The 55,067-nt window shown below is 65.3% G+C and carries 55 protein-coding genes and 1 pseudogene (2 of these 56 running past the window's edge); 27 read left to right on the plus strand and 29 right to left on the minus strand.

What is annotated here, in order from left to right; all coding sequences use genetic code 11:
* The 3 genes from NMB41_RS12410 to nadC form a co-directional block, all read left to right on the plus strand.
* A protein-coding gene (locus NMB41_RS12410) for an ABC-F family ATPase (protein WP_494382745.1) crosses the window boundary here: on the plus strand, nucleotides 1-510 show its end. The gene continues 1,092 nt to the left of window position 1, outside the view; 510 of the gene's 1,602 nt are visible here — the last part of the coding sequence; its start codon lies beyond the left edge, outside the window; its stop codon occupies nucleotides 508-510.
* Nucleotides 511-631: 121 nt separating this feature from the next.
* Nucleotides 632-1,765 carry a quinolinate synthase NadA gene (nadA, locus tag NMB41_RS12415; protein WP_494382746.1) on the plus strand — a complete coding sequence of 378 codons (1,134 nt, stop codon included), beginning with the start codon at nucleotides 632-634 and terminating at the stop codon, nucleotides 1,763-1,765.
* The gene (gene nadC / locus NMB41_RS12420; RefSeq protein ID WP_494382747.1) at nucleotides 1,762-2,628 is read left to right on the plus strand and encodes a carboxylating nicotinate-nucleotide diphosphorylase; all 867 of its coding nucleotides are present in this window, start codon (nucleotides 1,762-1,764) and stop codon (nucleotides 2,626-2,628) included. Before nadA ends, nadC begins: the two co-directional genes overlap by 4 nt.
* Nucleotides 2,629-2,686: 58 nt before the next feature.
* Here nadC and NMB41_RS12425 read toward each other — a convergent pair whose 3' ends face one another.
* Together NMB41_RS12425 and NMB41_RS12430 are read right to left on the minus strand one after the other, a co-directional pair.
* A complete protein-coding gene (locus NMB41_RS12425) occupies nucleotides 2,687-3,736 on the minus strand; it encodes an alpha/beta fold hydrolase (RefSeq protein WP_494382748.1) in 1,050 nt (349 codons plus the stop codon).
* Nucleotides 3,733-4,629, minus strand: coding sequence for an NAD-dependent protein deacetylase (locus NMB41_RS12430; protein ID WP_494382749.1), 897 nt, complete (start codon nucleotides 4,627-4,629; stop codon nucleotides 3,733-3,735). The genes NMB41_RS12425 and NMB41_RS12430 overlap by 4 nt, the downstream gene beginning before the upstream one ends.
* 149 nt (nucleotides 4,630-4,778) lie before the next feature.
* On the opposite strand from NMB41_RS12430, the gene NMB41_RS12435 reads away from it, so the two are divergent.
* Entirely contained in the window at nucleotides 4,779-5,303 is a 525-nt protein-coding gene (locus NMB41_RS12435) for a YybH family protein (RefSeq protein ID WP_494382750.1), read from the plus strand.
* A gap of 11 nt (nucleotides 5,304-5,314) precedes the next feature.
* On the opposite strand, the gene NMB41_RS12440 is transcribed toward NMB41_RS12435, so the two are convergent.
* The 4 genes from NMB41_RS12440 to NMB41_RS12455 all read right to left on the minus strand — a co-directional run bounded on the left by NMB41_RS12440 (nucleotide 5,315) and on the right by NMB41_RS12455 (nucleotide 9,622).
* Nucleotides 5,315-6,211 carry a DMT family transporter gene (locus NMB41_RS12440; protein WP_494382751.1) on the minus strand — a complete coding sequence of 299 codons (897 nt, stop codon included), beginning with the start codon at nucleotides 6,209-6,211 and terminating at the stop codon, nucleotides 5,315-5,317.
* A gap of 55 nt (nucleotides 6,212-6,266) precedes the next feature.
* Nucleotides 6,267-7,907, minus strand: a complete 1,641-nt coding sequence (gene nadB, locus NMB41_RS12445) for an L-aspartate oxidase (protein ID WP_494382752.1) — start codon at nucleotides 7,905-7,907, stop codon at nucleotides 6,267-6,269.
* 81 nt (nucleotides 7,908-7,988) lie between these two features.
* Nucleotides 7,989-8,780, minus strand: coding sequence for an alpha/beta hydrolase family protein (locus tag NMB41_RS12450; protein WP_494382753.1), 792 nt, complete (start codon nucleotides 8,778-8,780; stop codon nucleotides 7,989-7,991).
* Nucleotides 8,777-9,622, minus strand: a complete 846-nt coding sequence (locus NMB41_RS12455; RefSeq protein ID WP_494382754.1) for a hydrolase 2, exosortase A system-associated — start codon at nucleotides 9,620-9,622, stop codon at nucleotides 8,777-8,779. The genes NMB41_RS12450 and NMB41_RS12455 overlap by 4 nt, the downstream gene beginning before the upstream one ends.
* 228 nt (nucleotides 9,623-9,850) lie before the next feature.
* Between NMB41_RS12455 and NMB41_RS12460 the strand changes: the two genes are divergently transcribed.
* Together NMB41_RS12460 and NMB41_RS12465 are read left to right on the plus strand one after the other, a co-directional pair.
* Nucleotides 9,851-11,482, plus strand: coding sequence for an AMP-binding protein (locus NMB41_RS12460; protein WP_494382755.1), 1,632 nt, complete (start codon nucleotides 9,851-9,853; stop codon nucleotides 11,480-11,482).
* Nucleotides 11,479-13,293 carry an asparagine synthase-related protein gene (locus NMB41_RS12465; protein WP_494382756.1) on the plus strand — a complete coding sequence of 605 codons (1,815 nt, stop codon included), beginning with the start codon at nucleotides 11,479-11,481 and terminating at the stop codon, nucleotides 13,291-13,293. The genes NMB41_RS12460 and NMB41_RS12465 overlap by 4 nt, the downstream gene beginning before the upstream one ends.
* Nucleotides 13,294-13,327: 34 nt before the next feature.
* Here NMB41_RS12465 and NMB41_RS12470 read toward each other — a convergent pair whose 3' ends face one another.
* Nucleotides 13,328-14,500 carry a glycosyltransferase gene (locus NMB41_RS12470; protein WP_494382757.1) on the minus strand — a complete coding sequence of 391 codons (1,173 nt, stop codon included), beginning with the start codon at nucleotides 14,498-14,500 and terminating at the stop codon, nucleotides 13,328-13,330.
* A gap of 327 nt (nucleotides 14,501-14,827) precedes the next feature.
* Between NMB41_RS12470 and NMB41_RS12475 the strand changes: the two genes are divergently transcribed.
* From NMB41_RS12475 to NMB41_RS12485, 3 genes are all read left to right on the plus strand, one after another.
* Nucleotides 14,828-15,580 (plus strand): N-acyl amino acid synthase FeeM domain-containing protein, encoded by a 753-nt coding sequence (locus NMB41_RS12475; protein ID WP_494382758.1) that lies wholly within the window; start codon nucleotides 14,828-14,830, stop codon nucleotides 15,578-15,580.
* Complete coding sequence (locus tag NMB41_RS12480; protein ID WP_494382759.1) at nucleotides 15,577-17,235, plus strand: FAD-binding oxidoreductase; 1,659 nt, start codon at nucleotides 15,577-15,579, stop codon at nucleotides 17,233-17,235. The genes NMB41_RS12475 and NMB41_RS12480 overlap by 4 nt, the downstream gene beginning before the upstream one ends.
* Before the next feature lie 78 nt (nucleotides 17,236-17,313).
* Nucleotides 17,314-17,823 carry a pyridoxamine 5'-phosphate oxidase family protein gene (locus NMB41_RS12485; protein WP_494382760.1) on the plus strand — a complete coding sequence of 170 codons (510 nt, stop codon included), beginning with the start codon at nucleotides 17,314-17,316 and terminating at the stop codon, nucleotides 17,821-17,823.
* A 65-nt stretch (nucleotides 17,824-17,888) separates the two neighbouring features.
* Here the strand turns inward: NMB41_RS12485 and NMB41_RS12490 are convergent, their stop codons facing one another.
* Nucleotides 17,889-18,260, minus strand: coding sequence for a hypothetical protein (locus tag NMB41_RS12490; RefSeq protein WP_494382761.1), 372 nt, complete (start codon nucleotides 18,258-18,260; stop codon nucleotides 17,889-17,891).
* A gap of 252 nt (nucleotides 18,261-18,512) precedes the next feature.
* On the opposite strand from NMB41_RS12490, the gene NMB41_RS12495 reads away from it, so the two are divergent.
* From NMB41_RS12495 to NMB41_RS12510, 4 genes are all read left to right on the plus strand, one after another.
* The gene (locus tag NMB41_RS12495) at nucleotides 18,513-21,008 is read left to right on the plus strand and encodes an alpha/beta hydrolase fold domain-containing protein (RefSeq protein ID WP_494382762.1); all 2,496 of its coding nucleotides are present in this window, start codon (nucleotides 18,513-18,515) and stop codon (nucleotides 21,006-21,008) included.
* A 15-nt stretch (nucleotides 21,009-21,023) separates the two neighbouring features.
* Nucleotides 21,024-21,407: a DUF2784 domain-containing protein gene (locus tag NMB41_RS12500; protein ID WP_494382763.1), complete on the plus strand. Its 384-nt coding sequence runs from the start codon at nucleotides 21,024-21,026 to the stop codon at nucleotides 21,405-21,407.
* Between the two features lie 420 nt (nucleotides 21,408-21,827).
* On the plus strand, nucleotides 21,828-23,225 hold the full coding sequence (gene bcaP, locus NMB41_RS12505; RefSeq protein WP_494382764.1) for a branched-chain amino acid transporter BcaP: 1,398 nt from the start codon (nucleotides 21,828-21,830) through the stop codon (nucleotides 23,223-23,225).
* A 113-nt stretch (nucleotides 23,226-23,338) separates the two neighbouring features.
* Nucleotides 23,339-24,676 carry an IS4 family transposase gene (locus NMB41_RS12510; RefSeq protein WP_494379701.1) on the plus strand — a complete coding sequence of 446 codons (1,338 nt, stop codon included), beginning with the start codon at nucleotides 23,339-23,341 and terminating at the stop codon, nucleotides 24,674-24,676.
* Between the two features lie 43 nt (nucleotides 24,677-24,719).
* Here NMB41_RS12510 and NMB41_RS12515 read toward each other — a convergent pair whose 3' ends face one another.
* A complete protein-coding gene (locus NMB41_RS12515; RefSeq protein ID WP_494382765.1) occupies nucleotides 24,720-25,322 on the minus strand; it encodes an isochorismatase family protein in 603 nt (200 codons plus the stop codon).
* Between the two features lie 111 nt (nucleotides 25,323-25,433).
* Between NMB41_RS12515 and NMB41_RS12520 the strand changes: the two genes are divergently transcribed.
* The 3 genes from NMB41_RS12520 (at nucleotide 25,434) to NMB41_RS12530 (ending at nucleotide 28,957) form a co-directional block, all read left to right on the plus strand.
* Nucleotides 25,434-26,594 carry a tyrosine-type recombinase/integrase gene (locus NMB41_RS12520; RefSeq protein ID WP_494382766.1) on the plus strand — a complete coding sequence of 387 codons (1,161 nt, stop codon included), beginning with the start codon at nucleotides 25,434-25,436 and terminating at the stop codon, nucleotides 26,592-26,594.
* A 670-nt stretch (nucleotides 26,595-27,264) separates the two neighbouring features.
* Nucleotides 27,265-28,416: a hypothetical protein gene (locus NMB41_RS12525; protein ID WP_494382767.1), complete on the plus strand. Its 1,152-nt coding sequence runs from the start codon at nucleotides 27,265-27,267 to the stop codon at nucleotides 28,414-28,416.
* Nucleotides 28,417-28,561: 145 nt separating this feature from the next.
* Nucleotides 28,562-28,957 carry a hypothetical protein gene (locus tag NMB41_RS12530; protein WP_494382768.1) on the plus strand — a complete coding sequence of 132 codons (396 nt, stop codon included), beginning with the start codon at nucleotides 28,562-28,564 and terminating at the stop codon, nucleotides 28,955-28,957.
* 867 nt (nucleotides 28,958-29,824) lie between these two features.
* On the opposite strand, the pseudogene lpxD reads toward NMB41_RS12530, so the two are convergent.
* Nucleotides 29,825-30,873 (minus strand): annotated as a pseudogene (lpxD, locus tag NMB41_RS12535) (UDP-3-O-(3-hydroxymyristoyl)glucosamine N-acyltransferase).
* 204 nt (nucleotides 30,874-31,077) lie between these two features.
* Here lpxD and NMB41_RS12540 point away from each other — a divergent pair.
* From NMB41_RS12540 to NMB41_RS12555, 4 genes are all read left to right on the plus strand, one after another.
* Nucleotides 31,078-31,911, plus strand: coding sequence for an aldo/keto reductase (locus tag NMB41_RS12540; protein WP_494382769.1), 834 nt, complete (start codon nucleotides 31,078-31,080; stop codon nucleotides 31,909-31,911).
* A 150-nt stretch (nucleotides 31,912-32,061) separates the two neighbouring features.
* Entirely contained in the window at nucleotides 32,062-32,253 is a 192-nt protein-coding gene (locus tag NMB41_RS12545) for a hypothetical protein (protein WP_494382770.1), read from the plus strand.
* A gap of 221 nt (nucleotides 32,254-32,474) precedes the next feature.
* Entirely contained in the window at nucleotides 32,475-33,464 is a 990-nt protein-coding gene (locus NMB41_RS12550; protein ID WP_494382771.1) for a tyrosine-type recombinase/integrase, read from the plus strand.
* 115 nt (nucleotides 33,465-33,579) lie between these two features.
* A complete protein-coding gene (locus NMB41_RS12555) occupies nucleotides 33,580-34,017 on the plus strand; it encodes a universal stress protein (protein ID WP_494382772.1) in 438 nt (145 codons plus the stop codon).
* A gap of 11 nt (nucleotides 34,018-34,028) precedes the next feature.
* Here the strand turns inward: NMB41_RS12555 and lpxO are convergent, their stop codons facing one another.
* The 11 genes from lpxO to mltG form a co-directional block, all read right to left on the minus strand.
* On the minus strand, nucleotides 34,029-34,928 hold the full coding sequence (gene lpxO / locus NMB41_RS12560) for a lipid A hydroxylase LpxO (RefSeq protein WP_494382773.1): 900 nt from the start codon (nucleotides 34,926-34,928) through the stop codon (nucleotides 34,029-34,031).
* A 180-nt stretch (nucleotides 34,929-35,108) separates the two neighbouring features.
* A complete protein-coding gene (locus NMB41_RS12565) occupies nucleotides 35,109-35,333 on the minus strand; it encodes a DUF6139 family protein (RefSeq protein WP_494382774.1) in 225 nt (74 codons plus the stop codon).
* A 123-nt stretch (nucleotides 35,334-35,456) separates the two neighbouring features.
* Entirely contained in the window at nucleotides 35,457-35,657 is a 201-nt protein-coding gene (locus NMB41_RS12570; RefSeq protein ID WP_494382775.1) for a hypothetical protein, read from the minus strand.
* Between the two features lie 142 nt (nucleotides 35,658-35,799).
* Entirely contained in the window at nucleotides 35,800-36,738 is a 939-nt protein-coding gene (locus tag NMB41_RS12575) for a class I SAM-dependent methyltransferase (RefSeq protein ID WP_494382776.1), read from the minus strand.
* 190 nt (nucleotides 36,739-36,928) lie between these two features.
* Nucleotides 36,929-37,603, minus strand: a complete 675-nt coding sequence (locus NMB41_RS12580) for an ankyrin repeat domain-containing protein (protein WP_494382777.1) — start codon at nucleotides 37,601-37,603, stop codon at nucleotides 36,929-36,931.
* A gap of 1 nt (nucleotide 37,604) precedes the next feature.
* On the minus strand, nucleotides 37,605-38,387 hold the full coding sequence (locus NMB41_RS12585; RefSeq protein ID WP_494382778.1) for a TatD family hydrolase: 783 nt from the start codon (nucleotides 38,385-38,387) through the stop codon (nucleotides 37,605-37,607).
* Nucleotides 38,388-38,438: 51 nt separating this feature from the next.
* Nucleotides 38,439-38,960, minus strand: coding sequence for a GNAT family N-acetyltransferase (locus NMB41_RS12590; protein WP_494382779.1), 522 nt, complete (start codon nucleotides 38,958-38,960; stop codon nucleotides 38,439-38,441).
* 15 nt (nucleotides 38,961-38,975) lie between these two features.
* Nucleotides 38,976-39,353: a PilZ domain-containing protein gene (locus tag NMB41_RS12595; protein ID WP_494382780.1), complete on the minus strand. Its 378-nt coding sequence runs from the start codon at nucleotides 39,351-39,353 to the stop codon at nucleotides 38,976-38,978.
* A gap of 14 nt (nucleotides 39,354-39,367) precedes the next feature.
* On the minus strand, nucleotides 39,368-40,396 hold the full coding sequence (locus NMB41_RS12600; RefSeq protein WP_494382836.1) for a DNA polymerase III subunit delta': 1,029 nt from the start codon (nucleotides 40,394-40,396) through the stop codon (nucleotides 39,368-39,370).
* Nucleotides 40,396-41,010: a dTMP kinase gene (gene tmk, locus NMB41_RS12605; protein ID WP_494382781.1), complete on the minus strand. Its 615-nt coding sequence runs from the start codon at nucleotides 41,008-41,010 to the stop codon at nucleotides 40,396-40,398. The genes NMB41_RS12600 and tmk overlap by 1 nt, the downstream gene beginning before the upstream one ends.
* Entirely contained in the window at nucleotides 41,007-42,008 is a 1,002-nt protein-coding gene (gene mltG / locus NMB41_RS12610) for an endolytic transglycosylase MltG (RefSeq protein ID WP_494382782.1), read from the minus strand. Before mltG ends, tmk begins: the two co-directional genes overlap by 4 nt.
* A gap of 148 nt (nucleotides 42,009-42,156) precedes the next feature.
* Here mltG and ygfZ point away from each other — a divergent pair, with 148 nt between their 5' ends.
* The 3 genes from ygfZ to NMB41_RS12625 are packed head-to-tail and all read left to right on the plus strand — an operon-like array spanning nucleotide 42,157 to nucleotide 44,238.
* Nucleotides 42,157-43,218 carry a CAF17-like 4Fe-4S cluster assembly/insertion protein YgfZ gene (gene ygfZ / locus NMB41_RS12615; protein ID WP_494382783.1) on the plus strand — a complete coding sequence of 354 codons (1,062 nt, stop codon included), beginning with the start codon at nucleotides 42,157-42,159 and terminating at the stop codon, nucleotides 43,216-43,218.
* A 1-nt stretch (nucleotide 43,219) separates the two neighbouring features.
* The gene (locus NMB41_RS12620) at nucleotides 43,220-43,504 is read left to right on the plus strand and encodes a DUF4936 family protein (protein ID WP_494382784.1); all 285 of its coding nucleotides are present in this window, start codon (nucleotides 43,220-43,222) and stop codon (nucleotides 43,502-43,504) included.
* Complete coding sequence (locus NMB41_RS12625; protein ID WP_494382785.1) at nucleotides 43,495-44,238, plus strand: NRDE family protein; 744 nt, start codon at nucleotides 43,495-43,497, stop codon at nucleotides 44,236-44,238. The genes NMB41_RS12620 and NMB41_RS12625 overlap by 10 nt, the downstream gene beginning before the upstream one ends.
* A 75-nt stretch (nucleotides 44,239-44,313) precedes the next feature.
* On the opposite strand, the gene NMB41_RS12630 is transcribed toward NMB41_RS12625, so the two are convergent.
* Nucleotides 44,314-45,636, minus strand: coding sequence for an IS4 family transposase (locus tag NMB41_RS12630; RefSeq protein WP_494382837.1), 1,323 nt, complete (start codon nucleotides 45,634-45,636; stop codon nucleotides 44,314-44,316).
* Nucleotides 45,637-46,024: 388 nt separating this feature from the next.
* Between NMB41_RS12630 and NMB41_RS12635 the strand changes: the two genes are divergently transcribed.
* A complete protein-coding gene (locus tag NMB41_RS12635) occupies nucleotides 46,025-46,168 on the plus strand; it encodes a hypothetical protein (protein WP_494382786.1) in 144 nt (47 codons plus the stop codon).
* Nucleotides 46,169-46,226: 58 nt separating this feature from the next.
* Here the strand turns inward: NMB41_RS12635 and NMB41_RS12640 are convergent, their stop codons facing one another.
* Genes NMB41_RS12640 through NMB41_RS12655 form a run of 4 tightly spaced genes read right to left on the minus strand, consistent with a single transcriptional unit; the run spans nucleotide 46,227 to nucleotide 49,477 of the window.
* Nucleotides 46,227-47,123 carry an SDR family oxidoreductase gene (locus NMB41_RS12640; RefSeq protein ID WP_494382787.1) on the minus strand — a complete coding sequence of 299 codons (897 nt, stop codon included), beginning with the start codon at nucleotides 47,121-47,123 and terminating at the stop codon, nucleotides 46,227-46,229.
* Nucleotides 47,124-47,133: 10 nt separating this feature from the next.
* A complete protein-coding gene (locus NMB41_RS12645; protein WP_494382788.1) occupies nucleotides 47,134-47,916 on the minus strand; it encodes an SDR family oxidoreductase in 783 nt (260 codons plus the stop codon).
* 36 nt (nucleotides 47,917-47,952) lie between these two features.
* Entirely contained in the window at nucleotides 47,953-48,255 is a 303-nt protein-coding gene (locus NMB41_RS12650; RefSeq protein WP_494382789.1) for a Dabb family protein, read from the minus strand.
* A 43-nt stretch (nucleotides 48,256-48,298) separates the two neighbouring features.
* Complete coding sequence (locus NMB41_RS12655; RefSeq protein WP_494382790.1) at nucleotides 48,299-49,477, minus strand: acetyl-CoA C-acyltransferase; 1,179 nt, start codon at nucleotides 49,475-49,477, stop codon at nucleotides 48,299-48,301.
* Nucleotides 49,478-49,796: 319 nt separating this feature from the next.
* Between NMB41_RS12655 and NMB41_RS12660 the strand changes: the two genes are divergently transcribed.
* Nucleotides 49,797-51,497 (plus strand): MFS transporter, encoded by a 1,701-nt coding sequence (locus NMB41_RS12660; protein ID WP_494382791.1) that lies wholly within the window; start codon nucleotides 49,797-49,799, stop codon nucleotides 51,495-51,497.
* A gap of 66 nt (nucleotides 51,498-51,563) precedes the next feature.
* Here the strand turns inward: NMB41_RS12660 and NMB41_RS12665 are convergent, their stop codons facing one another.
* From NMB41_RS12665 to NMB41_RS12675, 3 genes are all read right to left on the minus strand, one after another.
* On the minus strand, nucleotides 51,564-52,190 hold the full coding sequence (locus NMB41_RS12665; RefSeq protein WP_494382792.1) for a helix-turn-helix transcriptional regulator: 627 nt from the start codon (nucleotides 52,188-52,190) through the stop codon (nucleotides 51,564-51,566).
* Nucleotides 52,187-53,422, minus strand: a complete 1,236-nt coding sequence (locus NMB41_RS12670) for an MFS transporter (protein WP_494382793.1) — start codon at nucleotides 53,420-53,422, stop codon at nucleotides 52,187-52,189. The genes NMB41_RS12665 and NMB41_RS12670 overlap by 4 nt, the downstream gene beginning before the upstream one ends.
* Before the next feature lie 79 nt (nucleotides 53,423-53,501).
* Nucleotides 53,502-53,954, minus strand: coding sequence for a GNAT family N-acetyltransferase (locus tag NMB41_RS12675; RefSeq protein ID WP_494378175.1), 453 nt, complete (start codon nucleotides 53,952-53,954; stop codon nucleotides 53,502-53,504).
* Nucleotides 53,955-54,243: 289 nt separating this feature from the next.
* Between NMB41_RS12675 and pqqA the strand changes: the two genes are divergently transcribed.
* Nucleotides 54,244-54,333, plus strand: a complete 90-nt coding sequence (pqqA, locus tag NMB41_RS12680) for a pyrroloquinoline quinone precursor peptide PqqA (protein WP_494378176.1) — start codon at nucleotides 54,244-54,246, stop codon at nucleotides 54,331-54,333.
* A gap of 73 nt (nucleotides 54,334-54,406) precedes the next feature.
* On the plus strand, nucleotides 54,407-55,067 hold the 5' portion of the coding sequence (pqqB, locus tag NMB41_RS12685; RefSeq protein WP_494378177.1) for a pyrroloquinoline quinone biosynthesis protein PqqB. The gene runs 278 nt beyond the window's last position; 661 of the gene's 939 nt are visible here — the first part of the coding sequence; its start codon is at nucleotides 54,407-54,409; its stop codon lies beyond the right edge, outside the window.

Consider the following 55,067-nt stretch of genomic DNA (forward strand, 5'->3'; position numbering starts at 1 on the left):
GGCGGCGCCGACATCACCGGCCTGTCAGCCGACCACGGCCGCACCAAATGGGCGGAAAACGCGAGTGTCGGCTACATGCCGCAGGATCCGACCGAGGAATTCCCGAAAGACGACGTCCTGACCGACTGGATGGGGCGCTGGACGAAAGAGGGCGACGACGACCTGGCCGTGCGCTCGATCCTGGGCCGCCTGCTGTTCTCCGGCGACGAAGTCAAGAAGTCGGTGAAGGTGCTGTCCGGCGGCGAAAAGGGCCGCATGATGTACGGCAAGCTGATGCTGGGCCGTCACAACGTGATGCTGCTCGACGAACCGACCAACCACATGGACATGGAATCGATCGAGTCGCTGAATATCGCCCTGGATAAATACGAAGGCACCCTGATCTTCGTCTCGCACGACCGCGAATTCGTCTCCTCGCTGGCCACGCGCGTGCTCGAAGTGAAGGAAAACGAAGTGGTCGACTTCCGCGGCACGTATGAAGAGTACCTGACCAGCCAGGGCATCGACTAAGCTGTTGCTGCACCGCGCGGGTTGGGAACACCGATTCTTGACCCGTAGGGTGGGCGGCTTTGCCGCCCACGCGTTCAACCAGCGGTAGTTCAGCTGAAACTCAATGTGAGACCAACATCGCATGAACATCCTGCCCATCCAGACCTACGACTACGACCACCCGCAAGGCGGCAACGCCTGCACCGCGCAAGCCTGGGCCCGCGCACCCGCCGTCCCGACGGCCGACGAAAAGGCCGAGCTGAAGGACCGCATCCGGCGCCTGCTGAAGGAAAAAGAAGCGGTACTGGTCGCCCACTACTACGTCGACCCCGACCTGCAGGACCTGGCCGAGGAAACCGGCGGCTGCGTCTCGGACTCGCTCGAAATGGCGCGCTTCGGCCGCGACCATCCGGCCAAGACCCTGGTGGTGGCCGGCGTGCGCTTCATGGGCGAAACGGCGAAAATCCTCAGCCCCGAAAAAACCATCCTGATGCCGGATCTGGAGGCGACCTGCTCGCTGGATCTCGGCTGCCCGGCCGACGAATTCGCGGCCTTCTGCGACCAGCACCCTGACCGCACGGTCGTTGTCTACGCCAACACCAGCGCCGCCGTCAAAGCGCGTGCCGACTGGATGGTGACGTCCTCGATTGGCCTGGACATCGTCAAGCACCTGCACGACGAGGGCAAGAAAATCCTGTGGGCGCCGGATCGCCATCTCGGTTCGTACATCCAGAAGCAGACCGGCGCCGACATGCTGCTGTGGCAGGGTTCCTGCATCGTGCACGACGAGTTCAAGGGCATCGAGCTCGATTTGCTCAAGGCCGAGTATCCGGACGCGAAAGTGCTGGTCCACCCGGAGTCGCCCGCCAATGTCGTGGCCCAGGCCGACGTGGTCGGCTCGACCACCCAGCTGATCAACGCCGCCGTCACGCTGCCGGCGACGCACTTCATCGTCGCCACCGACAACGGCATCCTGCACAAGATGCGCGCCGCCGCGCCGGGCAAGCATTTCATCGAAGCGCCGACCGCCGGCAACAGCGCTACTTGCAAAAGCTGCGCGCATTGCCCCTGGATGGCGATGAACGGCCTGAAGAACCTGGCCGAGGTGCTGGAATCGGGCGCGAACGAAGTCTTCGTCGACCCCGCCATCGGGGTGCAGGCCGTGCGTGCCATCGACCGCATGCTCGACTTCGCCGCTGCCAAGAAAGCCAAGGCGCTGCCGACCGGCGCGCTGGAGCAGAACACCCAACTGTTTTCGAATGTGGGACCCGCATGAGCACCTTACGTAATCCCCACGCCGCATTCGACGACAAGCTGCAAGCTGCGTTCGAACAAAATATCCTGGCCGCGCTGCTGGAAGACATCGGCGGCGGCGACCTGACCGGCAAGCTGGTCCCCGACGAAGCGCGCGCGAAGGCACGTGTGATTGTGCGCGAAGCGGCGGTGCTGTGCGGCGCACCCTGGTTCGTGGGCGTGATGCTGGCCGTCGACCAGGACATCGAGATCGACTGGAAGTACGCCGAGGGCGATCTGATGGCGAAAGACAGCGTGGTCTGCACCATCGAAGGTTCGCCCCGTTCGCTGCTGACCGCCGAACGCGCGGCGCTGAACTTCCTGCAGCTGCTCTCCGGCGTGGCCAGCGCCACCCGCAGCTATGTCGACGTGATCGCCGGCACCAAGGCCGCCATCCTCGACACCCGCAAGACGCTGCCCGGCCTGCGCCTGGCGCAGAAATATGCGGTGCGTGTCGGCGGCGGCAAGAACCAGCGCATGGCTTTATATGACGGCATCCTGATCAAGGAAAACCACATTGCCGCGGCTGGCGGCGTGACGCGGGCGCTGAACAATGCCACGGCGCTGAACGCCGGCGTGACGGTGCAGATCGAAGTCGAGACCATCGCCCAGCTCGAAGAAGCGCTGGCCGCGGGCGTCAAGTCGGTCCTGCTGGATAACTTCGACCTCGAGATGATGCGCGCAGCGGTCAAGGTGAATGCCGGGCGCGCGCTGCTGGAAGCCTCGGGCGGCATCAACATGGAAACGGTGCGTGCGATCGCCGAAACCGGCGTCGACCGGATCTCGATCGGCAGCCTGACCAAGGACGTCAAGGCGACGGATTATTCACTGCGTATCGTCGGCTGAGACGGTTTGACCGTGCGAATGAAAATGGGCGGAGCATTCCGCCCATTTTTTTCGTCCCTTATACGCCGCTCTCGCTGGCGCGCGCCAGGGCTTCGGCCTGCGGGCTGCGCATGCCGATCGGCTCGCCCACCTGGGCCGCAATCGCATCGACGGCGCTCACCACCTGCTCAGGGTGCGCGTAATGCACCATATGCCCCACGCCCGGCTGCAGATGCAGCTCGCTCGAATGCCCCGCGGCCTGCAAATCGTCGTGCAGGCGCTCGGAATTGGCCGCCGGCTTGACGATCTTGTCCTGGGTACCCGTGATGATCTGCACCGGCACTGCTAACTGATCCAGGCGTTTCGACAGCGACATCGCCGCCGGCACCATCAGCGCGGCCTCGGCCCCGGCCGCACGCAAGGGGCCAGGGCGCAGCACCATCCAGGGCGACAATTGCCGGAAGCGCTCGGCCACCTTCATGGGCGAAAAAACGCGCTTGGTCAGAAGCGGCCACAGCATGCGCGAAATGAGCGGCGACACCGTGTAGCGCATGAGGTCGCCGATGATGGGAATGGCGGGCTGGGCAACGACCGGCACGTCCAGGCGCAGGCTAGGGTAGTAGTAACCCGAGAGCAGCACCAGGCCGCGCACGAAATCGGGTACCTGCAGTCCCATGGCCAGCGCGACCATCGTTCCCCAGGAGTGACCCAGCACGATCGCCGAATCGACGTCGATCTCCTGCAGCGCATGGTGCAGCAGGCGCGCCTGGGCGTCCGGCGTCCAGACCGTCGTGCGCGGCCGCTCGCTGTAGCCGTAGCCGGGGCGGTCGAAGGCGATCACGCGGTAGCGCTCGCTCAATTTGTCCATCAGCCCGCTGTACTCGAAGTCGTTGGCGAGCACGCCGTTCCCGTGCAGCAGCACGAGCACCGGCCCGCTGCCGCGCTCCAGGTAATGCAGGCGCACGCCCTCGACCTCGACGAACTTGCCGCGCGGCGGATTGTCGCGTTCGGCCTGGGCCGTCTTGCTGCGCACCACCAGGTAAGACGCAGCCAGGGCCAGGGCGCCGAGCGCGACGCCGGTTCGCAGGCGGCTCCTGTCACGGATCGTGCTATCGAATGATGTCCTCAAAATACTCCCCTTTCGTCAATGAATCCTGTGGTGTCCGGCGCGGGATCGGCTTGCAGCAAGCTTGTCACTTGCGGGAGCAGCCGTTCGGCCGATTGTTCGATCTTCAGCGACAGCATGTGGTCGGCACGGGTAATGCCCAGGTTCAGGGCGGCGATCGGTTTTCCGGACGCCTGCGCCAGGCGGCAAAAGCGAAAGCCCGAGTACACCATCAGCGAGGAGCCGACCACGAGCAGGGCGTCGGCCGCTTCCATCTGCGCCAGGGCCGCGGCGGTGCGCGCGGCCGGGACGTTGTCGCCGAAGAAAACGACATCCGGCATGAGGACGCCGCCGCACTGCGCGCAGACAGGTAGCACAAAGTCGTCGAGGAATTCCGGTTCGACCTGGGCGTCGCCATCCGGCAGCGGCTTCGCCTCGGCCTGCGCCACCTGGGGATTGAGCGCGGCCAGTTGCGTCTGCACCAGCGCGCGCGGCACGCGGGTGCCGCAGGCCAGGCAGTGCACCGAATGTATATTGCCGTGCAACTCGAGCACGGCCCGGCTGCCGGCCTGCGCATGCAGGCCGTCGACGTTCTGGGTGAGGATCGATTGAATGCGGCCGGCCGCCTCGAGGGCTGCGAGGGCGGCATGACCGGCGTTCGGCCGCGCCTGGGCCAGCACCGGCCAGCCGATCATGCTCCTGGCCCAATAGCGCCGCTGCACCGCGGCGAGCCGGCGAAATTCCGGTCCCTGGATCGGCACCCGGCCGCGCCGCACGCCCTCACGGTCGCGGTAGTCGGGAATGCCGGACGCGGTCGACAGGCCGGCGCCGGTCAGCACCAGTGTCTTCGGATGGCGCGCGAGGAAGTCCGCCAGCTCGGCAGCCCTGTGGTCGTGGTCGTCATATCCCTCAGCCATCGTGAAGCGTCCTCCCGTTCTGATGGGATCGTAGCACCCTTGCGGCTTCAGCCGACACACGATTCCGGGTGTTCATCACACGGCTGTTGCCGGGCCGCCTGGCCGAGGATAAGTTTGCGATTCCAACAACATCGAAAGAGACTGACGATATGCGATTCTTGATGCTTGCGGCCGCCAGCGCGCTGGTAATTGCCTCCACGCCCGCCTTTGCGGCCGACACTCCCGCCTACATCGGGCGCTACACGACGACAGCCGAGGACCAGCGCGAGATCCGGCAGGTCGTGGCCGACTTCCAGACGGCGCTCAAGACCCGCGACATGCGCCTGCTGCATTCGCTGATGCTCAACGCGGATATCGATTGGGTGTCGCCGCCACCGCCGGAGGCGATCAAGAAGATCCGCGACACCCTGGACCCGACTGCCGACGGCCTGAGCGCCGGCGGCTTTCGCGGTTTCGCGCGCTTTATTCGCGAGAGCAAGGTGCCGGTCGAGGAGCGTTTCTACAACCTCAAGATCACCCAGGACGGGCATGTGGCGATTGTCATGTTCGATTACGAGTTCGTGGAAGACGGCAAGGTCTGGAACTACGGCATCGAGACCTGGCAGATGCTTAAAAATGTCGACGGCAAGTGGAAGATCGGCAGCGTCTGGTGGACGACCAACCTGATGAAGTGACTGCCTTGACGTCAGCGTGCGGAGACCGCGATGCCGCCGACGATCAGCGCAAAGGCCAGCGCGTGGTACAGGTGCGGCGCCTCGCCCAGGAAGGCCGATGAAAGCAGCGCCGTAAACAGTGGCGTCAGGTTGATGAAGAAGGAACCGAGCGTCGGGCCGGCCTGCTGCAGGCCGGCGCCCCAGCAGCGCATGGCGATGATGGCCGGCCCGATCGCCACATACAGCAGCGCGGCCGCCAGCGGCCAGCTCCAGGCGATGTCGACGCCCACGAACGTCCACTCCGCGCCCGACAGCGCCGCCGACCACAACACGCCATAGCCGACTTGCGCCAGCAGGAAGGCGGCCCAGTCGGCGCGCAGGGCAGGAAGGTCGCGCTGCTGCATCAGCATCCAGCTGTAGAAAGACCAGGCGATGGTGGCCAGGATCATGTAGAGGTCGCCCGGCACCAGGCGCAGCGCGGCCAGCTGGTGGACGTCGCCGCGGCACAAGACCACCAGTACTCCTAGAATGGACAGCAGCGCACCCGCGATCTGGCGCCGCTTGACCGGCGCCTGATAAAACAGCTTCCCGACCAGCAGCATCCAGACCGGCATGCCGGAGGCGACCAGGGTCACGTTGATCGGCGTCGAGCTTTGCAGGGCCAGGTATTGCAGCGAATTGTATAAACCGATGCCGAGCAGCCCGAGTAAGCTGAGCCGCCGCCAGTTCGACAGCACGCCGCTCCCTGGCTTGAACACGGCGCGCCCGAGCGGCAGCAGCACCAGCAGCGCGATCGTCCAGCGCAGCAAATTCAGCGTCATCGGCGGCACGGCATCGCGCACCATGCGTCCGACGATGGCGTTGCCGGCCCAGAGCAGGGGCGGGACCGTCAACAGCATGGCGGTCGGAAGGGTGAGTGTGCGTTTCATCGGCAGATAAAAACGCCCCCCGGAGACCGGCGGGCCGGGTGCTGCGGGAGTAGGGTCAGCGCCGGTCCGGCGTCAGCACGCTCGGCAAGGCCTTGGGCAAGGTGTCCGGATAGTCGCGCGAATAATGCAGGCCACGGCTTTCGCGGCGCGACAGCGCGCTGTTGACGATCAGCGAGGCCACGTCGACCAGGTTGCGCAACTCGAGCAGGTCGTGCGTGATGCGGAAGTTGCGGTAGTACTCGTCGATCTCTTCCTTGAGCAGGGCAATGCGGTGCTGGGCCCGTTCGAGGCGCTTGGTGGTGCGCACGATGCCGACGTAATTCCACATGAAGCGGCGCAGCTCGTCCCAGTTGTGGGCGATCACGACTTCCTCGTCCGCGTTCGTGACCCGGCTTTCGTCCCAGGGCGGCAGCGGCGGGTTTTCCATGCGCGGAGCGGCCGCGATCTGGTTGGCGCAGGCGCGTCCGACGACGACGCATTCGAGCAGCGAATTGCTGGCCAGGCGATTGGCGCCGTGCAGGCCGGTGCAGGCCGTTTCGCCGACCGCGTACAGGCCCGGGATGTCGGTGCGTCCCGCCAGGTCGGTGACGACGCCGCCGCAGGTGAAGTGCACGGCCGGCACGACGGGAATCGGTTCCTTGGTGATGTCGATGCCCAGTTCGAGGCAACGCGCGTAGATGGTCGGGAAGTGCTCTTTCAGGAACTCGGGCGTCTGGTGGCTGATGTCGAGGTTGACGTAGTCCAGGCCGCGCTTCTTCATCTCGAAGTCGATCGCCCGTGCGACCACATCGCGCGGGGCGAGTTCGCCGCGTTCGTCGTGGGCCGGCATGAAGCGCGTGCCGGCGGCGGCGCCCGCTTCCGGCGGCAGTTTCAAGAGGCCGCCTTCGCCGCGGATCGCTTCCGTGATCAGGAAGGATTTGGCGTAGGGGTGGTACAAACACGTCGGATGGAACTGGATGAATTCCATGTTCGAGACGCGGCAGCCGGCGCGCCAGGCCATCGCGATGCCGTCGCCGGTGGCCGTGTCGGGATTGGTCGTGTACAGATAGACCTTGCCGGCGCCGCCGGTGGCCAGCACCGTGTGCTCGGCCTCGAAAGTAAGCACCTTGCCGCTCTTTTCGTCCTGCACGTAGACGCCGTGGCAGCGCGGCTGGCCGACCAGGTGCGGCGTGCCGCTGTGGACGCCGCCTTGTCCAACCCTTCCGGTGAGCTTGTCGGAGGTGATGACGTCGATTGCGCAGTGCTGCTCGAACAGGGTGATGTTCGGATGCGCACGCACTTTCTGCTCGAGCGTGACCTGCACCGCGTGGCCGGTGGCGTCGGCCGCGTGGATGATGCGGCGTTGGCTGTGCCCGCCCTCGCGCGTCAGGTGAAAGCCCAGTTCGGCCGTCGCGTCGCGCGTGAAGGGCACGCCCTGTTCGATCAGCCATTCGATGGCTTCGCGGCCGTGCTCGACGATGCTGCGGGTCGCGGCTTCGTCGCACAGGCCGGCGCCGGCGACGAGGGTGTCGGCGATGTGCTGGTCGTGGCTGTCGCCGGAATCGAGCACGGCGGCGATGCCGCCCTGGGCCCAGTTGCTGGCGCCGTCGAGCAGCGCGCGTTTCGAGATGATGGCAACCTTGCGCGTTTGCGCGAGGTGCAAGGCCACCGACAAGCCGGCCAGCCCGCTGCCGACGATTGCGACGTCAAATTTCATGGCACGTATTCTATTTTTAGAGAGCCATGACTATAGACGATTTGCGCGGGCTGCGTTCTCCCCGGGCCAATGCCCCGGCAGCTACCAGGAGCCGAGCCAGCTTGCGCAGGCAAAGGCGACGGCGTCGCGCCAGATGCTGCGCCTTGCTTCGCAGCCGGCATGGGCGATCTCGACGCGCCGGCTGCGCGGATACTGGCCTTCGAGCGCGCGGGTCGCGTCCTGGCCATTACCTTGCTCTCCGCCGCAGACCAGCAGCACGCGTCCGCCGAAGCCGGCCAGGGCCTGGGCCAATGCCGGCGCCACGCCCTGGCCGGGCGGCTCGCGCCCGATGACCCGGCTGGCGGCGCGGCGAAACGCGGCGGCGCGCCGGAACAGGCGGTCGGCGGCCGAGCGCGGGCCGTAGCGCAAGCCCGGCGTGGCGTCCTGCCCGGCGCCGTCCGGGCTGTTGGCCGCGGCCAGGCTCTGCGGCAGGAGCGGGTCGAGCAGGGCCAGGCCCGTGACCCGCGCGTCCTGCGCCGCATACAGCGCCGCGCAGCCGGCCGCGTCGCCCGAGGCGAGGATGACAGATTCTTTCATTTCGGGCACATGAATGAAAAATTCTTTCATCGCCGCGCCGACGTCATCGAGCCCCTGCAAGCGCGCCTGGCCCTCGCTGTCGCCGGCGCCGAGCCGGTCGAAGCGCATCACGGCCACGCCGCGCGCGGCCAGCAGGCGCGAGAGCAGGGTGAACTGGCGGTGGCTGCCGGCGCGGTACTGGCTGCTGTCGGCCAGGATCAGCATGCCGCGTGCGAGCGGCCGCTCGGGCACGTCGACAATCCCGATCAGGGCTTCGCCCCTGGCGTGGAAGCGCAATGCGCGTTGCTCGAGCTTCATGCCGGGTCTCCCGAAAACAGGCTGCAGGTAGCCTCGCGCAGGGCCGGCAAATCGAGTTCGCCCGCGCCGCTCCAGAGGGGCGAACCGTCGAGCGCATGAAAGTGCAGGGTGGCGCCGGCGGCGGCAGCCCAGCGTTCACCCAGGCGCGCCGCGCTGGCGGCCGTCTTCGAGGGCGCCGGGCCCGCATGCGCGAACCAGTGCACGGCGCAGGGCGGCGGGACCACGTGGGCCGCGTCGCAGGCGTCGATCGCCTTGACCAGCGGAACCGCCACTTCGAAGCCGGCCACCTCGATCGCGCCATGCACGGCCAGCTGGGCGCGCAGCGCGGCGGTGCTGCGCGGCGCGCCGGGCGCCGGGTCCTGCAACTGCTCGGACAGGCGCAGGAACTGGTTGATACAGGCGCGCCCGCTCAGGAAAGGCTGCCACAGCAGCACGCGCCGTGCGTGCAGGCGCGCCGCCGCGTCCAGCGCCAGCAGGCCGCCCAGGCGCAGTCCCCACAGGGTCAGCGGTCCGCTGTCGCGGTCGGCCAGCCAGGCGGCGGCCAGCGCCAGGTCTTCGTGCCAGATTTGCCAGCGACCGGCACTGAATTCGCCGCAGCTGTCGCCACAACCAAACAGATCGATCTGCAGCACCGCGTAGCCGAGCGCGGCAAAGGCGCGCGATTGCAGCGCCGCCATGCGCCGGGTACGGTTGAGCTCACCGGCAAACGGATGAACATAGAGGATGGCCCCGCGCGGCGCCACCTGGGGATTGGGCGCGTGGTAAAGACTGAACCGGGTGCCGGGCTCGGCATCGAAGAAAAACGGCTCCACGCGCGGCGTGGTCAAGAGTGGAGCATTCATGGCCGGTCGTCTCCTGCTCATCAATGGGCCTGGCGCGCTGACAGGGCGTGTCGAAGCCGGTTTGTCGATGTAACGATCATGTATTTAAGTCAATTAGACACGCGTGGCGCCGGATCACCTTGCGCCGAGACAGCTGAGACTAAGCAATATCTATTGATCAGGGTCAATAACCTGTTTGCAGTTTTTCTCAATCATGGATTTTTACGTTCAGCAAGATTGGAGATCAACATGGCCCAGCTGGCACATGAACTGGTGGATGCCGCGGCGCTGTGGGCGCCCAGCGCCACGGCCCTGCGCCACGGCGCCGAGCGCATCAGCTACGCCGGGCTGGCCGGCGCCATCTCCGCCTTCGCCGGCGCGCTCGGGGTGCTGGGGCTCGGCAGCGGCGAACGCGTCGCGGTGCGCCTGCCAGGGGCGACGCCGGCCGTGGTCGCCTTCCTGGGCGCCTCCGGAGCCGGCTGCGCTTTCGTGCCGCTCGACCCGCAGCAGGACCAGGACACATGCGTGGCCCGCCTGCGCGACAGCGGCGCGCGCGTGCTCGTCACCGACGCGGCGGGGCTGGCGCTGCTTGCCGACGGTCTGGCCAATTGCCCGGCGCTGCGCGCCATCGTCGTGCATGGCGGCTGCGCGCCGCGGGCGGCATCGATTCCCGTGCTCGCCTGGGATGGCTTCCTGGCGTCCTCTTCCTCCTCAAGCGTGGGGGCAGGCGTGCACGGCGCGCTCGGCGCACTGATATACAGAGCGCTGCCCGGCGGCGAGAAAGGCGAGCGCGCGCTGGCACTCTCGCAGCGCAACCTGGTGGCGGGCGCCGCCTCGACCGCCCGCTGCCTCGGCATCCGACCGGGCGACCGGGTACTGGCGGCGCTGCCGTTTCACAGCGACTACGGCGTGAATATCTTGCTGGCGGCCCTGTCCGTGGGCGCCACGGTCGTGCTCGACGACGCTGGCATCGGCCCTGAAGGCTTGCCCGACCCGGCGCCGCTGGCGCGCCTGCTCGAACGCGGCGAGATCACCGCGCTGGCGGCGCTCCCGGCCACCTGGAACGCCCTTGCTGCACACGAGCTCGGCCGAGCCGCCGATTGCCTGCGCTACGCCGCCTGTGCCGGCGGCGGGGTCCAGCCCGAGGCTCTGGCAAGGCTGCGCGCCAGCTTGCCGCGCACGCGCATCCACCTGCTCTACGACATCGGCGAGGCCTGCCGCTCGACCAGCCTGATGCCGGCCCAGCTCGACGAGCGGCCCGGCTCGATCGGACGCGCCACCCCCTATTCGGACTGGCTGGTGTTGCGCGCCGACGGCCGCGAGTGCGCGCCGGGCGAGACCGGGGAACTGGTACGCCGCGGCGCCCTCGTGGCGCCCGGCTACTGGAACGATGCGCGCGCCAGCAGCGAACACTTCCGTTTCCTGCCGCCCAGCGCCGGCCTGGCCCAGCGCGACAGCAGCTACTGGCCGGGCGTGAGCGCGCGCAAGGACCTCGACGGCTACCTGTACCTGAACGAAGGGCGCAACGACACCATCACCACCGGCGGCTACCGCGTCAGCGGGCGCGAAGTCGAAAAGATCGTCGTCGGCACGGGCCTCGTGGCCGAGGCGGCGGCGGTCGGGGTTGCCCACCCGGTGCTGGGGCAGGTGATCGCCGTGCTGGCGACGGCCCGGCCCGGCGCCCGGCTCGATTCCTCGATCCTGTTCGGCGCCTGCCGCGCCCGCCTGCCGCAGCACATGCTGCCGGCCATGGTCGACGTGCGGCGCGCGCCGCTGCCGCGTGCGCGCGACGGCCAGATCGACCGCGCCCTGCTGGCCGGCGAACTGGCGCCGCTGTTTGCCGATGTTTCTCCGATCATGGTTCCGGTCGTCGCGCCATGAGCGGCTTGTGCGGATGGTTCTCGCGCGAACCGGCGGCCATGGCGCTGGCCGACATGGCCGCGCCCTTCGCCGGCGCCTGGTCGCTGCGCAGCGCCGGCCACAGCCTGGGCTGCCTCGCGCTCGCGGCCGGGGGCGACGAAGCGAGCCTGTACCACCAGGACGGCCTCCTGATCGCCTGCTTCGGCGTCCAGCCCGATGCGCTGGCGCGCCTGTGGCGCACGCACGGGCCGCGCGCCTGCGCCGCGCTGTCCGGCCACTTCGGCTTTGCGCTGCTCGACGAACGCCGCGGTGAAGCCCTGCTGGCCGTCGACCGCTGCGCCACGCGCCCCATGTTCTACCAGATGGCGGGACGCAGCCTGCTCTTTGCCGGCAGCAGCGAAGCACTGGCCACGCATCCCGGCGCCGGGCGCGAGCTCGACCCGCAGGCACTGTTCGACTACCTCTACCTGCACGCGGTGCACGGGCCGCGCACCATGTTCGCCGGCCAGCGGCGCTTGGCGCCGGGCGAGTGCCTGCACCTGCATGGCGGGCGCGTCGAGCGGATCCGCTACTGGCGCATGCGCTATACCGAGCATGCAGTCGACCCCACGCCGCACACGGAACTGGTCGACGCCTTGACCTGTGCCCTGGATCCCGGCGCAGCACCGGCGCAGGCCGGCCTCATGTTCGGCGGGGGCGCAGCGGGAACCCTGCTGGCTTGCCTGCTCCAGCGCGCCGGCGAAGGCCCGCTGCGAACCTATGCCGTCGGGTTTGGTTCAGGCAGCAGCCTGGCCTCCGCCCGCACCGCGGCGCGTGGTATCGGCAGCCTGCACCGCGAACAGGCGATCGACGCCGGCGACCTGGCCGATGCGCTCGCCCTGCTGGCGCGCAGCGGGGATGCGCCCTGTGGCGACCCGGGGGCGGTGGCCATGCTGTTTGCCGCCCGGATGGCGCGCGAAGACGGCCTCAGCCACCTCCATGGCGGATTCGGCGCGGCCCAGCTGTTTGGGCGCGGCCGGCGCTACGCCAGCCTGGCCCAGGCCAATGGCTACGAGCGCCTGCCGGGCGCGCTGCGCCAACTGCTGATCGAGCCGCTGCTGTTCGGGCCGGGCGCGCGCCTGGCCTTGTTCGAGCGGCTGCGCACGCGCATCGAAGAATCGATGGCGCCGCCCCTGGCGCGGCTGCGCCGGCGCAATGCGCTGCTGGCCCACGGCACGGCCAACGTGTTCGAGCCGGCCTTCCTGGAACTGGTCGATCCGGATGCGCCTGCCTGCGTGCAGGAAGAGCGCTGGTGGGTGGCGCAGGCACGCAGCAGCGTCAATCGCGCGGTGGACCTGGAGCTGGGGGCCGAGCTTCCATGCCGGATCGTCCCGGCCTTCACCGCCGCCTGCACGGCAGCCGGGGTGCGCCCCGTGCTTCCCTACCTTGACGACGCCGTCGTCGCCATGTCGGCGCGCCTGGCGCCGCGCCACAAGAGCGGCAAGGGTCCACGCCGCCTGTTCAAACGCGCGCTGCGCGAGCTCGGCGCCAGCCCGGGGGGCAGCGATTCATGTGCTCCAGAGCTGCCGTTCGGCCGCTGGCTGCTGGGCGACGCCCGGCTGCGCGCACTCGCCTACGACAGCCTGGCCGACCTGGGCAAACGCCACATCCTGCGCCGCGAATTCATCGATCTGCTGCTCGCCCGCCGCCTGCCCGAAGACCCGGGCGCGCACGGCCAGACCGTCTGGCGGCTCATGATGCTGGAACAGTGGCTGGCGCGCGGCCGGTGCGATGGGCTTGCCAAAGAAGCGCAAAGCGACGCTGCGGTTCTGGTGCCGCTCCAGGCAAGTTGAAAAGAGGCGCGCGGGCGCGCGGAGCGCCCGTCTTCTATCGTCCAGCCAGCGCGTCGTACACCGCTAAATAACTGCGCGCCATCGCCGGCAAGCTGTGGTGCGCAATCACCTGGCCGCGCGCCCGCGCCCCATGCCGCGCGCCCATCTCCGGAATCCGGCAATAGTCGGCGATCGCGGTGGCCATTACGTCCGGCGAGCTCGGCGGCACCAGGATGCCGGTCAGCCCCGGCTGGACCAGCTCCTTGTGCACCCCGACCGAGGTCGCCACGACCGGCAGCCCGGTCGCCATCGCTTCGAGCAGCACATTGCCGCTGCCTTCGGCCAGTGCGGGCAGCACCATCAGGTCCATGGCCCGCATCAGCTGGGCGGTGTCCAGGCGCTCGCCAGGGAGCCAGGCAAGATAGCCTGCACCGGCGCGGTCGAGCATGGCCTGGCATTCGGCGCGCATCGGCCCGTCGCCGACGATTAACAGGCGCAGGCGGCTGTGCGATGCATGGGGCGAGGAAATGAGGCGCAGGAAGGCTTCGACCAGGGTGGTGTGGCTCCTGGCCTCGTCCATGCGCCCGACGCTGCCGATGACGAAGGCATCGTCGTGCATGAAGCCGGCAGGCCCTACCGCGGCATGCGGACCCAGGCGCGGGTGGAATTCAAGGCTGTCGACACCGTTCGAGATCTGCGACACGCGCGAGGGTTCGGCCCCGAGCTGTTCGATCAGCCAGCGCTCCTGCTCGGCGCTGACCGCAATGTAGTGGCCCACCAGCGGCCCCAGGACTCGGCGCAGCAAACCTGGCGGCCGGGTGCGGCAGGCTTCGGCCGGATCGCGGCCGTATTCGCCATGCACCCGCAGCCGCACGCCGGCCAGCGCCGCCGCCAGCTGGCCCTCGAGCCCCCCGAAATTGCGGGTGTGGACCAGGTCGGGCTGCAGCGCGCGCAGGGCGCGCACCATGCGCACGAAATGGCCGGGGTCGGCGCCGTCGCGCTTGTGCAAGTCGATCACTTCGACCCCGTATTCGCGCAGATGGGTGTGAATCAGGCTGTGGTCGCGCAGGCAGAGCACCGCATGCCGGTAGCGTTCACCCGGCATGTGGGCGATCAGCTCGAGCAGGCCGTTGCCGGCGCCCCCGGCGTCGAGGCGGTTGACGACGTGGGCGACGAGCCGCGGCGGGGCGAAGGCCGGGGCCAGGGCGGCGACGGGACGGTTACCCATAAAGGGCAAGCAACATTGGACGGGTCTCCGGTGAAGGCCAGCGCAGCGCAGATCGGCTGGTCTGTCGATTATATTGCTGCGCGCGGCGAGCACCGCGTAACCCTTTTTTCCGTTGATACCGGTCAAAGGCGCCCCGTGCATATGCGAGTTCCTTGTCGATACATCTAATTGCCAAGTGCTTGTGGCAAATTGTTTCTAAGCTTGATCGATATCCAGATGGCAAAGATCCAGCCCAAACCCCGGGAACCCTGCAACTGCTGACCTTGTCTGATTGGCAGTCATGACGTTTCGCCAATCATGGCGCAACGCTTCTACAGGGAGACCAGCATGTTGGTAGATGAAATGCCGATCGCATCGTTCCAGGCGCCGCCCGCGCCACTGCCACTCGCCCAAGGCGCCAGCCGCCACGGCGAGAAGGCAGCGGCTGCGGAAAACCAGGTGTTCAACATCCGGGTGGCCCTGTCCGCCGGCCGCCATGCCGACAGCGGCGCCCTGGTGCGCCGCATGTACGCCTGGCGCGGCTATGCCTTCGAGAGCGGGGAGGGCGGCTTCGACAAGGTGACGCTGTATGCAGAAACCGGGGGCGAACTGGTCGGCACGATGAGCCTGTGCCTGGACCGTGGCCACCTGCTCCCGGCGGACGAGAATTTCCATGACCGGCTCGACATCCTGCGCCGCCAGGGACGGCGCCTGTGCGAGCCTTCGCGCCTGGCCATCGACACCGGCATGTCCAAGCGGGTATTCGCCGCCCTGATCCACATTTCCTACCTGTATGCAGCCGAGCTGCACGGCTTTACCGATTACATCATCGAGGTCAACCCGCGCCACGTGGCCTTCTACCAGCGCATGCTCGGCTTCGAGGACTTCGGCGGCGAGCGGCCCTGCGAACGCGTCGGCGCACCCGCCGTGCTGCTGCGCCTGCCGCTGGCCGAGATGGGCGCGCGCATCCGCAAATGGGGCGGCAGCTTCGAGCAGCAGGCGGGCGAGCGCTCCTTCTACCCCTGGTTTTTCCCGATCTGGGACGTGCCCAGCATCAGCGCACGTTTGGCGGCGCTGTGCCGCGGTGGAGAACGCGCATGAGCCAGCTGAACGATTTCCAGGCCGGTGCGAACGCCCAGACGGCCCTGGCCGCGATGGCGGCGGTAGTCGGAGCGGCCCATGTGCTGACCGACGATGCCACGCGCGAACGCCATGCGCGCAGCACGGCCGCGCGGCCGGTGCTCCCGCTGGCGCTGGTGCGTCCCGCGAACGCTCGCGAAGTGGCCGAGCTGGTGAAGATCGCCGCCCAGGCGTGCCTGGCCGTCTACCCGATCAGCACCGGCAAGAACTGGGGCTATGGCGACGCCTGCGCAGTCGGCGCCGGCCAGGTGGTGCTCGACCTGTCGCGCATGAACCGGATCGTCCACGTCGACCCGGAACTGGCATACGCGGTGATCGAGCCGGGCGTGACCCAGCACCAGCTGTCAAGCTACCTGAAGGAGCGCGGCTATCCGCTCTGGGCCGACTGCACCGGCGCCGGGCCGGACACGAGCTATATCGGCAACATCATGGAGCGCGGTTTCGGCCATTCGCCCTACGGCAACCGCCTGCAGCACGTGGCCGGGATGGAGGTGGTGCTGGCCAGCGGCGAGCAGCTCCAGACAGGTTTCGGCCACTACCGCCAGGCGCGCGCGGCGCACCTGTTCCCGTATGGCGTCGGCCCGTTTCTGGACGGCCTGTTCACCCAGTCGAACATGGGGATCGTTACGCGCCTGGGCATCTGGCTCATGCCCGAAGTCGCCTGCGTGAACCACTTCCTGTGCAGCGTACCGGCGCACGCCGACATCGGCCCGGTGGTCGACGCCCTGCGGCCGCTACGCCTGGACGGCACCTTGCGCAGCATCCTGCATATCGGGAACGACATGCGCGTGTTTTCCAGCGCCGGCGCTTTCCCGCGCGCGGCCGTGCCCGAGGGCGCGCGCCTGCCGGACGAGATGCGCGCCCAGATGCGTCGCGATTCCGGCGTCGGCGCCTGGACCGTGTCGGGCGCGCTGTACGGCTCGCACGCCCAGGTGGCGGCGGCGCGCAGTGCGCTGCGGCGCGCCCTGCGGCCAACGAAGGGACGCGCGGCCTTTGTCAGCGAGGGCAGCCTGCGCGCCGGCGCACTGGCCGCCCGCCTGCTCGGCAAGACGGGCGCGGGCCAGCGGCTGCGCGCCAGGCTGGCCGTCGGACGCTCGCTGTTCGCGATGAACCGCGGCGTGCCGGACGGGCGCTTCCTGGCCGGCGCCTATTGGCGCCGCCGCAGCGGCGTGCCGGCCGGTTTCCCGGCGAATGCGAATCCGGCCCAGGACAATTGCGGGCTGCTGTGGGTCTCGCCCGTGCTGCCGCTGCGCGGCGCCGACATGCTGGCCGTGCACGACCTGGCCCGCGCCAGCTTCGACAAGCACGGCTTCGACCTGTTCGCCACCTTCAGCATGATCAACGAGCGCGCGCTGGGCGGCGTGCTGACGGTGGCCTACGACAAGGAAGACCCACTCGAAGCGGCGCGGGCGCGGGCCTGCCACGACGAGGTTTTCGAGCGCATGTTCGAGGCCGGCTACATTCCTTACCGGGTCGGCAACCACGCGATGGGCCGGCTCGATCCGCAAGGCGACAGTTACTGGCGCACGGTCGGCGCCATCAAGGCCGCGCTCGACCCGGCCGGCATCCTCGCACCGGGTCGCTATCAGCCGGAGGTGGCGGCCGGCCTGATGTAGTACTGCGTTCGGCGCCGCACGGAGCGCGGCGCCTGCGCGGTCTAGGATATCGATTCACTCAATATTCAAGGAAACGCCATGTCCATGACCAACGGCTCCGCACAGGCCGCTGCCCTGGCGGACAAGATCCGCTCGATGCGCTTTGCCATGTTTACCACCGTCGACCAGCACGGCCACCTGATCAGCCATCCGATGACCAACCAGGAAACGGACGAGGAGGGCGGGCTCTGGTTCTATACCTCGATCCACGCGCCGCTGTGGCAGAACATCGCCGTCCAGCCTGAAGTGAACGTCAGCTTTGCCCAGCCGGAAGACAGCCTGTACGTCTCGATCAGCGGCACCGCCGAGCGCGTGGTCGACCGCGAGCGCATCCGCGCCCTGTGGAACCCGATGGTGCAGGCCTGGTTCCCGCACGGCCCGGACGACGAACACGTGGTGCTGGTGCGCGTGGTGCCGCACAGTGCCGAATACTGGGATTCGAACGACAGCAAGATGGTGCGCCTGTTCCAGATGGCCAAGGCGGCGATGACGGGCACGACGCCGGACGTCGACCCGGGCGAACACGGCACGATCCGGCTCGAACCCTGAGCAGTAGATGGAAACCGTTGACGCAGACTAAGGTCGCGACGACGGTTTCCTGCGTCAGGCGCTGGTTAAGGTGTGGGGGGCAAATCTTCTTCCGACTGGTTGGCGCCGGTCTCGCGCGCGCCCAGGCCGGTCCCGGTGCCGCCCGCCTGTTGTGCCCGCGTATCCAGGGCGCCGCGTGAATTGCTTTGCATGGCGCTGTCGTCCGCTTCCACGGACGCGTCTGGCGCCGCAGGCTTGCCGTCGGGTGTCGTACCCGGCGCAGCCTCGATTTCTCCGGTGCTGTGGGTCAGCTGGGCGCCGCCGCTGCCGCCGGTCTCCTGCTGGGTTTCGTGGCTGGGCGTGGCGCCGGCCTGGCCACTGGTCGTGCCGCCGATACCCACCGAGGCCGATCCCGCGTCCGGCGTGCCGATGCTTCCGTTCTGTGCTTGTGTCGCCATGTTGGTCTCCTATTGATCAGTCTTCTTATTATGCGCATGGACATCAACCGCACCATCGGTGCAGGCAGCGCAGCCCTGTAGGACAGCGGCCATTCGTCAAGCGCGGCTGTGTTTCATCCAGCTCGCATAGGATGAGCGCGCATCGTGCGAATGTCCCGCCAACTTGGGCCAAGAATCAAGCCAGGGCGGGGCTCCTCGTGTATTGTTGCGGCTGGGAACAATACGAGCGCCCAAGCGCCCAGGAGACCGCCGATGACAGCTTCGCCACCGCATCCGAACGCCCTTACAACCGATACCGAACGCGCCGAGACCATCCACGAGGCGCTCGTCATCGGCGCCGGCTTCGGCGGCATCTGCATGGGGGTGGCCCTGCGCCGCGCCGGCGTGCACGACTTCCTGATCCTGGAAAAGAGCACGGAGCTCGGCGGCGTCTGGCGCGACAATTCCTATCCGGGCGCGGCCTGCGACGTGCCTTCGCACCTGTACTCGTTTTCCTTCGCGCCGAATCCAGGCTGGGCGAATACCTTTGCCCGGCAAGCCGAGATCCACGCCTACCTGCACGACTGCGTGCGCCGCTTCGGCCTGGACCAGCATATCCGTGTCGCCAGCATGGTCGAAGGCGCCACCTGGATCGAGGCGCGCGCGCTGTGGGAAGTACGCCTTGCCGGCGGCGAACGCCTGCTGGCGCGCATGGTGGTCAGTGCCGCCGGTCTGCTGAGCCGGCCAGTGCTGCCGCGCCTGCCCGGCATCGAAAGCTTCGGCGGACGCGCCTTTCACTCGGCGCACTGGGACCATGCCTGTGCGCTGGCCGGCAAACGGATCGGCGTGATCGGCACCGGCGCCTCGGCCACCCAGTTCATTCCTGAGCTTGCGCGCGAGGCCGGGCAGCTGACGGTCTTCCAGCGCTCGGCAGCCTATCTGAAGGCGCGCAAGGACCGTCCTTACCCGGCCTGGCAAAAAAACCTGTTCCGGCGCTTGCCGCTCCTGATGCGCCTGCACCGCGGCCTGATCTACACGAAATACGAGACCCGGGCGCTGGCGTTTACGCGCATGAAGAGCATGATGTGGCTGGCGGTCGGCAAGCCCTTTCGCGCCATGTTGGCGCGCGATGTGGCCGACCCGGCGCTGCGTGCCAGCCTGACGCCGGACTACCCGATCGGCTGCAAGCGCATCCTGCTCAGCGACGATTACCTCGCCGTGTTCGCCCGGCCGAACGTGAAGCTGGTGACCGATGCGATCGCCCGCGTCACGCCCACCGGTGTCGAAACCCAGGACGGCACCCGCCACGCGTTGGACGTCATCATTTACGGTACCGGCTTTGCCGCCACCGATTTCCTGGCGCCGTTGTCGATCCGCGGCATCGGCGGACGCGACCTGAACGAGGCCTGGAGCGACGGCGCCGACGCCTGGCTCGGCATGGCGGTGCCGGGTTTCCCGAACTTCTTCATGCTGTACGGACCGAACACGAACCTGGGCCACAGTTCGATTGTCTACATGCTGGAAAGCCAGGTGGAGCACATCATGCGTTGCCGCCGTGCGATGCAGGCAGCCGGGGCGGTTTCGTGCGAGGTCGAGGCGGTGCCGCACGCGCGCTTCAACGCCAGCTTGCGCCGCCGCCTGGCGGGCACGGTCTGGCAGGGCTGCAGCAGCTGGTACCTCGACCGCCATGGCCGCAACAGCGCCAACTGGCCGGGGTTCACGTTTACGTACCGCTTCCTGACGCGGCACGCCAGCCTGCTGGCCTACCGTTTTACCTCGCCGCTCCCGGAGCATCCGGGTGGCCTTGCCATCACGGCGCCGCGCTCCCTGGCGGAACGCGGCGCGGCGGCATTCCAGCGCGCCTTCCTGCGCACCTTCTTCAAGCCACTGATCGGCCCGCCCTTCGGCGCGCGCACGCAGCGCCGTATCGTCGGCATGCTGGCCCCGCTGATGCCGGGCGTGCGCGGCCTCGGCATCCGTCAGCTGCAGCTCGGGCACCTGCAGGTCGAAGTGGTCACGCCGGTACAGGCAGGCGAGGGCGCCATCCTCTACCTGCATGGGGGCTCTTTTTGCCTGGGTAACCCGGCGAGCTACCGCAGCGTCACCACGCGCCTGGCCCGCGACGCCGGGGTCCCGCTCTGGGTGCCGGACTACCGCCTCGCGCCCGAGCATCCTTACCCTGCGGCGATCGAGGATGCGCTATCCTGTTTTGACGCGATGCTGGCCGCCGGAATACCTGCCGAATGCATCGTGCTGGCCGGCGACTCGGCCGGTGCGGCGCTGGCGCTGGCCGCCGCGATCCGGCTGCGCGCACGCGGTACGCCTGCGCCGGCCGCGCTGGCACTGATTTCGCCGGTCACACAGATGCCGCCGTCCGCACTCGACGCGAATGCCGCGCTCGACCCGATGCTGCGCGCCGGCTGGGTGAGGCAAGGCGTAGCCTGGTATGCCTGCCCGCCGGAGGCCGAGGAGCACAACCCGCTGCGCGTCAACCTGGGTGGCCTGGCGCCGATGCTGGTGCAGGTAGGCGACCAGGAAATCCTGCTGGCCGACGCCGAAGGCCTGGCCCGGCACGCCGCAGCCTGCGGCGTCGCCTGCCGTCTCGAAATCCACCGCGAGCGCTGGCATGTCTTTCACTTGCAGGCCTTTTATCTGCGCTCGGCGGCCAATGCCATCGGCGCGCTCGCGCAGTTCGCGCGCGTGCAGATTGCCGCCGCGGCAAACACCGAGCCTTCCAGCGCGCCGGCATCTGTAGCGCCGACTGTCTAGTCGAAGTCCACGCCCATGTTTTATTCCGCCGCTGCCGCGCTAGTCCTGCTGGCCCACCTGGCCTTCGTATTGTTCGTGGTGCTCGGCGCGGCGCTGGTCGTGCGCTGGCCGCGCATGGCCTGGCTGCACCTGCCGGCGGCGTTCTGGGGCATCTTCATCGAATTGAGCGGGCGTGGCTGCCCCTTGACGACGCTGGAAAACCTGCTGCGCCTGCGCGCCGGCGCCGAAGGCTATGCCGAAAGCTTCATCGAGCATTATGTCTTGTGGCTGCTGTACCCCGGCGGCCTGACGCGCGAGGTGCAGTTTGTCCTGGCCGGCCTGGTCGCCGCCATCAATATCGTCCTCTACGCCTGGGTCTGGCGACGACGCAGCGCCGGGCGGCGCATGCGGCGCCTGTAAGGACAGGCTTGCCGCCACCCCGGCACATTTCGTATCCCTGAGCAAGGAAATACTGTCCCGTCTCTCGAAAAAGCGCGCCGGCGCCGCATTGGCGCGGCCAGCGCTTGCTCAACAGGGGTTGCCGGAGCAATAATGCGGATGTGCTGGCTTATTGTTATCGCTTTTCGCCGCCGCGTGTAAAGATGCGGCGCTGCGGATAGTGGGTCGATCGGCGCCTGACTTTATGACAGGCGCTTTCCCTCGTGGTGATTACGTGACCTTCATTCGTTTGCGCATGGCGCTTGCGACAGGAGGGCGCGCGTACGCCAGGCATGGGCCGGCGAAGAAACAGCAGTAAAGCGACATAGTGAGCGGAAGAGGCGTCGGCACGTACCGGCGCCTTCCGACAGGAGACGACAATGCAAAACAGGAGAACACGTAGTGAGTATTTTTAGGAAGAAGAATCTCGATACCATGGTCGCGGCCAGCCGCGCCCCGGGTGGGCTGAAGAAGGTCCTCGGACCGATGGACCTGATCCTGATGGGTATCGGCGCCATCGTCGGAACGGGTATTTTCGTGCTGACCGGTACCGGCGCAGTCACGGCCGGGCCGGCACTGACCCTGTCCTTCATCATCGCCGCCGTGGCCTGCGGGTTTGCCGCGCTCTGCTATGCCGAGTTCGCCTCGAGCGTGCCGGTGGCCGGCTCGATCTACACCTATTCCTACGTCACCCTGGGCGAAGGCGTCGCCTGGATGATCGGCTGGGACCTGCTGCTCGAATACGGCCTGGCCACCTCGACGGTTGCCGTGGGCTGGTCCGGCTATTTCCAGTCGCTGCTCACCGGCTTCGGGATCGTACTGCCGGAAGCCCTGCGCGCTGCGCCAGGCGCCATTCCCGGCGTCGACTCGGTCTTCAACCTGCCGGCCTTCGTGATCATGATCGTCCTGACCGCCATGCTCTCGCTCGGCGTGCGTGAATCGGCCCGTGTCAACAACATCATGGTGCTGATCAAGACCGGCGTCGTGCTGCTGTTCATCGTCGTCGGCGTCAACTACGTCAAGCCGGAAAACTGGCAGCCCTTCATGCCCTTCGGCGCAGGCAGCGTGATGAGCGCGGCGGCACTGGTCTTCTTCGCCTTCATCGGCTTCGACGCCGTGACCTCGGCTGCCGAGGAAGTCAAGAATCCAACCAAGGACCTGCCGATCGGCATCATCGGCTCGCTGGCCGTCTGCACCATCCTGTATGTCGCGGTGTCGGCGATCATGACCGGCATCGTTCCGTTCATGAACTTCAAGGGCGTCGACCACCCGGTCTCGCTGGCCCTGCAATACGCCGGCCAGGACTGGATCGCCGGCCTGGTCGACCTGGCTGCCATTCTGGGCATGAGTACCGTGATGCTGGTGATGGCCTATGGCCAGACCCGTATCCTGTACGCGATGTCGCGCGACGGCCTGCTGCCGAAGAAACTGTCGAGCGTCCATCCGAAATACGGCACCCCGTTCTTCGCCACCTGGCTGGTCGGCATCGTCTTCGGCCTGATCGCCGCCGTCGTACCGCTGGGCGTCCTGGCCGAGCTGGTCAATATCGGCACGCTGGCCGCATTCTCGCTGGTGTCGCTGGCCGTCATCATCCTGCGCAAGACCCGTCCCGACCTGCCGCGCGCTTTCCGCTGCCCTGGCGTGCCAGTGGTGCCTGCGCTGGCGATCCTGTTCTGCGTGGTGCTGATGTCCTTCCTCTCCGCAACCACCTGGATCGCCTTCGGCATCTGGCTGCTGCTCGGCCTGGTTGTCTACTTCGGCTACGCACGTTCGCGTTCGCTGTTGAACCAGCCGCAGTGATTTGTTCCGGCCGCGGCCGGTTCAGTCAATAAAAAACCTGGCCGCGGCCTAATGCCAGTCACTTAAGGCATTGACCAGCCGGCGGTTTGAGCTAAAACGGATTCACGATCAACGTGAATCCGTTTTTTATTATGGCCCTTCAATTTGACATGGACTATGCGGCTGAGCTGGCACCGCATGAGTTCGAGCGTTTCGCCAGCCTGATCGATCCGGCCTGGATCGACGAAGCCTTGCAACAAACCGGAACCGTGTCGTTGCGCCGACGGCGCCTGCCGGCTGAGCGCATGGTTTGGCTGGTCATCGGCCTGGCCCTGTTTCGTAACGAACCAATCTGGCATATCGTCCAGCAACTTGATCTGGCCGATGGGCCAATGCCAAATGCACCCGTTCCCAGTGCCGCAGTGGCAGGCCGCGAACGCTTGGGTGAAGCACCGATGGCATGGCTATTCGAACGCTTGGCAAGCTGCTGGACAAGCGCTGCCATACCTGAACATGGTCTCTTTCATGGGCTGCGAAGCTATGCCGTTGATGGTGTCGTGTGGTCGCTTCCCGATACGCCGGCCAACTGTGAGAAATTTGGGCGGGGTTTCAACGACAAGAGCAATGGCGCCTGGCCTCAATTACGTGCAGTCTGCTTGATGGATACCTACACCCATCTGATCCGCGCAACCGAGTTTGGTGATTACGGTACGGGGGAGGTGAGCTTTGCCAAGTCACTCATGCACAAGGTACCGGATCAATCGTTGACGATTTTCGATCGTGCCTATCTCTCTGCAGCCCTTCTTCTGGACTGGCAGCATGCAGGTGAACAAAGGCATTGGCTTATGCGGGCCAGAGCGGGATTGCGTTATGAGGTGATATGCCAATTTGCCCCCGACGACTGTCTGGTGAGCTTTTCAGTGTCGCCACAGGCACGCAGGCAACGGCCGGACCTGCCGTCGCATTGGCAAGCGCGGCTCATCAAGTGCATGGTCGGCGGAGAGCCGCGGCAGTACCTTACCTCCCTGTGCGATGCGCACCGCTTTCCGGCGCGCGAGATCGTGGCGCATTACACGCAGCGCTGGGAGATTGAACTGGGCTTCAGGGAAATTAAGCAGGGCATGCAAAAGAACATGACGACCCTGCGTAGCAGATTGCCTACGCTGGTACGCCAGGAAGTTTGGGGCACGCTCATCGCCTACAACCTGCTACGTCATGAAATCGCCCAGATGGCCGACGAACTGCACGTCCCGCCACAGCGCCTGAGTTTCCAGTGGCTGGCCCTGGCCATCACCACGGCCCTGTATCACTGGCCTTTGCAAACGCCAGGCACCTTCCCCAGGCGCCTGGCATGGCTGCGTGAGCAGGCACGCGCTTATCTTTTGCCAGAACGCCGAAGGCGCTCCTATCCCAGAGTCGTCAAACAGCCCAGATCCAAGTTTCCAATGAAAAATGCCAGTCAGCTTAACTGACTGGCATTAGGCCGCGGCCAGGTTTTTTTATGGGAATTCCTGTTCAGGCAGGCGCTGCCACTTCGGCGAAGTGGTCGATGCCGACCGCCCGCGCCCCGAGCTCGGCCATGCGCGCCAGCGCCCGTTCGCCGTCGCCCGCTGCGACATCGACCGCACGCATCGCTTCAGGCACGACGATCACCTCGAAGCCGCTGTCGCGTGCGTCGATCACGGTATTGAGCACGCAGTAGTCGGTCGCCAGACCGCCCACGACCACCCGGCGCACGCCGCGTTCGCGCAACTGCGCAGCCAGGCCTGTGCCCTTGAAGGCCGAATAGGCGTCGACGTCGGCGGTATCGGCTTTTGAGACGATGAGGGCGTCGGGAGGCAGGGCGAGTTGCGGAGAAAATTCGGCCCCCTCGGTACCGGCCACGCAATGCGGCGGCCACGGACCGCCACGTGCGGCAAACGAACAGTGATTTTCGGGGTGCCAGTCGCGCGACGCAAATACCGGCAAGCCCCGGGCGCTGAACAGCTGCATCAGGCGATTGATCGGCGCGATGACCTGGTCGCCATTCGGCACGCCGAGCTTGCCGCCGGGAAGAAAATCAAGCTGCATATCGATGACGAGGAGGGCGTCTCCGGGCGTGAGCTGGATCGGGTTCATCTGTTGTCCTGTCGAATCATTTGATCGAAACAGCTTAGCATGCCGGCGCCATGGGCAGAGCCAAAAGCACGTGATATACTGTATAAAAACACAGTACTTCATGAAGGTTCCATGTCCAAGTTCGTCCCCATCGATCTCGCACCACGCCTCGCCGGTCAAGCCGACACGCCGAGCGGGCGTCTCGACGTCAAGATGTTCCGCGTCGCCGACGACCCCATCACCGAGGCCCAGACCGACGCCGAGATCGCCCGCGAGTTCATCGGCAACGGGGAGTTAAGCCCAAAATCCGTCGCCAACAGCCAGAAAGAGTTATTCCGCTTCCTGACCTGGTGCCGCGAGGAAGCCAAAAAGACGCTGACCCAGCTGAACGTGGCCGACCTGAACGCCTATAAAGAATTCCTGCGCAACCCGCCGCCCGACTGGGTCTCGACCACCAAGTGGCCGCGCAGCGATCCGCGCTACCGGCCATTCACCGGGCCCTTGTCCGACCCGAGCCGGCGCCAGGCGATGATTGCAGTGAAAGGCCTGCTGGCGTTTGCCGAGCAGACCGGCTACCTGCGCCGCAACCCGGCCGCGCTGGTGCGCAATGTGCGCACGCCCGTCGCCAGCCGCATCACGCGCTACCTGACGCCGGAGGCCATCGCCCTGGCCGTGGACACGGTCTCGCGCCGCGTGCCCGATTCGCCGGCGGCGCTGCGCCGGCGCGAACGCGACCGTTTCCTGCTGATCGCGTTCTCGCACACGGGCGCCCGCCTGAACGAACTGGTGAGCGCGAACATGGGCTCGATCTATTCGGAAGGCAGCGACCGCTGGTGGCTCGACGTCATGGGGAAGGGCAACAAGCCGCGCCGCCTGCCGGTGCCGACCGATATGCTCGAGGCCCTGCGCCGCTATCGCGAAGCCTTTGGCCTGTCGCCCCTGGCCGGGCGCGCGGACCGCACGCCGCTCGTGCTGTCGAGCCGCAGCCGCGCCGTGACCCGCCTCACGGACGAGGCCGCGGCAGAAGCGATCAAGCGCGTCTTCCTCGAGACCGCGCAGGCTGCGGCCAGCGCCGGCCAGGACGACATTGCCGCCAGCCTGCGCCACGCCTCGGCCCACTGGCTGCGCCACAGCATGTTGACCAACCTGGCGAATGACGGCGTGCAATTGAAGACGCTGCAGGATACGGCAGGGCACGCGAACATCGCGACGACGGCAGGGTATTTGCACAAGACGGATAACGAGCGGCATGACGAAATTCTCGGCGCGAAGGTGAACAAGAAAGAGAAGTGAGGAGGGACCCGATCTCGCTGTGACAGCGCAATGCCTGTCGGGTTCTCTGCCGATATCCTTGGTAGAACTATGTGTTGCGACATTGGGCACTGTGTCGTTCAAACAATTCATCTTGCATGTGTAGAGTGGCCGACGTGCGTCCTTTTATCCGATTCTTCATGGTATGGATCTTGATCCTCGCGCTGCCCGTGCAGGCTGGCGTTGTTTCGATCGAATCGCCGTGTCCCATGACGCATACGATCGGCCCAAGCCCAGGTGCCGATGGTGTGAACGAGTGCGCGGATGACCGCGAAACAGACGAAGAGCACGCATCCTGCCAAACCTGTAGTGCCTGCAGCAGCTGCTGCACCGAAGCGTCGGCGCCTCCACCCTTCGCAATTGCAGTGCCCGTGACAGAACTTTTCCCCGACGACGAGTTTTCCCCTTTCGCCTCTTTTACCGGATGGATTCCATCCCGCGTTGAAAGGCCTCCGCGCGCATAAGTTACCGGCTCGCTGACTGGCGCGTCCGCACCCGCAGCCGTGCCCTCTATCTGGGCACAAGGATCCGCTGGCGGTCTCATCCCATTTCACTCTCGACATCCGCGCGCGACGCGCAGCGTCCTGGTCAGGCTCAAGCTCGCCCGTACGCGCTGGCCAAATTTTCGGCGGGTCGGATCATGAGGGAACACATGAATGACCGTTTTGTATCATTCCTGATGGTTTCACAATGGGCTAGCGCCATCGTGGCACTGATGTATCACCTGAGAACCTTGCTGTTTGTCGACTATCAGGCCGTCAGCGAAAAAAACATCTTTTCCAAAGCGTTCTACGCGCTCACTGGCCTCGGGCATGAATCGTTTGCGGTCTTTCTCGTGCTCGACGGACTCGTCAGCGGGATGATCATGCGCCGTCGCTGGGCGGGGACGCCCATCGATCGGGCCGCCTTTGTCGAGCATCTGGGCGCGCTCTACCGGATTATCTTGCCATGCCTGGTACTCGGCGCTGTTTTGGATATCGCAGGCGTGCAGTTCTTTAACCGGCATGGTGTGTATTCGGCCTTCCCCGAACTCGGCACGGTGACCTTGAGCCTCTCTTCGCTATTCGGTAATGCTTTCAACATGCAGCCGTTCATCGTTCCCAATTTCGGCAGTAACAGCATGCTCTATCTCCTTTCTTATTTATTCTGGTTCTCCATCCTGCTCTTGCTTTTTGCGCGGGCGGGAACGCTTGAAGGACCGCGCCGGCTGTATGCACGGGCCGCACTGTCGATCGTGGTCGTCCTGGTCATGCCGTACAAATTCCTGGTGTGGGGCGCGATCTGGTACTCGGGGGTGCTCGTCGCGGCGCTCAGTGAAGCCCGCAACATGAAGCCTGGCACCGGTATTGCGCTGATCCTCTTTGCTTGCGCACTGGTGCTGTCCAGGTTGACGACGTCCGATTCCAGCGTGCTCCCCGAGCACCTGAAGGAGGGGATCCTTGAAGGTAAATTCCTGCTTGTCGGGATGAGTTTCGCACTCCTGGCGAGAGCACTTTATCCAGAGGCGGGGCAAGGCGTGCAAGATCGCCTGGTTCGATCGGTGACTGAGATGCGGGCCGGCCGATCCGGACTGGCCGCGTCCTTCACTTTCTACTTTCACTTCCCGGTCATCATGATGCTCGTTGCGGCGGCTACGTCGGTGCTGGATTGGCCCCTCATGCAACAGCCGACCTTGACCAGATATGCCGAATTTGCCTGCCTGATCGCCGTTTCTGTCTGCTCTGCAGCGCTCGTCGCACGAGTGGTGGCCGGCGCGACAAAGAGGCGGCTTGTTGGTCGCGGATCTTGCGATTCAGTTCCTTGAAAGCGCTTGCTTGACCTTCTGATTCACTTCGGTGCGGTAGCAGAGGCCCGCTCGATTGGCGGGTGGGGAGGGCGCAGCGACCTTGCCCTTCAAGTTCTTCGGTGCGGACGCAGTTGCCTACGCCGGCTGCGTTGCGTGATGCGAGGTGCAGAAAGCGACCGATGCAAGCCGGTCAGTGGAAGCGGTTGCAGGTGCACTCGCGCGTCGTCGGGATATCTGGGTCACGTCGAGCGCCGGAGCCCTGGCGCCAGGGGCGGAGAATACCGGCTGGAGTTCGTCTCGGATTCGGGCGACGCTCGATTGTTCCACCACACACGCCACATCGGCGCTGCTTGCTGCGCCGCGCTGCCTGAAGGCGTTCCATATTGAACTCGACATTACGCATTATATTGTCGAGTTGATTCAGTTTGCCCTGTCTGGTATGTGGAATAGGCGGCACCCTGCCATTGCAAACGGCTGCGCACGCCGGCAATCGGCCGCATCGAGCGTCGACGGTGAATCCTGGGCCACCTGGCTTGATTCGAATAACTCGTTCGCGTAAGACGCCTGGCCAGCCGATTTGCGAGGTGGCCGCCTTCCAGCCTCCTGAGACATGCGCACCCCCTGGCAGGCCGCCGCGCCCTTGCAGCGGATATCAGGCGGGATCGATGCGAGAGCCATCGGACATCCTGGACCTGGTGCGTAGCGTGTGGCAACGGCCCGTCCTCGACGCCGGAGGCATCCAGAGTCTCGACCAGCGTCCGCCGAGCGCGTGCTTGCGATTGACGGGCCAGCCGGCGGCCGGGCTGCGGTCCTTGCGGATTGTTCCCGAGCCCGAACAAGGCGCACCAACGCTGGAGCACTTCCGGCACCGCCTTGAAGTCCCACAACCGGAGGCTTGGCCGCGTCGTTCAACGGCCCTGGCGGATTGCTCGGAACGGTAGGCGCATCGCATCGAAGTCGGGAGGCTGATCCGGCCAGCTCCATGGCGCGGCGTTCGCTGCGCGATTCGCGTGCGAACGAGAGGCCGACGATTGCGTGAGCGGGAACGACGGGCAGTGCCGGAGATTTCGCGCTGGGCATCGGTACGGACAAGCGTAGGGAGCCACAGGCGTGACCGCAGACCGCCGACTAGATGATTCGTCGGCTTACGCCTGTGCTGGCTGTTCGTACGAGCGACTATTCCTTCGGCACGTTCTACGGCCGGGGAGTTGGCACCTAGCCGATGATGGAAAGCGAATTTGACATAATATAGATTATGCGATGTGTTCCTTTTCCGGTTACCTGGTAGCGTGGATAGCAGTCAGCGCCGAAATCGCACGCGGCATGTTGCCACATACTTTGTCCAAGACGCCAGGACGCCGCAAACATTGACGCTGATGGAACACCAGGTCGCATTTCAATCCTGGACGTCCCACGGCCGGCGCTTCTACGTTTCTCCCGCCAGCGCCTTCACCGCTTTCTCCAGCGCCCGGATCTTCTCGCGCATGCTGGACAGATTGCGCACGAGCACAGCGACGCGTTCCCAGTCGGCATTCCTGGCGACGGGAAAGTAGCCCGTGTACCGTCCAGGTTCGGCAATTGAGTTCGGCACCATCGTGGCGGCCGTGATATGCACGTTGTCGGCGATCTCGATGTGGCCGTTGTTCATGGCCGCGCCACCGAAGGTGCAATGCCGGCCGATCCTGGCGCTGCCGGCGACGCCGACGCAGCCTGCCATGGCCGTGTGGGCGCCGATGTGGCAGTTGTGGCCGATCTGGATCTGGTTATGAGCTTGACGCCGTCTTCGATCACGTTATCGTCGAGCGCGCCGCGGTCGACCGTCGTATTCGAATCGATGTCGACGTCGTCGCCGATCACGACGCGGCCGGTCTGTGGAATCTTGATGTACACGCCCTCTTCCATGGCGAAACCGAAACCGTCGCCGCCGATGACCGCGCCCGAATGGATGATGCCGCGCGCGCCGGGAATGCAGCGCGCATGAAAGGTCACGTTGGCGAACAGATGGGTGCCTTCACCGATGACCGCCCCGCGTCCTATGTAGCAGCCGGCATCGACGGCCGCCCCGGCCTTGATGGCGGCACCTGCATCGACCCTTACGTGCGGGCCGATATGGGCCGTGGGATCGACCTGCGCTGTGGGGTGTACTGCCGCCGTCGGATGGACGCCTGGTTCCGGTGGCGGCAAACGTGCAGAGACGAAGTACTGCGCCGCACGGGCGAACCAGGCATAAGGATTGACGGTGACGATGCGTGCGCCCGCGAAGGTGGCTGCCGCGCCGGGTTCGTCCGCAGGAGAGAGAATCAGCGCCGCGGCGTGGCTGTGCGCGGCCAGCGCCCGCAGCTTGCTGTTGCTGAGGAAACTAATGTCCGAAGCGCCGGCACGGTCCAGCGGAGTGAGCGCCGTGACTTCGATGTCAACATCGCCCTCCAGTCGCCCGCCGAAACGCTCAACCAGCTCGCCTAATCGGATTCCCATGCTGTCCGCCTCACCTCGGTTTTTGCGGTGGCACTGTTCGGGTTCCAGGTTTGGACAGGTTTTGCGGATGGGTGGTTCCCGCACCGCGAATGCCTCCTCACCTGAATCAAGCGACGGGAAGGTGTCGGGGTTCGTGCCGCGCTGCGCGCCACGAACGCGACCTCACCCTTACAATCACTGCAGTTCCAAATGACAGGAGCACTTATGCGCACGACCAAATTTTCCTCGGGCGAGAACGTGCCGGTGCTCGGACAGGGCACCTGGGGTTTTGGGGAACACCGCGCAAACCGCGAGAACGAGATCGACGCGCTGCGCTTCGGTATCGACCTCGGCATGACAATGATCGACACGGCGGAAATGTACGGCGACGGCGCGGCCGAGGAAGTGATTGGCGAGGCGATTGAAGGACGCCGGGAGCAGACCTTCATCGTCGACAAGGTGCTTCCACAGAACGCGACCCGGAAAGGGGCAGTCTTGGCCTGCGAGAGGAGCCTGCGCCGCCTCAGGACCGATCGCATCGATCTGTACCTGTTGCACTGGCGCGGCGGGGTGCCGCTGGCGGAAACGCTGGCGGGTTTCGACGACCTGGTACGCGCGGGCAAAATCCGTTACTGGGGCGTGAGTAATTTCGATGTGGCGGACATGGAGGAAGTTGCCGCTCTGCCGGGGGCGGCGGCGCTTGCAAGCAACCAGGTGCTGTACAACCTGACGCGGCGAGGCATCGAATACGACCTGATGCCATGGTTCGAGCAGCGCACGATTCCGATCATGGCCTATTCGCCGCTGGAGCAAGGCCGCCTGATGGGTGACCCCGCCATTCGGCGCATCGCCGCTGCACGCTCCGCCACGCCGGCACAAATCGCCCTGGCCTGGGTGCTGCGCAAGGAAGGCCTGATCGCGGTCCCTAAGGCCAGCACACGCGAACATGTCGAGCAAAACCGGATCGCGCTGGACATTCATCTGACGCCGGACGAGCTTGCCGCACTGGACCAGGCGTTCCCGCCGCCCGGACGCAAGACGCCATTGGAGATGATTTAACCCGGTTCGCTACATTCCGTCAAAGCGCACTGCTGTTCGGTCTACAAGATCGGGCTGCTTACCGATACCGAGGTCAGCTTCCTGCTCACTTCCGGCGGGCACAATGCCGGCGTCGTCGCCCCGCCGGGCGGCGCCGGGCGCAGCTGCCAGATGACGAGGCAGGCGCCGGATGCGCGCCATGTCGATCCGGAACGCTGGCAGCACGAGGCGCCGCTCAGCGAGGGCAGCTGGTGGCCGGCGTGGGAGGCGTGGCTCGCAGGGCATGCTGGCGAACTGGTCCCGGCGCGCCAGTACGGCGACGAAATCGAACCAGCCCCGGGACACCATGTCCTTGCACCGTGATTGTGCAGCGGCGCCGCCGCGGGCCACGCCATTTCCAGCGGCGAAATAGACGTCTCGAAAACAGCAAGGCCTGGCAAAACCCTCTTCCCTGCAAGCTTTGCATGAATTGTGCTGCGCAAGCCGAAGTCAGATACGCCTCATTTTTTTGCCTGGTGTTTTGCACGCGTGGGTTAGTTACATTTTTATGGTAGGGTTCAACTTATTGCCTCTGTGGACTCATGATGAACAAGCTTGCTGCGTGGGATGCCAACCCGGTTCAGGCATTCAAGGAATTCGTCGTGACCGACGCCTTCGCCGAGACCGGCCGGCGCTTGCGCGCCGACGGCAGCATCCGCTCGCTCTCCGCCCCATCGGCGAAAATCTACGTCTTCATGTTCGGCAACCTCGCCGGCTGGCTGCTGGAAGAAGGTCTCAGCTTCTCGAAGGTGACGCAAATCGACCTGGTGCGCTTCATCGATCGCACGGTCAAGGGCAAGCGCATCCTTAACAGCAAGATCGCCTACCGCTACCTGCGCTTGCTGGAACGCTGCTATGAATACCTGGAGGTGGCGCCCAACCCTGCCCAGCAAGCCATCCTCACGATCGACCGCGCCCACATGACGAAAGACGACGCCGGCCGCATCCTGTCCGAGGATCAGCTCGCGCGCTTCTTCGCCGCCCTGCCCGCCCAGGCCCCGCGGAGCCAGAGCGCCACCGCTTTCGCCGGCTGGAAGCGCCGGCGCGACCGGGCGATGCAGGTCGTCATCGCGCTGGCGGGCTTGCGGGTGTCCGAAGCGATCGGCTTGCTGGTGCCCGAGCTTGGCCGCCAGGTGGCCATCGACGGCTCGATCGAGCTCTCCATCACGCCCGACGAAAAGCACGACACCAGCCATGAACACACGGTGACGCTCCCGCGGGCGGGCGTCGACGAACTCCTGCCCTGGCTGCAGGAGCGGGAAACGATGGCGATTCCAGGCCGGTTCGTCTTTCCGGCCAGCCTGAGCGGCAACAAGATGACCAGGAAAACCGTCTACGTACAGATGCGCGCCACCTTCGAGCGTGCCGGGCTGGACCTGGCGCGCTCGGGCGGACGCACGCTGCGCAATACTTTCGCGAAACAGCAGCTGGACAAGGGCGCCAGCGCCGACGAACTCAAGGACGTGCTGGGCCTGGCGCTCGAGCGTTCCGCCGCCGACTACCAGTACACGGAGATCAAGCCTGATCCGGCCTGAAGGGACCGGCTACCCTGAGCGAGTTTGATCTCGATCAATCCTGAGGCCTGACCGGACGCCAGACTGATTTGGCAGGCGCGCACGGGCGCGACCAGATTCCTGACTGGGGGACACCATGTTCAAGCGCATCCTGTTGCCGACCGATGGATCCGAACTCTCTTCGCGCGCCGTGCTCGCCGGCGTCAGTTTCGCAAAGGAAGTGGGCGCCCAGGTCATCGGCATGACCGCCCTGCCCGACTTCAAGACCTTCACGGCTGACGCCGACATGCTCGAGAGCACCGAAGATGAATACCTGGCCGCAAGCGAGGCCCGCGGCGCGCGGCACCTGGCGACGATTTCCGACGCCGCGCGCTCGGTCGGCGCCGAATGCACCACGCTACTCGTGCGCTCCGACGATCCGCACGAGGCGATCTTGCGCACGGCGCGCGACCAGAACTGCGACCTCATCATCATGGCTTCCCATGGCCGGCATGGCCTGGCGGGCTTGCTGCTGGGGAGCGAAACGCAGAAAGTGCTGGTCCACAGCGCGATTCCGGTGCTGGTCTACCGCTGAGCGGTCCTGGCTTACAGCCAGTAGATGAAGGCGGCCAGGGCGACGATGAGACCAGCCTTGGTGGCCTTGTAGGCGCTGCCGTTCCAGGCCTTGTAGCGGCGCCGGTACTGGCCCATGACGTGCGAGATGCGAAACAGCTTGCTTACCAGGCCGGTCTGGTCGCCGCGCTCGTTGGGCGAGCTGGCGGCCGTCATCATGGTGCGGCCGAGCCAGCGGTTGATTGCCGCCATCCAGCGAAAGCGCATCGGCCGCTCGACGTCGCAGAACAGGATGATGCGGTCGCTCTCGCTGCCGTTCACCGCCCAGTGGATATAGGTTTCGTCGAAGATCACGCCCTGGCCGTCGCGCCAGCTGTAGCGTTCGCCGTCGACTTCGATGAAGCAGCGGTCGTCGTTCGGCGTGGCCAGGCCCAGGTGGTAGCGCATCGATCCGGCGAAGGGATCGCGGTGCGGATTGAGTTTGGCGCCGGGCGGCAATTCGGCGAACATCGCTGCCTTCACCGAGGGAATCGCCATGAGCATCGCATGCGTGCGCGGGCACAGGCGCGCCGCCGACGGGTGGCTGGCCTCGTACCACTTCAGGTAGAAGCGCTTCCAGCCGGTCTTGAAGAAGGAATTGAAGCCGGCGTCGTCATTCTGCTCGGACGCCTTGATCTTGTTCAGCGCGAGCAGGTGCTCGGCCTCGGCGCGGATGACTTGCCAGTTCGCCTGGAGCGGCGCCAATTCGGCAAATTCGCGTACGGGAATATAAGGCGTGCTCGGCACCCGCGAGAACAGGTGCATGAAGAAATTGATGGGCGCCATGAACGACGAATGGTCGAACAGCTGGCGGCCGAAGGGCAGGCGTACCTTGCCCCGGAAGTGAATATGAAGAACCGCGAGAAAATAAAACCCGACAGCCGCCCACTTCATTGTTCCCCCAACCCGGCCAGCTCGGCCAATGTCAACGTAAAACAGGGCGCAAGAATAGCATACTCACCGGGCGTCCATCGCAGGCGCGGCGAAGCCATCAAGGGATGTTGCATGCATGCCGAAGCTTGCACGACGGGAGCGCCCGCCGCGGCGAAAACCGGGGCGAACGCGGGAATTACATTAGTGAAGCGCCGTCATCGCATAACCCTTTTCGGCCAGCTGGCCGGTCAGGTTTTCGATCGCAAAGTCGGGCAGCTGATCGGCGTTGTCGTCGATCTCGAAGGCGCGTGCCTCCACTTCCCAATCGGTATTGGTGGCTTCTTCGGGGATGTTGCGAGTTTCCGGCACGGCCAAGTAGGAGAACTTGCCATCGCTTTCGGCTCTGCGGTAGATGTCCAGGCGCATAATCGTTTCCTTACAGTAAAAAAGCGCGCTTCCGGATGAAAGCGTACGGCTCCACAGTAGGCGATCGCCACCCGGGCGTCTGTTAATTGCCCCACACTCTGCCGGCCCGGGCCTCGCTCATCGCTAGCGCCCCGGCGACAGGCCGAGCACGCGCGCCGGCAGCAGCAATACCGCACGCAGCAGGCTGAAGACCGCGTCCACGCCAATGCCGAGCAGGCGCAGCGGCAGCAGGAGCAGCCAGACGATCGGATACAGGACCAGGGCCAGCAGGGCGAGCGGCCAGCACAGGAAGAGCAACAAGAGCCACAGCAGGAAACCGAACATCGTCACACTCCGGTAGAAGAAGTGCAGCCAGTGTAGGGCAAGCGCTTTGCCAGGCGGGAGGAATGCGACGAAGCGCAGGCTGGCGCGGCCAACCTGCAAATTCGGGGGATAAAGAGTCCGGGCCAGGGCGGCCCGGGATGAATCAGGCGAATTCGACCGTGCGGAGGGCAACCGGCAGCGCCGGCGCCGGCGCGGCGGCGTCGCCGGCCAGCGTGGCGCGGATCGAGGCCTGCAGGCTCGGAATCGAGGCCCCGGCGCGGTACTGGAAGGCGATGTCGACCACGTCGCCGGCAACCACGTCGAAGCCCCTGGCAAGGGGCAGCGTCATGTAGTGGTTCAGCCAGTCGATGGTGGTGTTGCGCTCCTGCACGATCGATAGCACGTTCTTGGTCACGAAACGCAGGGCATTGAGCGTGCCGTCCTGCTCGACCGTGAAACTGCCGCTGAAGGCGATCAGGCTCTCGACCGGCTCGGCAAAGTCGAGCACGCTGTACACCGCGGGCGGGGCCAGCTCCCGGGTGCCCGGATAGGCGACGGTCGTTTCCTGGAACTGGACGATCGGCGCGTAATAGCCGTGGAAGTTGTAGTCCTGCTGCAGCGGCTGCACCGCCATGACCACCGCTTCCGGCATGAAGATCGGCAGCGGGCCGCCGAAACGGGCCAGGTAGCGCTGCTTGAACGCTTCGATCACGGCCACCTGCTTTTCGCGCAGCATGGCCACGTGGATCATTTCGCAGATCACGATGTCGACCGGCTCGGGCGGCAGGTAGTCAAACGCGTCGGCGTGGATCACCTCGACCTTGTGGCCGTTCGGATTCATGGCCAGGAAGCGGCGCGCTTCGAGCACCAGGTCCGGGTTGAATTCGACGCAATACACCTTGTCGGCCTGCTGGGCCGCGAAATACGAGAGCACGCCGGTGCCGCCGCCTAGTTCGAGCACTTTCATGCCGGGACGCACCGCGTGCGCGATCGCCGCCTGGAAGGCGCCCATGCGGTTCTGGTCCATCAGCATGTTGTGGTGGTAATGGACCGGGATGAATTGGCCGAGGTAGCAGCTTTCGATTTCGCGTTCGTTCAGCATGGGAGTTCCTTGTTTGGCGGCACTATTGCTGTGCTGCAATGTTCGATTCGGTGACGAGATTATGCGGCGTGGGACTGGCACTCGATCAGGCGAGGAAAGACGGGATTACCCGCCAGTTCGGGCGACGCGGCACCCGCCGGGTGAAAAAAAGCCGGCTTGAGAAAGCCGGCCCTTTCCGCTAGCAGCGCCTTCAGCCGCCGCGTTCGAGCGCCCTGGCCACGCGCGGTTTCCCGGCACGCTCGGCCAGCTGGACGGCGGTCAAGCCTTCGCTGTTCTTGCGCAGGCGGTCGGCGCCATGGGCGATCAGGAGCAGCGCCGTGCCGTCATGGCCTTCGCGCGCAGCCATCATCATGGGCGTATAGCTGCCGCTGGCGTTCGGCGAGACCGAGTCGACCGTGGCCCCGCGTGCGAGCAGCAGGCGCACGATGTCTTCGTCGCCGGCCGCCGCCGCATAGTGCAACGCGGTCCAGCCCGGCTTGTTGACGGCCGCGCCCCTGGCCAGCAAGGCGTCCACCGCCGGCCGGTTGCGCTTGAACGCGGCCATCATCAGCGCCGTGTTGCCGTTTGCCGCCTGGGTTTCGAGGTTGGTGCCCGGATGCTCGAGGAATACCCGGAACACTTTCATTGCATCTTCGCGCAATGCCTGCACGATGCCCGGCTCGCCGCCGATGGGATTGACCTGGTTGGCGTTGACCTTGCTGCCGATCATGGCCTTGACCGTCCTGTCGTCGTCGATCTGGACGGAACGGAAAAAGCTGGTCAGCTGGGCTTCGCTCGGGGCTGCCGGCGCGGCGGCGGACACGCCGCAGGCCAGGCCCAGTGCGAGGACACAAGCCTGGAGGACGAGGCGGCGCGGTGGGTGCATGTCAGGCCTTTGCGTGCTGGAACAGGTTGAAGAAATTCTCGCTCGTGCGGTCGGCCACTTCGCGCAGTGGCACATCCTTCAAGGTGGCGATGTATTCGGCCACGTGCGCGACATAGCCCGGTTCGTTCATGCGGCCGCGGAAAGGCACCGGGGCCAGGTAGGGAGAATCGGTCTCGATCAGGATCCGGTCGAGCGGCACCGCACGGGCCACCGCCTGCAAATCCTTGGCGCTCTTGAAGGTGACGATGCCGGAAAACGAAATGTAGAAACCCATCTCGATGGCGGCCTCGGCCACTTCGAGCGACTCGGTAAAGCAGTGCATGACGCCGGCCACGCCGCCGGCCTGCGTACCCGCGCCCTCTTCCTGCATGATGCGGATTGTGTCGGCACTGGCTGCGCGGGTATGGATGATCAGGGGCTTGCGCGTTTCGCGCGAGGCCCGGATATGGGTGCGGAAACGCTCGCGCTGCCATTCGAGGTCGCCCTCGAGGCGGTAATAATCCAGGCCCGTCTCGCCGATCGCGACGATTTTTGGATGCTGAGCCAGTTCGACCAGTTGGGCTACCGTTGGTTCCGGCGTGTCTTCGTAGTCGGGATGCACGCCAACCGAGGCGTAGATATGCGGATATTGCTCGGCCAGGGCGAGCACCGACGGGAAGTCCGGCAGGTCCACCGATACGCACAGGGCGTGGGTGACCCGGTTCTCGGCCATCTTGGCCAGGATCTCGGGCATCCTGCTGGCAAGCTCGGGGAAATTGATGTGGCAGTGGGAATCGATATACATCCCCGTATTGTACGGGGAGCCGCCATCCCGCGTCACTCGGGTCGGCGCGTCTTACTCGACGACGCGCTTGCCCAGGATGATCAGATCACGCTCGACGCCGTCCAGGTTCGCCACCCGCGGGAAATTGGCCCAGGTATCGAAACCGAACTTGCGGAACAGCGCCAGGCTCGGCAGGTTGTGGCCGAAGATAAAGCCGAGCAAGGTATGCACCTTGATCTGGGGCGCAAACGCAATCGCCTGCTCCAGGCAATACTTGCCCAGACCGCGGCCACGCCAGTCCTCATCGATATAAATCGACAGTTCGGCCGTGCCCGAATAGGCCGGGCGCCCATAGAAATTCGAATAGGACATCCACCCGATCACCGCCGGCTGGTCGGAGACGTCGTTCGCATCGTGGATCACCCACAGCGGGCGCCGCTCGGGCGTGTGCTCGTTGAACCAGGCTTCGCGCGAGGCGACGCTCACCGGTTCCGTGTCGGCAGTGACTTCACGCGAGGCGATGGTGGAATTGTAGATGTCGACGATGACGGGCAAGTCGTCGCGGCGGGCAAGACGGTGGACGTAGGACGGCATAAAAACAGGATGAGGTTACAAAGTATGGGTAGCGCGCGACGAACGCAGCGCCGCGCCGAGGATTTCTTCGATGCGGGTCCTGGCGCGCTGGCCGGTCTCGTCGGCCGGGAAATGCACGCCGATGCCCTGCGCCTTGCTGTTGTTGGCGCCGGCCGGAGTGATCCAGGCGACCTTGCCCGCGATCGGGTATTTGTTCGGGTCGTCCATCAGCGAGAGGATCAGATAGACCTCGTCGCCGATCTTGTAGGCCTTGTTGGTCGGCACGAACATGCCGCCGTTTTTCAGGAAGGGCATATAGGCCGCATACAGGGCCGCCTTTTCCTTGATCGCAAGCGACAGGACCGACGGGCGCGGCACGAGCGAGGCGTTCGGGTCGGTGGTATTGCCGGTCATGTTCTCAAACCCTTTCAAACCGCGTTGCAGCAGGCTGTATAGTCCAGCAACATGTCCTCGACGAAGAGCTTGGCCGACAGCGGATGGTCGGCCACGGCCCGGCGTTCGTTCGCGGACTTGATTGCACGTAACAAATTCGCAGTGTGCACGTTGCCGGCCAAGGCTGCAAGTTCCTTCTGGTAGCGCGGATAGTAGCGCACCGTGCCGGCCAGCTTGCTTGACAGCAGGTCGTACAGCCAGCGCTGCTGCCAGGAGACCAGCGCGCTGAGTGGCGTCTTGCTCAGCTTGTCGGCCTGGCGCAGGGCCGCTTCGATATTCGGCCGCGCCAGGAAGCCCAGCAGGGCGTCGAGCTCTTCGCGGCTGCCGCCCGCCGACTGGGCCAGCGCAGCCAGCGGCGCCCCGCCCTCCTCGCGCAGCCAGCTGTCGGCATCAATCACGCCCTGCTGCTGCAGCCAGGACAGCGCGGCCGCATGGTCCGGCATCGGCAGCGCGAACTTGCGGCAGCGCGAAAGGATCGTCGGCAACAGGCGGTCGAGGCTGTTCGAGGCGAGCAGGAAGACCGTACCGGGCGGCGGCTCTTCGAGCGTTTTCAGGAGCGCATTCGAGGCCGGCATGTTCAGCGCCTCGGCCGGATAAAGCACCACCACGCGCAGGCCCTGGCGGTGGGTCGAAATGTTCATGAAGTCCGCCAAATTGCGGATCTGTTCGATCTTGATCTCTTTCGAGGGCGCCTTGGTGGACTTCGATTTTTTGTCGCCGTCGCCTGCTTCCTCGCCCTCGCCGCCGGGCTCGTCTTCGAGCGCTTCGGGACGCACGCGCCGGTAGTCGGGATGGTTGTGCTGAACGAACCAGCCGCAGGAGGCGCAGCTGCCGCAGGCCTGGCCGTCGCCCTGCACGCGCTCGCACAGCAGCGCCTGGGCGAAGGCCTCGATGAAATCGGCCTTGCCGATGCCGCCCGGGCCGTGGAACAGGATCGCGTGCGGCATGCGCTCGCGCAGGGCCTGGAGCTGGGTCCAGGCGGTTTGCTGCCAAGGGTAAATCATCACAGCAGCCTCTCCAGCGCCTCGCTGATCTTCGCCTGGGTCTCGTCGATGCTGCGCGTCGAATCGATGACGGCGAAGCGCGCCGGATACTGGGCGGCGCGGCGCAGGTATTCGGCGCGGCAGCGGGCAAAGAATTCGCCCTGCTCGCGCTCGAACTTGTCGAGCGTGCGCGTCGCGTCCAGGCGCTCGCGCGCCACTTCCAGGGGGACGTCGAACAGCAGGGTCAGGTCGGGCTGCAGGTGGGGGTGGACCCAATTTTCGAGCGTTTCCATCTTGCCGCGGTCCATGCCGCGCCCGCCGCTCTGGTAGGCAAAGCTGGCGTCGGTGAAGCGGTCCGACAGCACCCAGGAACCGGCCGTCAAGGCAGGCTCGATGACCTGCGCCATGTGCTCGCGGCGGCTGGCAAACATCAGCAAGGCTTCGGTTTCCAGGTGCATTTTTTCGTGCAGCAGCATCTCACGCAGCTTTTCGCCCAGCGGCGTACCGCCCGGTTCGCGCGAGGAGACGACCGTCTTGGCGCGCGATTCGAGAAAATCTTTCACGAAGCCAATGTGGGTGGACTTGCCGGCGCCGTCGATGCCTTCGAACGAGATGAATTTACCGCGCGCGCTCATGGCGTGCTCGCTCCGCGCTGGTACTGGTTCACGGCGCGGTTGTGGTCAAGCAGGTTGTCCGAGAACTGACTGGTGCCGTCGTTGCGCGAGACAAAATACAGGGCCGGGGTCTTGGCCGGCGCCAGGGCGGCGCCCAGGGACTGGGTGCCCGGCAGCGCGATCGGGGTCGGCGGCAAGCCGTAGCGGGTATAGGTGTTGTACGGGGTATCGGTGGTCAGGTCCTTCTTGGCGATCTTGCCTTCATAGCGCGCGCCCATGCCGTAGATCACGCTCGGATCGGTCTGCAGCATCATGCCGGTGCGCAGGCGGTTCACGAAGACGCCGGCGATCATCGCGCGCTCGCTTTTCTGGCCGGTTTCCTTTTCGACGATCGAAGCCATGATCAAGGCCTCGTAGGGCGTTTTATACGGCAGGTTGGCGTCGCGCTTTTCCCAGGCCTCTTTCAGGCGCGAGAGCAGCATCTGGTGCGCCTGCTTATAAATCGACAAGTCGCTCGAGCCTTTGGCGAACAGATAGGTGTCCGGGAAGAACAGGCCTTCGGGCTGCTTGTATTCGGCCGATACCTTGGCCATCAGCTCGGCGTCGCTCATTTTCGCCGTCTCGTGGCGCAGGGTCTTGGTGGCGGCGATGGCTTCGCGCATCTGGCGGAAGGTCCAGCCTTCGATGATGGTGACCGCTTCCTGGGCGTATTCGCCCCGTACCAGCTGGCTCAGCAGGCGGCGCGGCGAGGTATTCGGCTTGAGCTCATAGCTGCCGGCCTTGATTCGGGCGCTTTCACCTGTGACGCGCGCCAGGATCTGAAACAGCAAGGGATTCAGTGGAATCCCCGCCTTCACCATTTGCTGGGCGGCTGCGCCGACGCCGCTGCCGGGCGTGATCGTGAATTCGATCGGCGGTTCAGCCGTGGTGAGCGCCTGTTTCGACCACCACGAGAAGCCGCCGACGGCCACGATGGACACGATCACGGCGGTGACGATAGTTTTTTTTATAAAGGCCATTCTGATTTTCTGTGTTTCGACGCTGTATTGCGCTCTGTGTTACTAGTTGTGTTCCGGGCCGCGTTTCGCCGTCTCCGGCGCGAATTGCTCGACAACTCTATAATGAGGCCGTAATGATAAAGCCTAAACCGCAAAGCATATTGCATTTATGAGTAACTGGACAGAATATCTAGGGTCGCATGGCGCCCGTTTCCATATCGACGAAGCCACCCAGGTCGAGGATTTCGGCCGCAGCCTGAGCGCCGCCGATCTTGCGGCCGGTTTCGTTGCGCCCGTCACCGATCTCGGCCTGATCGCGGTCGCCGGCGAGGACGCCGCGCGCTTCCTGCACAGCCAGCTGACCAACGACGTCGAGCACCTGGGGCCGAACGAGGCGCGCCTGGCGGGTTTCTGCACGCCCAAGGGGCGTTTGCAGGCAACCTTCCTGATGTGGCGCGATCCTGAAGGCACGGTCTGGCTGCAGCTGCCGCGCGCCATCCAGGCCCCGCTGCAAAAGCGCCTCTCGATGTTCGTGATGCGCTCGAAAGCCAAGCTGCGCGACGCCACCGATGAAGACGCCGTTGCGGCCGTGATCGGCGCCGGCGGCGCCGCGGCCCAAGCGGCCCTGCGCGCCCAGGCCCTGGTGCTGCCTGAGACTCCCATGTCGAGCACGCACGGCGAGCACGGCACGGTCATTCGCCTCTCGGACGCCTTCGATGCCCCGCGCTACCTGTGGCTCACCTCCAGCGAACAGGCCCAGGCCGCCCTGCCAGCGCTGGCGTCCACACTGGCGCTGGGCGGCAATGCAGCCTGGCAGCTCGCAGCCATCCACGCCGGCGTGCCGCAGGTAAGCGCCGCGACCCAGGAACAGTTCGTGCCGCAAATGATCAACCTCGAGTTGCTCGGCGGCGTGAATTTCAAAAAAGGCTGCTATCCGGGCCAGGAAATTGTCGCGCGCAGCCAGTATCTTGGCAAGCTCAAGCGCAGGACCAGCCTGGCCACGGTGGACAACGCCGCGGCGCGTGCCGGCGACGAAGTGTTTACTAGTACCGATCCCGACCAGCCCTGCGGTATGGTCGTGAACGCCGCGCCCAACGGTGCGGGCGGCGCCGACCTGCTGGTCGAAATCAAGCTGGCCGCGCTCGGCGAAGAAGTGCACCTCGGCTCGGCGGCAGGCGCACCCGTGCGCTTCCTGCCGATGCCCTACCCGCTGGACGCGCTCGAGCTCTAGCATGATCGACCTCTACGTGTATTACAAGGTGCGCGACGAAGACGCCGCCGCCCTCGCGCCCCTGGTCGGCGCCCTGCAGGCCCGGGTACTAGAGCCGGGCGCCGCGCGCCTGCTGCGCCGGCCCGGCAGCCAGGACGGCATGCAGACCTGGATGGAAGTGTATCCGGACGTGCCTGACAGCTTCGCCGACGCGCTGGAAGCTGCGGCGAGCGAAGCCGGGTTCGGCCATTTGGTACAAGGCCCGCGCCGCGTCGAAGTTTTCGTGGAGTTTCCCCCATGTGCCTGATCGTCTTTGCCTGGCGTGTCATCCCGGGCGTGCCCGTGATCGCGGTTGCCAACCGCGACGAATTCTACGACCGCCCCGCCGCCCCGGCCGCCCCCTGGCCTGAACACCCCAACCTGATCGCCGGGCGCGACCTGGAACACGGCGGCAGCTGGATGGGCATCACGCGCGAAGGGCCGAACGGGCCGAAATTCGCCGCGCTGACGAATATCCGCGCCCCCGGCGAAGGCCGCGCGAATGCGCCCTCGCGCGGAGAGCTGGTGGCGGACTTCCTGCAGGGTTCGTTTTCGGCCGCCGAATACCTCGACCTGATCACGGAGCGCGGCGACGTCTATAACGGCTTCAACCTGGTGCTTGGCGACCGTGACAGCCTGTACTGGTATTCGAACCGTGCCGGCGACGACCCGCGCAATGGCCAGCCCCTCGAAGCCGGACGCATCTACGGCGTCTCGAACGGCCTGCTCGACGCGCCCTGGCCGAAGGTAACCCGCACGAAGGCCCAGTTCGCCAGCCTGCTGTGCCAGGGCGCACCCGAGGACGCCTATTTCGAGATGCTGGCCGACACCACTCGCGCGCCCGACATGCGTCTGCCGGAAACCGGCGTGCCGCTCGACCTGGAGCGGGTGCTGTCGGCGGTGTGCATCGAGACGCCGGGGTATGGCACGCGGACCTCGACGGTGGTGAAGCTGTATGAGAATGCGCCGGCGGAGTTGCATGAGCGGGTTGTGCAGCCGTAATGCGCACCGCCGGGTGAGCTTGTCGATCCGGTCGCGTACCGTAGGGTGGGCTCTTGAGCCAGTCTTTTAAAGGTCTTAGCTAACGAACCCTGCCTTAAGCACACGCGCTGTCGATACATGGCGGCGCTTCTCTGCTGCTGAAACGATGGATTTCTCCTTCGTTTTTTTGGGGAATACTGGATTCTTGCGGAGCGCCTTGGGCCTGGCATGTACGGCGATTTCCAGCAGGAGGCGGCTTAGCTGCAGGGCGTCGAGGGCGTCGTAGGGTTTCCAAGGGGCGACCGTCGTCGCCATCATCATGCCGGCGTAGCAGCTTTTCACTTCGAGTGCGACATAAAACGGCGACAGCTCGATGCCTTGGTTACGTAAATCATGGGCGGCCGAGATGGCTGCCTGAATGACGCTCAGGACGTTATAGGCCATGACCGCCACGCCGAAGGCCAGTAAAGCTGCGCGTGGATGGCCAAATGTTTTCACTTCGCTGTGCAAGACAGATTCAAGACGCTGGAACAGCGTCTCGATCTTCCAGCGATGCCGATAGAGGCGTGCTATTGCACATGCCGTGAACTCCTCGCTTGGCAGATTCGTCAGTATCCGGATGACCTTTTCTCCGCTGTCGGTCGCTGCGTCCAAGTGCAGTTCAATGCGCCGCAGCCTTACCGTTTTTTGCGTTTCGGGCTCGAACTCGACCGCTTGTTCGAACACGCTTCCTGTTTCAACAAGTCCATGGCAAGACAGGTCGGCCAGCGCATGTGGATTGGGAGTGCTGCTGTGCTCACGCACGATGAAATTGCAACCGCGGCGATCCCATTCGCCCAGAATGGTGCGGGTGCTGAAAGCGCGATCGGCGATCCATAGCTCGCCCGGCATGGCGCGCTCGAGCAGTGACGACATCACGGTCCGTTCCTGCGTATAGGCGTCTTCGCACGGTTCAATATCGATCACCAACCTGCGGTCCGGATCGTAAACGATTAGGGAGTGACCCGGCAGGGGCGCCCCACCAAAGCCTCGCAATGGCTTGAGTCGCTTTTCGGTCGCTGGCAAATGGCTGCCGTCGACGATCCGTAGCCGGTAGCCCGGCACGGTAAGCGGCTCATCTTTGATCATCGGCGCCAGCACTGCGTCGAGGCGCGTTGCGCTTTCAGTTACCAATGCGCGTACCAGATTGGGCTCGGTATGCTTGAGCTTGTCGTACAGTGCCTGCACTGACACGCCTAATTCAGGACATTCCCTGGCAGCAGCATGCAGCGATGGGCGCAACCCAACCGCTACCAGCGATACCAAGTCTACTGTTGTTGAGAACAGCAGTTCTCTTTCATACTGCTTGCCGCGTTTACGCTCGAATAACTTATCGAGCCAGGCAGGCTCCAATGCGTGCTGCAGCGCCAGTCGCGCCATCACCGTGACTGGACTTCCCTTGGCACACTGCTCTATCACTTCGTTCAACATGGCACAGTCCTCCTGTACCACTTGGACGCAAACTACAAATAATAGTGCCACGCTATTGCTGTTGCTTGCCGGAAGCGCACCTTTAAAAGACTGGCTCTTGAGCCCACGCGGTGCTGCGGTGGCGAGTCGATATCTCGTCGTAGGACGAGCGGTCTGATCGGCTTGCTTGGACGAATCAGCCGCTATCACTGATCGGGCGCCCGACCGCGTGGGCTCGAGATCCCACCCTACGGTGCGCTTCGGCTTCGGATTAGTTCCTTCGACGCGTTTGATCAGGCGCAAACCTCCTGACATCGGCGGCGTTAGCGTTTTCTTTCGCCTTACGCGGAGGATCACCATGCGCCCATCCCGACTATTCTTTTCGGCCAGCCTCGCCGCCATCCTGGCCGGCTGCCAGACCCAATCGACCACCGGCAACATCAACGAATTCCCCAACGACAACCCGACAGCCACCGCCGGCGAACTTTCCAGAGGCGTTTAGCGCGCCCATGAAAAAGCGGAGACCGCAGGCTCCGCTCTCCGAATCCAATCCCGCTGACTTACAAACGCGAGCGCAGCATCTCGCGCACGTGGGGCGTGGCCGCGTAAGGATCGGGCGGATTGACGCCCTGCACGATCGCTTCCATCCGCTCGCGCACGCCGCCCAAGGCCTGCGGATGCGAGTAGATGTAGAACTGACCCTCGCGAATCGCATCGAAGGTGATGCGCGAGACGTCGGTCGCCGACACCTTGCCCGATTCCACCGCCTTGCTGGTCACCGCCTGGGCCGCCAGCTGGCTGGCCGTCGGCCGCACTTCGGGCTTCAGGTCTTCCGGACGGTTGCGGTGCGACTGGTGAATGCCGGTCGGGACGAAATACGGGCACAGCACCGAGGCGCCGATCGGGGCTTTCACCAGCTGCAGGTCGTGGTAAAGCGATTCCGAGAGCGACACCACGGCATGCTTGGAGACGTTATACACCCCCATGGCCGGCGCGTTCAGCAAGCCCGCCATCGAGGCGGTATTGACGATGTGGCCCTCGTAGTCCGGGTCGCGGCTGGCGCACTCGAGCATGGCATGCATGAACACGCGCACGCCGTGGATCACGCCCCAGAGGTTCACGCCCAGCACCCATTCCCAGTCGGCTTGCGTGTTTTCCCAGACCAGGCCGCCCGAGCCGACGCCAGCATTGTTGAATACCAGGTGAATGCCGTGGAAGCGCGCAATCGCCGCATCGGCCAGCTCCTGCACGTGGGCGCCCTTGCTGACGTCGCAGACCATGGCCAGCACTTCGGCCCCGCCAGCGAGCAACTCGTCGGTGGCGCGTTCGAGCGCGTCGGCCTGGACGTCGGCCAGCACCAGCTTCATGCCCAGTTCGGCCGCCCGGTCGGCGAATTCGCGGCCCAGGCCGCTACCGGCGCCGGTGATGACGGCGACCTTGCCCTTGAAGTTCTTCATGGAACTCTCCTTACACCGCGGACACGCCGCCATCGACGGCCAGGATCTGGCCGGTGATGTGCTTGCTCGCATCGGAGGCGAACAGCACCACCGCACCCTTGAGGTCTTCGTCGTCGCCCAGGCGGCCCAGGGGCGAGCCTTGCGCCAGCTTGTCGACGCCGATCGAGGCCAGCACGCCCTTCGTCATTTTAGACGGGAAAAAGCCCGGCGCAATCGAGTTGACGGTGATGCCGTGGCGGCCCCACTCGCCGGCCAGCGCGCGCGTGAAATTGACCAGGGCCCCTTTTGAGGTGTTGTAGGCGATCGTGCTCATCGTGCCCGGCGCATTGCCGGCAAGACCCGCGATCGAGGAGATATTGATGATCTTGCCGTAGCGGCGAGGAATCATCGACAGCTTGCCGACCGCTTGCGACACCAGGAAGATGCTGCGCACGTTCAGGTTCATGACCTTGTCCCAGGCTTCGAGCGGATGCTCCTCGGCCGGCGCGCCCCAGCTGGCGCCGGCATTATTGACGAGGATATCGATCTGGCCCAGGCGGCGCAGTGCTTCCTCGACGAAAGGCTGGACGTTGGCTTCGCTCTGCAGGTCGACCGCGATGGCGGAGGCATCGATGCCCTTGCCGGCAAGGTGGGCCACGGCTTCATCGAGTTCTTCCTGCTTGCGCGCCGAAATCACGACGCGCGCGCCCTGCTCGCCGAGCGCTTCGGCCATCTGCAGGCCGAGCCCGCGCGAGCCGCCAGTCACCAGGGCGGTTTTGCCTTGCAACGAAAATAGATCCTTGGTAGTGCGCATGCTGTCTCCGTATTGTTATGGGTGAAGGTTCAGTATTCAGACTTCGTAATCCATGCACTGGCGCGCCTCGCGCACGGCGCCGATGAAGGGCACCAGCGCCTTGTGCGTCGGATGGGTGGCGTACGCCTCGAGCGCGGCCTTGTCCTCGAATTCCGAGTACAGCACCACGTCGTAGGTCGCTTCCAGGCCTGGCTGGGCCAGGGTGACTTCGAACTTCAGGATGCCGGGAACAATGTCCGCGCATTCGTCGAGCCGGCGCTTCATTTCGCGCGCGTTGGTCAGGCGGTCTGCGCCTTCGGCTTCGTCCTTGAGTTTCCAGATGACGATATGTTTGATCATAGGTTTTTCGACTCTCAGCAATGAGTTTGAAAGGTTTTGCGTATCACAGGACTTCGAACAAGCCTGCCGCGCCCTGTCCGCCGCCAATACACATGGTGACGACCACATATTTCACGCCACGGCGCTTGCCCTCGATCAGCGCGTGGCCAACGAGGCGCGCGCCGGAAACGCCATACGGATGGCCCACGGCAATCGCGCCGCCGTTCACGTTCAGGCGGTCCATCGGGATGCCGAGCTTGTCCGCGCAATACAGCACCTGCACGGCGAAGGCTTCGTTCAGTTCCCAGAGGCCAATGTCGGCGACGGTGAGGCCAGCCTTCTGCAGCAGTTTCGGCACCGCGAACACCGGGCCGATGCCCATCTCGTCGGGCTCGCAGCCGGCCACGGCAAAGCCGCGGAACACGCCCAGCGGCTGCAGGCCTTTCGACTCAGCCATGCTGCGGCTCATCAGGATCGAGACCGAGGCGCCATCCGAGAACTGGCTGGCGTTACCGGCCGTGATCACGCCGCCCGGCAGCGCGGTGCGGATTTTCGAGACCGCTTCGATGGTGGTGTCGGCGCGGATGCCTTCGTCGGTGGAAATCGTCACTTCGCGCGTGAGGAGCTGGCCGGAGGCCTTGTCCGCCACGCCCATGACGGTCGTCACCGGCACGATTTCGGCATCAAAACGGCCCGCGGCCTGGGCGGCGGCGGCGCGTTGCTGGCTCTGCACGCCATACGCATCCTGGCGCTCCTTCGGAATGCCGTAGCGCTTGGCGACGGTCTCGGCCGTCTGCAGCATCGGCCAGTAGATTTCCGGCTTGTTGGCGCGCAGCCAGGGGTCGGTCAGCATGTGGGTGTTCATTTCCTGCTGCACGCAGGAGATCGATTCGACGCCGCCGGCGGCGTAGATCTCGCCTTCGCCCGCGATGATGCGCTGGGCGGCCAGGGCAATCGTCTGCAGGCCGGACGAGCAGAAGCGGTTGACCGTCATGCCCGGCACCGTGGTCGGGCAGCCGGCGCGCAGCGCGATCTGGCGCGCGATGTTCGCGCCCGTGGCGCCTTCCGGATTGGCGCAACCCATGATCACGTCCTCGACTTCGCCGGCGCCAATGCCGGCCCGTTCGATGGCCGCGGCCAGCGCATGGCCGCCGAGCGTGGCGCCGTGGGTCATGTTGAAAGCACCCTTCCACGACTTGGCCAGGCCCGTGCGGGCGGTCGATACGATCACTGCTTCTTGCATGCTGGTCTCCCTGGTTGGTAGTGACTACTCGAATTGGACCAGATGAGAATAGCACAATTAAGTACGACCGTTCGCAAATTCTCTGGCCCGCCTCAAGGGCTGTTCCGGATCGATTCCTGCCCGGGTGGTGTCCAAATGAGAAAACATTTGTTCGCTCCGTTTCGGGTAGCCGAGCCTACCAACTTACGCAAGCGAACCCATCAATAAAATGTAAGTTTCGGGTAAGTTTGGAGCAAGCATGACGTAAGTTTAACGGTCCACACTGCGACCAGCTTTCAAAGCTATCCGATGAAATCAAATTAATAGACGGAGACAAAAAATGGCTATCACACCAGGCATGACCGCAGGGGGCAAGTCAGTGCCCACCTCGCAGGGGATGACCAAGGAAGAACGCAAGGTGATCTTTGCGTCCTCGCTTGGCACCGTTTTCGAATGGTACGACTTCTACCTCTACGGTTCGCTTGCCGCCATTATCGGCAAGCAGTTCTTCCTTGGTGATCCCACCACCTCCTTCATCTTCGCCCTGCTCACCTTCGCGGCCGGCTTCATCGTCCGTCCGTTCGGCGCGCTCGTGTTCGGCCGCCTCGGCGACATGATCGGCCGCAAGTACACCTTCCTGGTCACCATCCTGCTGATGGGCGCCTCGACCTTCATCGTCGGCCTGCTGCCGGGCTATGCCACGATCGGCATCGCGGCGCCGATCATCCTCGTCACCCTGCGCATCCTGCAAGGCCTGGCGCTGGGCGGCGAATACGGCGGCGCAGCCACTTATGTGGCCGAGCACGCACCTGAAGGCAAGCGCGGTTTCTTCACCGCCTGGATCCAGACCACCGCAACCATGGGCCTGTTCCTGTCGCTGCTGGTCATCCTGGCTACCCGCACCGTCGTCGGCGAAGCCGAGTTCGCCGCCTGGGGCTGGCGCATTCCCTTCCTGCTGTCCGTGATCCTGCTGGGCGTCTCGGTCTGGATTCGTTTGTCGATGAACGAATCGCCGGCCTTCGCCAAGATGAAAGCCGAAGGCAAGACCTCCAAGGCGCCGCTGTCGGAAGCCTTCATGAACTGGAAGAACGCCAAGATCGTCATCCTGGCCCTGGTCGGCCTGACGATGGGCCAGGCCGTGGTCTGGTACACCGGCCAGTTCTACGCACTGTTCTTCCTGACGCAAACCCTGAAGATCGACGGCCCGACCGCCAACATCCTGATCGCCATCTCGCTGCTGCTGGCCACGCCGTTCTTCCTGTTCTTCGGCGCGCTGTCGGACAAGATCGGCCGCAAGTGGATCATCCTGGGCGGCTGCCTGATCGCGGCGGCAACCTATTTCCCGATCTTCAAGGCCATCACCCACTACGGCAACCCTGCCCTGGCACAGGCCATCGCCACCGCGCCGGTCACCGTCGTCGCCGACCCGGCCACCTGCCACTTCCAGGTCGACCCGACCGGCACGGCGAAATTCCCGTCGTCCTGCGACATCGCCACCCGCATGCTGACCAACGCTTCGGTCAACTACGATACCGTTGCCGGCCCAGCCGGCTCCGTGGCCCAGGTCAAGATTGGCGACAAGGTCATCCAGTCCTTCAACGCGGTCATGACGCCTGACAACCTGAACTTCGACGCCGACAGCAAGGCGAAAGAAACGGCGCTCAAGACCGAAGTCGTCGGCACCCTGAAGTCGGCCGGCTATCCCGAGAAAGCCGACCCGGCCCGCATCAACAAGCCGATGCTGGTGCTGCTGCTGTTCATCCTGGTGCTCTACGTGACCATGGTCTACGGCCCGATCGCGGCCATGCTGGTCGAGATGTTCCCGACCCGTATCCGCTACAGCTCGATGTCCCTGCCTTACCACATCGGTAACGGCTGGTTCGGCGGCCTGCTGCCAACCATCTCGTTCGCTCTCGTGGCGGCCAACGGCAACATCTACTACGGCCTCTGGTATCCGATCATCATCGCCCTGATCACGGTTGCGATCGGTGCGTTCTTCGTTCGCGAAACCAAGGACAACGACATCTACGCTTCGGACTGATCGTGGCTTGATGAAAAAATGCCGCTGGAGACAGCGGCATTTTTTTTGGGCGAAGCTTGGATGATGTCAGCCGGGCACCGGGTTGACCCGGTAGGCGCAGCGCCGCGCCCCGGCCAACTGATGTTCGATGCGCACCACCGACACCTGCGGCCCCAGCACGCGCCCGAAGACCTCGAGCTCGGAACGGCAGAAATGCTGGCACGACCGCGCCGCCGCGCGGATCGGACAATGGTTCTCCACCAGCAGCACGCTGCCGTCCGCCTGCGTTTCAACTTCCGCCATATACCCCTCGGCATCGCGCGCCCGTGCCAGCGCCGCTACCTGCTCCGCAAGAGAAGCAAACGCCCCCACCTGAGCGCGGTAGGCCGCTTCGCCCGCAACTTCGCGCGCCTTGACCAGGCGGTTCAAACCGTCTTCGCCGAACAGCAGGCGCACCTGCGCAATGATCTCCAGCGTCAGCTCGGCGTGGCGGTCGGGGAAGCGCGCATGGCCGGCTTCGCTCAGAAGCCAGCGCCGCACCGGCCGCCCGACTTTGCCAGGACTGTCGGCATAGCTCACCAGTCCCTTCTCCTGCGCCGCTTCCAGCTGGCGCCGCACGCCCATCGAGGTCATGCCGAGCAGGCCGGACAAGGCCTGGGCCGTTTGCGGTCCGCGGGTTTTCAGCAGGAGCAGCACTTCGTCGAAGGAATTCACTTTGCCTCCATTGCGTGGTCAAGCTTGCGCGCGCTCGCGCTGCGCATCGCGAAGGCCGCCCAGACCGCGAGGGAACCGCCGACGATCAGCACCAGCTGTGTGTCGACCAGCGCCAGCAGCCCGCCCGCCAGCGCCATCACGATGTTCGCCAGGCAAAAGGTCGCCGACAGCAAGCCCATGACCGCGCCCTGGCCGAAGCCGGCGAAACGGTCCGCCGCCCAGCCCTGCACGGTCGCGTTATAAAAGGCATGCGGCAACCCGAACAGGACAATGGCCACCAGGCCCACGCCGAGGTTGCCGAAGCCGACGGCCAGGATCGCCAGCGCCGCCAGGCCCGCCTGCACGCTGGCGCGGCGCTGGGGTTCAATGCGGCTGGCGCGGCCGGCAAACAGGGCGGCGAAGGTCATCAGGCCGCACATGCCCATGTTCACAAACGCGATCTGGCGCACCTCGTAGCGGCCGACGTCGACCAGCCACAGCGGGAAGAATTCGTAGAAGGCGGCCACGCCGCAGGCGTAAGCGAAATGCACATAGAACAGCGCGCGCAGCGGCGCATGGCGGAGAAGCGTGAATGCATGCTTTTGCGAGGCCACCACCCACCAGCGCGCGCCGCCGGCTGGCGCAGCAGCTTCGCGCGCGAGGGCGATTGCAGCCAGGCCGGCGCCCAGCACCAGCGCCCCGGCGGCAATCGCGAACGGCAGCATGATCGACACGCCCACCGTCAAGCCCGCCAGCAGAGGCCCGACCAGCCAGCCGAGGTGGAAGGCCCCGTTCAGCCAGGACAGCGCGTGGTTGCGCAAGCCCCCGGTCAGCTTTTCGGCCAGCATGGCGCGCATGATCGCCCCGTTCCCTTCGAGCAGGCCCGTGGCGAACCGGGCCAGCAGGAAGAGCGGATAGGATTCGGCCACCAGGGCCGCGGCGGTGAGCCCATGCCCGAGCGCGGCGCCAAGGGCGGTGCCGAGCAGGATGCGGCGGCGCCCGAAGCGGTCGGAAATCGCCCCCAGCACGGCGCTGCCGATCAGCAGGCCCAGCGGATTGACCATCAGCGCTATGCCGAGCAAGAGCTTCGGGGGAAAGCCGAGGAAGTCCGTGATCGCGCTGGTGGATTCGCCGCCGAACAGGGGCGCCAGGATAGGGTACGGCAGCGAAGCGCCGGTGGTCGACAGCAGCGCGAGCAGGCAGGCGCTGGCGATCAGCAAGGTATTGGTGGACGAAGGCGAACGAGTGCGCATGCCCACATTCTGATCCCGGCTCAGCAATAAGTAAACGGCGATGTTTATTTATTGCCAGCAGAACCTTGCCAACGCAAACTTACACCGCGTTCTTTTGCATGAAGACCGAAAGCGGGTCGAGCGGATAGTCGCCGAAGGGTCCGCAGACCCGGTAACCCAGGCGTTCGTAGAGCAGCAGCGCCTCCGGCATGGTCGGTCCCGTCTCGAGCATGAAGCTGCGGCAGCCCTGTTCCATCGCCTTGTGCTCCAGGGTTTCGACCAGGCGCCGCGCCAGTCCCTGGCCGCGGGCATCGGGCCGCACATACATGCGTTTGATCTCGCCATAACCCGGGTTCAGCACGATGGCCGCGCACCCCACCGACACGCCGGCCGCGTTGCGCGCGACGGCAAAGTGCACGTTCGGACGCAACAGGGATGCGAGATCGAGCGCGTACACGTTCTCGGGCGGATACAGCGAATACAGGTAAGCATCGAGTTCCTTGCACAGTGCGTGCACCTCGGGCTGGTCCGGCGTTTCAAATGCGATCTGCATGGATGGAAGGATGGTGGTTTGCGCCAATCGATGAGTTTATCACCGCCGGCCTGCCAGCCACCGGCGAAGATTGTTGCAGGCGATGTGTTCAGTTTCGACACACTGTTCTATCCGTGAACATTTCCCTCGCCTTTGACAGGGCGCCGCCCCGGGTTTTTTGCTTGATGCGTCAGGCGCACGCCGGCCCTGCCCCCGCGGCACAGAACTTGCTCTGGTACTAAGTCTGCAAGGATCCGGGGCTCGCCCCAGCGCAGTCTTTCCATGCATTCGGCAACCCACCATTCTAATCTTGAGGAGATCGACCATGACCTGGAGCAAACCGGAATTCATCGACTGGCGTTTTGGCTTCGAAATCACGCTCTACATCGCCAAGCGCTAAGCCCACGTTTCACCGGCCGCCGCGTCGCGGGAGCAAAACCGCAGGGCGCGGCGCCCGGATCACCGGACACCCCATGAAAATCATCGTCCTCGGTTCCGCGGCGGGTGGCGGTTTCCCGCAGTGGAACTGCAACTGCCGCAATTGCGACGGCCTGCGTAGTGGTTCAATCCGCGCCACCGCGCGCACCCAGTCGTCGATCGCGGTCTCGAAAGATGGCATCGACTGGGTCCTGATCAATGCCTCGCCCGACATCCTCGCCCAGATCCGCGCCACGCCGGCCCTGCAGCCTGCGCGCGGCCGGCGCGATACCGGCATCGCCGCCGTGATGCTGATGGATGCCCAGGTCGACCACGTCACCGGCCTGCTGATGCTACGCGAGGGCAAGCCGCTGCCGCTCTACTGCAGCGCCTCGGTCTGGGACGACCTGAATGCCAGCCTGCCGCTGGCGCCCGTCCTCTCGCATTACTGCGGCCTGCGCTGGCACCCCTTGGCGGCCATCGACGGCGGACCGGCCATGCTGCCGGTCGAGGTGCCGGGCGTCAAAAGCATCCGTTTCACGCCGCTGGCCCTGACGAGCAAGGCGCCGCCCTATTCGCCGCACCGCGCCCATCCCGGCGTGGGCGACAACATTGGCCTGCTGATCGAAGACCTCGAACACGGCAGCGCCGTCTTCTACGCGCCGGGTCTGGGCGCGATCGAGCCGCAGGTGGAGGCGGCCATGCAGGCGGCCGCGT

It is taken from the genome of Massilia sp. FBCC-B171 (assembly GCF_059134155.1).

Coding starts and splice junctions, on each gene's coding strand:
- lpxO (WP_494382773.1), bottom strand. CDS start 34,928: ATGAAGTGGGCGGCTGTCGGGTTTTATTTTCTCGCGGTTCTTCATATT.
- nadA (WP_494382746.1), top strand. CDS start 632: ATGAACATCCTGCCCATCCAGACCTACGACTACGACCACCCGCAAGGC.
- NMB41_RS12600 (WP_494382836.1), bottom strand. CDS start 40,396: ATGATTTACCCTTGGCAGCAAACCGCCTGGACCCAGCTCCAGGCCCTG.
- nadB (WP_494382752.1), bottom strand. CDS start 7,907: ATGAAATTTGACGTCGCAATCGTCGGCAGCGGGCTGGCCGGCTTGTCG.
- ygfZ (WP_494382783.1), top strand. CDS start 42,157: ATGAGTAACTGGACAGAATATCTAGGGTCGCATGGCGCCCGTTTCCAT.
- NMB41_RS12545 (WP_494382770.1), top strand. CDS start 32,062: ATGACGAGGCAGGCGCCGGATGCGCGCCATGTCGATCCGGAACGCTGG.
- NMB41_RS12550 (WP_494382771.1), top strand. CDS start 32,475: ATGAACAAGCTTGCTGCGTGGGATGCCAACCCGGTTCAGGCATTCAAG.
- NMB41_RS12570 (WP_494382775.1), bottom strand. CDS start 35,657: ATGTTCGGTTTCCTGCTGTGGCTCTTGTTGCTCTTCCTGTGCTGGCCG.
- NMB41_RS12470 (WP_494382757.1), bottom strand. CDS start 14,500: ATGGGTAACCGTCCCGTCGCCGCCCTGGCCCCGGCCTTCGCCCCGCCG.
- NMB41_RS12595 (WP_494382780.1), bottom strand. CDS start 39,353: ATGACCGGCAATACCACCGACCCGAACGCCTCGCTCGTGCCGCGCCCG.
- NMB41_RS12630 (WP_494382837.1), bottom strand. CDS start 45,636: ATGGCGCGACTGGCGCTGCAGCACGCATTGGAGCCTGCCTGGCTCGAT.
- mltG (WP_494382782.1), bottom strand. CDS start 42,008: ATGGCCTTTATAAAAAAAACTATCGTCACCGCCGTGATCGTGTCCATC.
- NMB41_RS12435 (WP_494382750.1), top strand. CDS start 4,779: ATGCGATTCTTGATGCTTGCGGCCGCCAGCGCGCTGGTAATTGCCTCC.
- NMB41_RS12620 (WP_494382784.1), top strand. CDS start 43,220: ATGATCGACCTCTACGTGTATTACAAGGTGCGCGACGAAGACGCCGCC.
- NMB41_RS12625 (WP_494382785.1), top strand. CDS start 43,495: ATGTGCCTGATCGTCTTTGCCTGGCGTGTCATCCCGGGCGTGCCCGTG.
- NMB41_RS12430 (WP_494382749.1), bottom strand. CDS start 4,629: ATGGCTGAGGGATATGACGACCACGACCACAGGGCTGCCGAGCTGGCG.
- tmk (WP_494382781.1), bottom strand. CDS start 41,010: ATGAGCGCGCGCGGTAAATTCATCTCGTTCGAAGGCATCGACGGCGCC.
- nadC (WP_494382747.1), top strand. CDS start 1,762: ATGAGCACCTTACGTAATCCCCACGCCGCATTCGACGACAAGCTGCAA.
- NMB41_RS12480 (WP_494382759.1), top strand. CDS start 15,577: ATGAGCCAGCTGAACGATTTCCAGGCCGGTGCGAACGCCCAGACGGCC.
- NMB41_RS12670 (WP_494382793.1), bottom strand. CDS start 53,422: ATGCGCACTCGTTCGCCTTCGTCCACCAATACCTTGCTGATCGCCAGC.
- NMB41_RS12520 (WP_494382766.1), top strand. CDS start 25,434: ATGTCCAAGTTCGTCCCCATCGATCTCGCACCACGCCTCGCCGGTCAA.
- NMB41_RS12525 (WP_494382767.1), top strand. CDS start 27,265: ATGAATGACCGTTTTGTATCATTCCTGATGGTTTCACAATGGGCTAGC.
- NMB41_RS12515 (WP_494382765.1), bottom strand. CDS start 25,322: ATGAACCCGATCCAGCTCACGCCCGGAGACGCCCTCCTCGTCATCGAT.
- NMB41_RS12450 (WP_494382753.1), bottom strand. CDS start 8,780: ATGAAGCTCGAGCAACGCGCATTGCGCTTCCACGCCAGGGGCGAAGCC.
- NMB41_RS12475 (WP_494382758.1), top strand. CDS start 14,828: ATGTTGGTAGATGAAATGCCGATCGCATCGTTCCAGGCGCCGCCCGCG.
- NMB41_RS12465 (WP_494382756.1), top strand. CDS start 11,479: ATGAGCGGCTTGTGCGGATGGTTCTCGCGCGAACCGGCGGCCATGGCG.
- NMB41_RS12540 (WP_494382769.1), top strand. CDS start 31,078: ATGCGCACGACCAAATTTTCCTCGGGCGAGAACGTGCCGGTGCTCGGA.
- NMB41_RS12490 (WP_494382761.1), bottom strand. CDS start 18,260: ATGGCGACACAAGCACAGAACGGAAGCATCGGCACGCCGGACGCGGGA.
- NMB41_RS12635 (WP_494382786.1), top strand. CDS start 46,025: ATGCGCCCATCCCGACTATTCTTTTCGGCCAGCCTCGCCGCCATCCTG.
- NMB41_RS12660 (WP_494382791.1), top strand. CDS start 49,797: ATGGCTATCACACCAGGCATGACCGCAGGGGGCAAGTCAGTGCCCACC.
- NMB41_RS12455 (WP_494382754.1), bottom strand. CDS start 9,622: ATGAATGCTCCACTCTTGACCACGCCGCGCGTGGAGCCGTTTTTCTTC.
- NMB41_RS12500 (WP_494382763.1), top strand. CDS start 21,024: ATGTTTTATTCCGCCGCTGCCGCGCTAGTCCTGCTGGCCCACCTGGCC.
- NMB41_RS12485 (WP_494382760.1), top strand. CDS start 17,314: ATGTCCATGACCAACGGCTCCGCACAGGCCGCTGCCCTGGCGGACAAG.
- NMB41_RS12495 (WP_494382762.1), top strand. CDS start 18,513: ATGACAGCTTCGCCACCGCATCCGAACGCCCTTACAACCGATACCGAA.
- NMB41_RS12440 (WP_494382751.1), bottom strand. CDS start 6,211: ATGAAACGCACACTCACCCTTCCGACCGCCATGCTGTTGACGGTCCCG.
- NMB41_RS12585 (WP_494382778.1), bottom strand. CDS start 38,387: ATGTATATCGATTCCCACTGCCACATCAATTTCCCCGAGCTTGCCAGC.
- NMB41_RS12460 (WP_494382755.1), top strand. CDS start 9,851: ATGGCCCAGCTGGCACATGAACTGGTGGATGCCGCGGCGCTGTGGGCG.
- NMB41_RS12645 (WP_494382788.1), bottom strand. CDS start 47,916: ATGCGCACTACCAAGGATCTATTTTCGTTGCAAGGCAAAACCGCCCTG.
- NMB41_RS12565 (WP_494382774.1), bottom strand. CDS start 35,333: ATGCGCCTGGACATCTACCGCAGAGCCGAAAGCGATGGCAAGTTCTCC.
- NMB41_RS12675 (WP_494378175.1), bottom strand. CDS start 53,954: ATGCAGATCGCATTTGAAACGCCGGACCAGCCCGAGGTGCACGCACTG.
- NMB41_RS12640 (WP_494382787.1), bottom strand. CDS start 47,123: ATGAAGAACTTCAAGGGCAAGGTCGCCGTCATCACCGGCGCCGGTAGC.
- NMB41_RS12650 (WP_494382789.1), bottom strand. CDS start 48,255: ATGATCAAACATATCGTCATCTGGAAACTCAAGGACGAAGCCGAAGGC.
- NMB41_RS12655 (WP_494382790.1), bottom strand. CDS start 49,477: ATGCAAGAAGCAGTGATCGTATCGACCGCCCGCACGGGCCTGGCCAAG.
- NMB41_RS12590 (WP_494382779.1), bottom strand. CDS start 38,960: ATGCCGTCCTACGTCCACCGTCTTGCCCGCCGCGACGACTTGCCCGTC.
- NMB41_RS12580 (WP_494382777.1), bottom strand. CDS start 37,603: ATGCACCCACCGCGCCGCCTCGTCCTCCAGGCTTGTGTCCTCGCACTG.
- NMB41_RS12555 (WP_494382772.1), top strand. CDS start 33,580: ATGTTCAAGCGCATCCTGTTGCCGACCGATGGATCCGAACTCTCTTCG.
- NMB41_RS12575 (WP_494382776.1), bottom strand. CDS start 36,738: ATGCTGAACGAACGCGAAATCGAAAGCTGCTACCTCGGCCAATTCATC.